Below are 56708 nucleotides of genomic sequence, written 5' to 3'. Positions count from 1 at the left end.
ACGGGGGCGGAAAGGCGCTTTCGTCATCGGCGGAGACTGCCTGGACAAGGGGCCAAGTAACCTGACACTGCTGCGCAGCCTGCGTCGGCTGATGGACAGCGGCGCCCAGGTGACGCTGCTGGCGGGCAATCATGATATGCGCCTGTTGATGGGGCTGATGGCCCTTGAACATGAGCCGTCTCCGCGCACCGAACATCTCTTCGCGCGCATGGGTAACAAGGCTATCCCGTTGATCAAAGAGGTCTACGCCGAGTATCTGGCATGGCAGGAAGACCCGCTGGCGGATGTGCCCGGCAAGAAGGCCTGTCGGCGTCGCCTCATGCCCGGCGATGACTGGTTCGACGCTTTTCCATCGATGGCGCGGGGGCAGATGTCCGACAAGGCCATCGACAAGGAGCTCGCCAGGTTACGCAAGAAAGTGTCGAGCTTCGAGGCGTCCTGCGAGCGGGCGGGGCTGACGTTGCGCCAGGTCTATGCGACGGCATGCAAGCTGCGTGAGCTCTTTCTCCGGCCGGAGGGGGAGTTCGCCTGGTTCTTCGAGTCGATGCAGCTCGTGCATCGGGAAGGTTCCTTTCTTTTCGTGCACGCGGGGCTGGATGACAGTATCGCCCGGCGGATCGAGAACGAAGGGATCGCGGCGCTGAACCGGTGCTTCACCACGATGGTGGTCGATGACCCCTTCGCGTTCTACTATGGGCCTCTGGCCAACACGCTGCGAACCAAGTACCGCAAGGTCGACTTTCCCCTTACCGAGCGCGGTGTCGACCACGTTTATCGCGAGGGCATTCACGCTGTCGTACACGGCCATCTCAATCTCACCGCCGGCCAGCGGCTGATGATCCGTCGCGGCATGCTGCATATCGAGGGCGATATCACCCTGGACCGCAACTCCCGACGCAAGGAGGGCCTCGAGGGGCATGGCGTGGGCGTGACGATCATCCAACCGACAGGCAAGGTGGTCGGCATCAGCAACGACTACCCGCATGCCAAGATTTTCGAGCCGGAAACCTATCTCGACGGCCGCGGAGCTTCCCGGCGCTCGGCCACCAAGCACAAGGCAGGATGTCCATGAAGCCCGAGAAGAACCTCTTCCGGCACGAATCGCTACAGAGCATCAAGGGTGCCCAGGAGATCCTCAAGGCCATCACCAAGGGACTGGCCAAGGGAGTGCTGTCGTTCTCGGACGGCGACGGCGAGATCCGGCTGACTCCCAAGGGGCTGATCAATCTCAAGGTGACGGTTCGCAAGGAAGATGACTATCACCGCCTGGATATTCGGCTTTCCTGGCAGGCCAGTCATGGCGCGTCCAAGAAATCGACGCTACAAGTGAGCCACGACGAATAAGGGCGCGACGACGCGACTTTTAGCTAGCCGGCCCGATCAGGTGCTTCACTTCCAGGTAGGCGGCAAGTCCCCAGGGACCGAGTTCGCGGCCGATACCGCTGTGCTTGAAACCACCCCAGCCGGCTTCCGGCATCACCAACTGCTCGCTGTTGAACCAGATGCTGCCGGCGCGCAACGCTCGGCCAACGCGCTGGGCACGTTCGCTATCACCCGAGATCACGGTGGCAGCGAGGCCGAAGTTGGAGTCGTTGGCGAGTTCGATGGCTTCCGCTTCGCTTTCGACGCTGCGTGCGCAGAGCACCGGGCCGAAGATTTCCTCGCGCCACAGTCGGCTGCTGGTGGGCACGTCCCGAAACAGCGTTGGTGCGATGAACTCGCCCTGCTCCGGTAGAGCGCGATGTCGAGCGTCGCGTACCGCGACCAGCCCCTCTTCGGCGGCAATGGCCAGATAGTCTTCGACGCTCTGGCGCTGGCGCGCGCTGGTCATGGGCCCCATGTCGGTGTCGTCGCCCAAGGGGTCGCCCAGGCGAATGGCGTCGATGCGCCGACCCAGAGCATCGTAGAGGGCGTCAGCCAGCGAGTGATGGACGAGCAGGCGCGAGGTGGCCGAGCAGATCTGGCCGCTGTTGAAGTAGATACCGGCCATCACCCAGTCGGCGGCCTGTTCCACCTCGGCGTCGTCGAGCACCAGGATCGGCGACTTGCCGCCGAGCTCCAGGGAAACGCCTCGTATCCCCTCGGCAGCGGCTCGCATGACGCTTTCACCGACGCGGTTGCTGCCGGTGAACGAGAGCTTGTCGACACCGGGATGTGCGGTGAGCGGAGCGCCGATACCCTCGCCATCGCCGTGGATCAGGTTGAGCACGCCGGCAGGCAGGTCGATGGCCTCGGCGATGTCGGCCAGGGCCTGTTCCGGCAGCGGGGTGACTTCCGAGGGCTTGAAGACCACCGTGCAGCCGGCGGCCAGTGCCGGGGCGATCTTCCAGGCGCTGGTCACCAGCGGGAAATTCCAGGGCGTGATCAGCCCGACCACGCCGGCCGGGTCCTCGTAGGTGCGTGCCGCGACACCGTCCATGCCATGTTCCACCAGGCGCCCCTGACGAGCCTCCAGGGCCCGGGCCTGGCCGGCATAGTAGCGATAGCAGGCGATGGCGTCGTCCAGGTCGATCGCAGTCTCGGCCAGCGCCTTGCCGTTGTTGGTGGACGAGAGTCGCATCAGCGACTCGCGGTGTTGCTCAAGATGCGTGGCAAAGGCTTCGAGATAGGGCGCGCGGCCATCGCCGTCGAGTGCCTGCCAGGTCGGCTGGGCTCGCCGGGCGGCCGCTACTGCGGCATCCACGTCGGCGGGATCACCGGCGGTGACCTCGGCGATCTGGCGCTGGCGATAAGGATCGGTGACGGCCAGGCGTCGCTGGCCGTGGCTTTCGACCCACTGATTGTCGATGAACTGACGGGTCAGTCGTTGCATGTCGGGCTCCTTGTCTGGGGCTTTCCTGAGGCCGTGTCGGCTCATGGTCGAACGATGGCATCGGCCCAGGCGGCGGCGTCGATCTCGATCAACATTGGCCCGTCGGTGGGGCGGTGCGTCAGTGCGCGTATCAGGCCGTCGCAGTCGTTGGCCCGGGTGGCGGCGCAGCCGAAGCCTGCTGCCAGCGTCTGGAAGTCCGGGGCTCGAATATCCACGCCCAGCCGCTCGACGCCGGCATCGTCCATGAAACGGCGAATCTCCTCGTAGCCCTGGTTGTGCCAGAGCAGGATCACCAGCGGCAGTCGCTCCTCGACGGCGCAGGCCAGCTCGGGAAGGGTGAACATGATGCCGCCGTCGCCGACCAGCGCGACGACCGGCAGGTCGGGACGGGCGAGCTGTGCGCCCATTGCCGCCGGCAGGCCGTAGCCGAGGGTGCCGTAGCCGGTGGAAGCGTTGAAGAAGCGCCGGGGCGTGGGCTGGGCGACCAGGTGATTGGCGGCATAGGTGGTGGCGCAGGAGTCGCCGACCAGGATGGCCTCGGGCAGCACCTCGGCCAATGTCGCGAACAGCGGTACATAATTGGCGAAGGCGGGATCCTTCGTCAGGCCGAGGGCATCCAGCGCGGCGTGGGTTCGCTCGGCGCCCCGGCGGGCGAGGCGCTCGGGGAAGTGACGCGTCAGGGCTCCCAGGGCCAGGCCGGCGTCGGCGCAGATGGCCATGGCGGCGTGCTGGTTGCGGGCCAGTTGCTCGGGATCGATGTCGATGCGGATCAACCGGCCGGTCAGCGCGAAGCCCCCGTCGAACACCACGTCGTAGTCGGTTTCGCCGAGTTCGGTGCCGACGGCGAGTATCACGTCGGCCTCGTAGGCCAGGCGGCGCACCGCCAGCAGCGAGGCATTGGCGCCGAGGTCCAGGGGATGATCGCGGCCCAGCAGCCCCTTGGCGTTGATGGTGGTGACGGCGGGCGCATCGAGACCCTCGACCAGGCGGCGGGCCGCATCGGGGGCGTCCACGCAACCGCCGCCCAGCAGCACCAGGGGGCGCTCGGCCGTGCGCAGCCAGGTGGCGGCTTCCTCGATGGCGGTGGCATCGGGCGCCGGAGGCGTCAAGCGCGGACGCTGCCAATGCGTGGGTGGCGCAACCGGAGCATCGAACAGGTCGATGGGAATCTCGATGTGCACCGGCCCCGGGCGACGGCTCTCGAACACCGCGAAGGCCCGTGCCAGGGCTTCCGGCAGCCCATCGGGGTCGAGCAGGGTATGGCTGAAGCGCGAGACGCCGGCCAGCAGTTGTTGCTGGCTGGGCAACTCGTGGAGTCGCCCCTGGCCACGCCCCAGGGTGTCGCGGCGATTGACGCTGGAGATCACCAGCATGGGCACGGAGTCGGCCAGTGCCTGTCCCATGGCGGTGGCGATGTTGGTCATGCCCGGCCCGGTGATGATGAAGCAGACACCGGGCTTGCTGGTGGCCCGGGCATAGCCGTCGGCCATGAAACCGGCGCCCTGCTCGTGGCGGGGCGTGATGTGGCGCAGGCCGCTGTCGTGCAGGCCGCGGTAGAGCTCCACGGTATGTACGCCGGGGATGCCGAAGACGGTATCCGCCTGGTAAGTATCGCGCAGCAGGTGGATCAACAGTTCGGCGCAGGTCATGTCGTGTCGGTCGGTGTCATGCATGGCGATACTCCTCAGCCGACCAGCCAGTGGCCCATGATCACGATGATCGGCAGGGTGATGGCGGTGCGCAGCAGGAAGATGACGACCAGCTCCCAGAGCTTGAGCGGAATCTTGGACTTCAGCAGCAGGGCGCCGATCTCGGACATGTAGATCAACTGGGTCAGCGACAGGCAGGCGATGACGAAGCGCGTCAGTTCGCTCTCGATGTCGCTGGCCAGCACCGCCGGCAGGAACATGTCGGCAAAGCCCACCAGGGTGGCTGGCGCGGCGGCCGCGGCCTCGGGCACGTTCATCCACTCGAGGACCGGCACCATGGGATACGACAGCCAGGTGAACAGCGGCGTGAACTCGGCCAACACCAGGGCGACCGTGCCGATGGCAATTACCAGCGGCAGCAGGCCGAAGAAGATGTCGGCGACGTTGAACAGGGCCCGGCGCAGCAGTTGGCGCGCCCCCGGTGCCTGCTCGGCCCGCGCCACGGCCATGCCCAGGCTGTAGCGCAGCAGACCGGTGGAGCCGGTACGTTCCTCGGCAATACGGCAGCCTGCCGGTTCGTAGTAAGTATTCGGCTTGCGCGACAGCGGCGGCAGGCGCGGCACGATCACCGCGGCGATGAGCCCCGCCACCACGACCGTCAGGTAGAAGGGAATGAAGAGGTGGTTGATGCCGATGAAGCTGGTCACCAGCAGGGCGAAGGCGATGGAGACGATCGAGAAGTTGGTGGCAATGGCCGAGGCTTCACGACGGTTGTAGTAGCCCTGTTCGTATTGCTGGGTGGTGATCAGCACGCCCACGGTGCCCGAGCCCATCCAGGAGGCGGTGGCGTCGATGGCGCTGCGTCCTGGCAGGCCGAAGATCAGCCGGAAGGGTGTGCGCACCAGACTGCCGATGAACTCCATGAAGCCGAAATCGACCAGGAAAGGCAGCAGGAGGGCGGCGAAGAAGAAGAAGGTCAACAGCACCGGCGCCAGGTCATTGAGCATCACCCCGCCGGTGAAGGAGGCGGTGATCACGTCCGGCCCGACCTGGAAGAAGGTCATCAGCGCGAAGGCGGCGCCCAGCAGGCGCATCACCAGCCACAGTGGCGCGATGCCGAACAGCTCGCCCAGGGCATTGTCGCGGGCCCAGGCGGGGTTGGTGAACTTGATGAGCAGGGTCAGCAGTGCCGAGAGGCACAGCACGACCACGGCAATGGCCGGCAGGGCGTCGCCGAGCAGCGCCTTGAGGCCATCGGCGAGCAGCCCCATGCCGATGTTGATGGTGTCGCCTGTCGAGAAGGGCACCAGGAACATGCCGATGCCGATCAAGGACGGCACGATGAACTTGAGCAGCCCGGATTTTCCCAAGGGGCCGCCGGTCGCGGTAGATGTTGTGGAGTCGAGGGAGGACATGGTGAAACCCTGTTTGGCGTTGTAATGGGGATGCCCGACCGATGGGCCGGGCCAGGTGTTCGGGTGTCAGTCGCGGTATTGGACGCCGGGCAGCACGCACAGCATCTCATAGAGCAGGGTGGCGCCCATCAGGGCGGTGTTGCCGCTGGTGTCGTAGGGCGGGGCGACCTCGACGAGATCACCGCCGACCACGTTGAGCCCCTGGGCGCCACGCACGATCTCGAGCCCCTGTTGGGCGGTCAGGCCGCCCATCTCTACGGTGCCGGTGCCCGGTGCCACTGAGGGGTCCAGGCCGTCGATGTCGAAGGAGATGTAGACCGGGCCATCGCCCATCTGCTCGCGCACCTCGGCCATCAGGGGGGCCAGCGATTTGTACCAGCACTCCTCGGCGGTGACGACGCGGAAGCCCTGTTCGCGGCACCAGTCGAAATCGTCGGCCGCATAGCCGGTGCCGCGCAGGCCGATCTGGACGACGCGCTGGCTGTCCAGCAGGCCTTCTTCCTGGGCACGGCGGAAGGGGCAGCCATGGGCGACCTCTTCGCCGAACATCTGGTCGTTGATGTCGGCGTGGGCATCGATATGAATCAGCCCGACCGGGCCGTGCTTCTTGGCGATAGCGCGCAGCACGGGCCAGGTCAGGGTGTGGTCGCCGCCCAGAGTCAGGGGCACGCAGTTCTGGGCAAGCACGGCGTCATAGTGGTGCGTGATGATGTCGAGGTTCTTGGGCAGGTTGAAGGTGTTGATCGGCACGTCGCCGATGTCGGCCACCTGCAAGCTGTCGAAGGGCGCGGCGCGGGTGGCCATGTTGTAGGGGCGCAGCATGCGCGATTCATCGCGGATCTGGCGTGGCCCCAGGCGAGTGCCCGGACGGTTCGAGGTGCCGATGTCCATGGGAATGCCGAGGAAGGCGGCATCGAGGCCGGTGGCGTCGTTCTGGGTGGGCAGGCGCATCATGGTGGAGGGGCCGCCGAAGCGCGGCATCTCGTTACCGCCGAGGGGCTGGTTGAAGTCGCTCATGGTTGGCTTCCCGAGTCGTGGTGATTGTCCTTCTGTTTCTAGCAGGAAGCGTGCCAGGTCATGATATTTCGACTTTTCAGTCAGTTAGCGACGCCAGTGATTCATGGATGAATCATTGGCATCGATCGAGTGATACACTTGTGGATCAATGATCCATGAATGAATCGATGCCATGAGCGATCTCGACTCCCTGACCCTGCGCACCATCATCGAAACCGCCCACGACCACTTCTTCGTGGTCGAGGCTGATGGGCGAATACGCGATGTCAGTCCGGCAGCGGCGGCGGTATATGGCATGTCCCGCGAAGCTTTGTGTCGTACCACGGTTCAGGCGCTGGAAGCCGAGGGGGTGCTGCGACCCTCGGTCAGCCTGGAAGTGATGCGTACTGGCGAGCCCGCCCAGGTGGCCCAGGTGACCAGCACTGGCCGGCACGTCATCGCTCAGGCGCATCCGGTGTTCGATGCCGGCAAGCTGGTCGCCGTGGTCAGTCGCTCGATGGATCTCACCGACCTGCAGTTACTGCAGGAGGAGTACGCTCTGCTGCAGCGGCGCTTCAACGAGCATCTGAGACGGGGTGGCGGCGAAGAGGCCGGCAGCGAGATCGAACTGGCGGACCTGGAGGCTCGCAGCGGGTTGATGCGCGAGGTCGCGCTGCTGCTCAAGCGGGTGGCACCGACGGATGCCACGGTGTTGATGCTCGGCGAGTCGGGGGTCGGCAAGACTGCCTTCGCTCGACAGCTGCACCGCTGGAGCCCTCGGCACAAGGGCCCCTTCGTCGACGTCAATTGCGGGGCGATTCCCGAGAGCCTGTTCGAATCCGAGATGTTCGGCTATCGGCAGGGGGCCTTCAGTGGCGCCGCGCCGGGCGGCAAGGCGGGATTGATGGAGCAGGCCGAGGGCGGCACGCTGTTTCTGGACGAGGTCGGCGAGCTGCCGCTGCCGATGCAGGCCAAGCTGCTCAAGGTGATTCAGGATGGCTGCATCACACGGCTCGGCGATACCCGGGCGAGGCGTGTCGATTTCCGCTTGGTGGTGGCCACCAACCAGGATCTGGCGCGCAGCGTCGAGACCGGCCACTTCCGCCTGGACCTCTATTATCGGCTCAATGTCATTCCCGTGACCCTGCCACCGCTGCGGGAGCGCCGCGAGGATATTCCCGGGTTGGTCGAGCGCCACCTGCAGCGTCTCAACACGCGTTATGGCCGCGACAAGATCATCGCCCGCGATGCCTGGCAGACGCTGATGGGCTGGGAGTGGCCCGGTAACGTGCGCGAACTCGAGAACTGGCTGGAGCGTGCCTGGCTCTCGGCGGGCGAGGATGTGATTCGGCCCCGGCAGGAAACCGGGCAACCGGACGGCTCCGAGCGGGCCGTAACGTCGATGATGGAAGGTGAGGCCTCGCCCGGGCGCCCTGGCCTGGCCGGAGGTGAGACGCTCCAGAGCGCGCTGGCCCGCACCGAGTGCGACATTCTGGCCGGACTGTGTCGCGAAGCGAGCTCGACCTATGCCATCGCCGAGCGCCTCGGCATCAGCCAGCCCAGCGTGGTGAGGAAGTTGCGGCGACATGGGCTGCGTATCGAGCGCTCGCGTTGATAGGGGATTCTTGACCCGTTAATTTATCATGATAAATTGACGGCGATGCTCGATCCCTGACCCAACAAGGACAACGACATGAGCCTACAAGAGCAGACGTTGCGCGAGCGCAGGCCGTGGTACCGGACCGTTCCGGACCCCATGGTGCTGATCTTCCTGATCCTGGTCGCCACCTATGTGTTGACCTTCTTCATTCCCGCCGGCGAGTTCGAGCGCGTGGTGCGCGATGGCCGTACCGCCGTGGTGCCCGGCTCCTTTCATTACCTCGGTGACGTGACGGCGATTCATCCCTTCGATGTCTTCGTGGCGATTCCCAAGGGGCTGATTTCCGCTTCCCAGTATCTGTTCATCGTTTTCATTGCCGGCGGGCTGTTTCACATCCTGCAGAAGAGCGGGGCGCTGGAGAATGCCATCGGCGTGGCGGTGCGACGAGTGGGGGTGGCGAGACGCAACCTGATCATCACCGTGGGCACCTTCATCTATGGATTCTTCGGTGTCGCCGTCGGCTTCGAGAACAATATCGCCCTGGTGCCCATCGCGGTGCTTATTGCCAGTGCCGTGGGCTGTTCGAGCCTGGTGGGCACGGCGATGGCGGTGGGCGGTATCGGCGTGGGTTTCGCCTTGTCGCCGATCAACCCCTATACCGTGGGCGTGGCCCAGGGCATTGCCGAACTGCCGACCTTCTCCGGGGCCTGGCTGCGCACCCTGATGGTGATCACGTCCCTGGCCTTGTTGTCGCTGTACATCTGCAAGCGGGTCACGCGGATGGACTTCGAGGAATCTCCCCATGCCGAGGCGCTGAGCAAGCATCTCGACGAGTATCGGATGGAGCGGCGCGACTGGCTAACCCTGTTGGTGTTCGTCGGCGGTCTGGTGGCGATGCTGTTCGGCGTTTTCACCGCCGGCTGGTACATCAACGAGATCGCCGGCATCTTCCTGCTGCTGGCCATCGTCATCGGTGCCATCAACGGCCTGTCGGCCAACGGTATCGTCAAGCAGATGATGGAAGGTGCCTCCGGCGTGACGGCCGGGGCGCTGGTGATCGGCGTGGCGGCATCGATCCAGGTGATCCTCGAGCAGGCGCAGATCATCGACACCATCGTCAATGCCCTGAGCGGCCTGATCGAGGGCATCCCCATCATGTTCTCGGCGATCATGGCGAGCGTGGTGCAGGGCGTGATCAACCTCTTCGTCCCTTCCGGCTCGGGACAGGCGCTGGTGACCATGCCGATCCTGGTGCCCGTGGCCGACCTGGTGGGCATGAGCCGCCAGTTGATGATTACCGCCTTCCAGGTCGGCGACGGCCTGACCAACCTGATCGTGCCGACCTCCGGTGGGACCCTGGCGATGCTGGCGCTGGGGCGGGTCTCCTATGCCCAGTGGCTCAAGGCCATCATGCCCTTCATGGCGCTGGTCTACCTGCTGTGCTGGGGCGGGCTTGTCGTCGGCCACCTGACCGGCTACTGAGCATGACCCTTTCGCTGCTGCATGTGCATCCCGAGACCGGCACCGTGGCAAGCCTCGCCGCCACCGGCAGTGTGGCGGTGGGGGGCTACGTCAATCACTGCTGGCGAGGGCTCGGAGCCTGTGCCACCCAGGGATTGACCACCAATCCCTGGTATCCCGAAGGGGTGAGGCGTGCCCTGGAGCAGGGCCTGTCGGCCCAGGACGCCTTGAACGACGTGGTCGCCGGAGACGCCGGTGCCTCGCGCCGCCAGTGCCTGGTGATGGACGCCGACGGTCGGTCGGCGCTGCACACCGGTATCGACAATCAACCCGTGGTGGCCTCCGCCCGGTGTCCCGGCGTGGCCGCGGCCGGCAACATGCTGGCCGACGCTGCCGTGCCCGAGGCCATGGTGACGGCCTTCCTGGCAGCTACCTGTGAAGATCCCGATGCAGTGCTGAAGCAAGGGAAGGCGCCCCGCTTTCGCGAGACGCATGACGTCGAGTTGCTGGCGGCGTTGATCGATGCCCTCGAGGCGGGGCTGGTGGCCGGCGGCGATCACCGCGGCTGTCGTTCCGTCGCCCTGCGCATCGAGTCCTTCACCATGGCCCCGATCGATCTGCGCGTGGACTGGGTCGAGGCGGATCCCGTGATCGAACTTCGTGCCCTGGCGCGTCGAGTCGCGTCCGAAGATTTCCAGGCGTTTCTGCGTTCCCTGCCGCACCGCTGATTCGCCCATCGGACGTGAATCGGCACGATCCTGTACCGGAAGTATTCCGCATGAACTGGGGCCGGCATGCACTGTAGTCGGTATGAATTGGAGAGAGTATGTCGATGCACGATCGAGACGCCTCGCTGGGGCGTGACCTGCTGGCGTGGCTGGATGAGGCCGCGCGCCATTCCCTGCCCGGTCCGGGCGTGACGCGCCTGTTCTGCAGCGCGGAGCACCGCGCCGTGCTCGAACTTATCGCAGGATGGATGCGTGAAGCCGGGCTCGAGCCACACCTGGACGCCTCAGGCAATCTGGTGGGCAGTTGCCCGCGGGCAGCGGCCGGTGAACGCACGCTGATCCTCGGCTCCCATCAGGATACCGTCGTCGAGGGCGGCAAGTACGATGGCATGCTGGGCGTGGCCCTGCCGCTGATGGCGCTGAAAACGCTGCGTGAGCAGGGTGTTGAACTGCCCTATGGCATCCTGGTGGTGGCCTTCGGCGATGAAGAGGGCACGCGTTTCCAGTCGACCCTGATCGGCAGTCGCGCCCTGGCCGGCACTTTTCAAGCGGAGAGCCTGGACGCCACAGATGCCGACGGAATGACGCTGGGCGAGGCATTACGCGACTTTGGAGGCGACCCCGAGGCAATCCCGGCCCTGGCCCGTGATCCCGAGCGAGTATTGGGTTTCTGCGAGGTCCACATCGAACAGGGGCCGGTGCTGGAGCAGCGTGATCATGCCGTGGGCGTGGTGACGGCGCTGACCGGTATCGAACGGCATCGGGTCACGCTTACCGGCAAGGCGGGACATGCCGGCACCACGCCGATGCCGGGGCGGTGTGATGCCCTGGTCGGTGCTGCCGAGATGGTGGCGGCGGTCGATCGGGTGCTCAACGCCACCGACAATCTGGTGGGTGTGGTCGGCAAGCTGGATGTGCGGCCCAACGCCGTGAACGTGATTCCCGCTGAGACCACCTTTACCTTGGAGCTGCGTTCGCCCAGTGCTGAGGTGCGTCGGGCCGGTCGCGCGCAACTGCTCGACGCCTTCGCCGAGATTGCCGAGACACGCGGGCTGTCGCTCGACATCGAGCAGACCTATAGCGCCGAGGCGGTGGACTGCGCCGACTGGATGATCGAGGCGCTGGAAGCGGCCAGCGAGGAATGCGGCCAGCCTGCCGAGCGGCTGTTCAGCGGTGCTGGCCATGACGGCCTGGCGATGCGCGATCTGACCGATATCGGCATGCTGTTCGTGCGCTGCCGCGACGGTTTGAGCCATCACCCCGACGAGGCCATCACCGCCGCAGACGCCGATGCGGCCACGCGAGTGCTGATGGCCTTCCTGCGTGGGCTCGCCAAACGCGACTGACCCAGCTCACGCCTCGGAAAGGAAGTCCCGGCGAACCTGGGCTTCCTGGGTGTTCATCACCGCCTGGGCGGACAGCATGTGCTCGTGCATGATCCGCCTGGCCTGTTCGGCGTCGCCGGCCTCGATGGCATCGAGCAGTTCGGCGTGGAAGCGGCAGCCGGTCCGGCCGAGATCGTGCGTGGCGGGTTCGTAGAGCCGCCGATAGATGGTCAGGTCCGAGAGCACCTGGGTGGTGAAGCGAATAATGAAGCACAACAGAGGGTTGCCGCCCGACAGCTCGGCGAGCATCAGGTGGAAGTTCAGCGAGTCAAGGTGCTGCTGGCGCTCTTCCTCCTCGTCGCGGGCAGTGTCGGCGTAGCTTTCCAGGCTGGCACGCAGCCTCGACATGTCCTCAGGGCTGACTCGACCCGCCAGCGATGCTGCCAGTTCCGGTTCCAGCGCCAGGCGGATCTGGTAGATATCGCGGATCGAGATGTCCTGAAAGAACAGGTAGTGGCTCAGCAGCGAGATCGCCCTGGCCTCGCTCATGGCGTGCACGAAGGCGCCGCCGCCCGGGCCGGTACGCGTTTCCACCAGCCCCTGTGCCTCCAGCACCCGGGTGCTCTCCCGCACGGTGCCCTTCGACACTCCCAGACGCTCCATCAGCTCCGCCTCGCCGGGTAGCCGGTCGCCAGGCTTGAGCTGCTTCTCGACGATCCAACGCTTGATGGTTTCCGCCACTTGATAGGGGCGCCGCTTGGTGGAACTGCCAGCCATGGAATCACGCCGTCTGATGAATATCGGGAAGCCAAAGGGTAACAGAGCCAAGCGGGGCGGGGCAGCGAGCCGATATACCTGTCGGGATTCGGAGTAGCCGATGACAAAGCGGTGGTCAGGCCTCCGGGCTAGTGGTGGGTGTCGTCCAGCGAGATGCCCGGCTTCACCAGGGCTGTGTGTCTCAACACCAGCAAACCTGACGCCAGGATCAGGCCCATGCCCAGCCAGGTCATTCCGTCGGGGACCTCATGGAACAGCAGGTAGCCCCACAGGCCGGCAAACAGCAGGTAGGCGTAATCGAAGGTACCGACCAGTGCGGACGGGGCGATCTGGTAGGCTTTGGCCACACTGGCGTTGACGGTCACCATCAGCAGGGCATAGGCGGTGATGATGATGAGTTCATCGATCCCGATGGGCTGCCAAGGGGCAAACAGGAAGGGCGACTGCTTGGCGAGGGATGAGGTGTCGGTGAAGGCGAGTAGGATGCTGGCACCGCCACCGGCCACCAGGAAGGCCAGGTTCAAACCCAGTGCCAGCGTCAGCGGATGTTCCTTCTGGCAGTAGCGTCTTGTCGCCACCATCGCCAGGGCATACAGCACTGCCGCCATGACCGGTAGTAGTGTCGCGGGCGTGAAGGCGTCGCCGGTGGGACGGAGCACCACCACGACGCCGACGAAGCCGCACAGGATGTCGCCCCATATTCTGATGGAGAGGGGCTCTCGGGCACCCATGGAGGCCAGGATGGCGATGAACAGCGGTGTCGTGTAAATGGCGACGGCTGCCACGGACAGTGGTATCAAGGGCAGGGCCATATAGTAAGCCATCCACATCAGCAACAGCAGCAGGCTCCTGATGCCGACCCAGCGCCATGATATGAGGGATAGGGGGCGTGTTTTTCGCTGGGCGATGATCAGCCAGGCCAGGGTGGGCAACGAGACCGATGAGGCGAGGACATAGAGTTGCCACAGGGTGATGCTTGCGCTTAGATACTTGACCAGAGCGTCGGCCAGGGCGAGAAGGAACACCGCGCCCACGATCAGGGTCACGCCCCGAGCTGTGTTGTCTTCATGCGAAACATTTGGCTTCATTGCGGGCTCTCGTGCTGATGTTCGTCAAGAGAGTGGCGGTTCTACGGTCTGCTCCTCAAACGATTTCTGGGTCCTGATGCATAAGGGATAGTTATGGATTCGTCTACCCGGCCTCTGCCGCCGCTCGCGACGCTACGACCTTTCGAGGCCGCTGCGAGACTCGAGAGCTTCACGCGTGCTGCTGCCGAGCTGCACCTGACTCAGGCGGCGATAAGTCGGCAGATTCGACTGCTGGAAGAGGATCTGGGCGTGACGCTCTTCGAGCGCCGCCACCGCCGTGTCTTCCTGACCCGCGAGGGGCGAGAGTTCGGTCGGACGGTATCGCAGGCCCTGGAAAGCATCGCTTCCGACGCGCAGGCGCTGAGAGGAGAGGGGCGCGATATGCAGGTGGTGTTGTTCTGTCAGCTGTGCGAGGCCTTTTATTGGCTCATGCCGCGCCTGGATGATTTCAACCGGCGTCATCCCGAATTCGATATCAAGCTGGCGACTTCGACTCGTCCCATCACGGAATTCGGTGAACCCTTCGACGTGGCCCTGCAGACCAGTGGGCGCCCCAACGGTACCCATCCGTTGGCATTGACGGCCGCGGACGAAATCTTTCCTGTCTGCAGTCCCGCTTATCTGGAAGGGCAGGCGGAGCCGTTGAGCCTCGACGACTTGCCCGACCACCGATTGCTGCATTATCGAGTCGAGCCGGCGGAATGGCTGGAATGGCCGGACTGGTTGCGGGCCGTGGGGCGTGGCGATCTCGTGCTCGGGGAGGGCGTGGACTTCGACAGCTATCCGTTGCTGTTGCAGGCGGCAATCGCCGGGCAGGGAATTGCCCTGGGCTGGCGACGTACCACGCAGCACCTCATCGATAGGGACGAGCTGGTTCGTCCGGTCGTGGAAAGTCTGCCGCAGCGGGATGCCATCGCGATCTACACCCGCCGGGGCGCGTCGCGACGAGCCGCACCCCGAGCACTGCTGGCCTGGCTGGATGAGCGACTGAGGGACGACATGGCGCCGACGTGATGCCCGGCCCGAGGTGTAGCTTGGTCGGGAACCGGACTCAGGCAGAGCGTGAGCAGCGCCAGCGCCGGGCCTTCTTGACCAGCGTCGACTGATCGATACCGAGGGCTGCGGCAGCCGCGCGGGTCGTGCCGTGAGTGGCCAGCGCCGTCTCGATCAACTGGCGTTCCAGTTCCATGACCTGTTCTCGCAGGGAGCCGCCGCAGGTGGCCGGTGGATCGAGTCTCTCGAGCGAAGCGGGAGCATGAGGCAACCAATGTGGCGTGATTTCCGGCTCGGTGGTGCCGACCACCAGGCGTTCCGTGAGATTGATCAACTCTCTGATATTGCCGGGCCAGCCATGGCCGGCGAGAAGTTCGAGGCTCTCGGGGTGCCAGCATCGATCTTGATGGTGGCGCTGGTTGAAGTGCTCCAGGTAATGATTGAGCAGGGGAATGATTTCTTCTCGGCGTTCGCGCAAGGGAGGCAGTGTCAGGGGCACGACGCTGAGACGATAATAGAGATCCTCGCGGAACTGGCCCAGATGGACCTGTTGTTGCAGGTCGCGGTGGGTTGCGCAGATCAGTCGGATGTTGGCATGGCGAAATTCGGTGCCGCCGACCGGCAGGAAGCGGTTTTCCTCGACAACCTTGAGCAACTTGGCTTGCAAGGTCAGGGGGAGGTCACCGATTTCGTCGAGCAGCAGGGTACCGCCGTGGGCAACATCCAGCAGGCCCTGCTTGCCACGAGGCGCGGCCCCGGTGAAAGCGCCTGGGCTATAGCCAAAGAGCTCGGCTTCGAGCAGCCCCTCTGGCATGGCGGTGCAGTTAAGCTCGAGAAACGGTCCCTCGGCACGTTCGCTATGCTGATGGATATAGCGGGCCAGTAGTGTCTTGCCCGTGCCTGTTTCTCCCTGGATCAATACCTTGACCTGCGTGGGGGCGATACGCCTGGCCAGTGCATAGCACTCTCGGGATTGGGGGCTGACGATCAACCACGGTGGCTGGTCGTCGAGCCTGACATCCACATCATAGGCCTCGCGCATGCGGCGGATCTGTGCGAGCTGTTCCTGGGCATGCTTGGCGCGCAGTAGTTCGGTGACGTCGCGGACGCTGGTGATCACATAGCGTAGTGCCCCCTCGTTATCGAGCAAGGGCATGCCACTGACGAGGATCTTGTCGTGGTCGCGGATGCTCTGCACCAGGGTGATGGGGCGACGTTCCCGAATCACTTCCAGCGACACGGATTTCGAGATGTAGCCGGCCTTGACCAGGTCGGCCATGTGCCGGCCCACCACGTCATCGCGCCGAATTCCGGTGAGGCGCTCATAGGCCGTGTTGACGGTGACCGTGATACCCCGGGCGTCAGTGATGTAGACCCCGTCGTGCAGGGCATTCAGCACCGAGCGCAATGGTTCGTGATCGAAGCCGTGGCTCGAGACATCGGCGATGTCGAGCGAGGGGGAATCGCCGGTAACGCGATAGCGAAGGCATTCGCCAACCTGGTTCTCGAGCCTGGCCTCCCGAACGGCGGTGTCGACATCGCTCTGGGTCAGCACGCCAATGGCCTGGCCGACGTTGTCGAATACCTCGACAGCGCCGACATCCTGTTGCTCGAAGAGTGGCCGGACGTCCGCCATGCTCTGAGTTTCCCTGATGTGCCGCATGTCCTGCCTCCGGTAAAGGCGCCCGTCGGGAGGACCGACGGGCGTTGCCTCAATGTACGTCAAGTGAGGCATCGGACTCATGTAGACTCTTGGTTGAGTCGGAGGCGGGACGTTGGGGCGTGGTGTCTCTGGTCAGATCCTTGGCGAAGGTGCCATCGTTTTCTCCCGAGAAGAAACGGCGACCGTAGATCAGCAGGCACAGTAATACGCCAACCGCAAAGGCCCAGGTGGCTCCCTTGATGACCAGCACCGCGGCAATCACGCCGGCGATCCCCAGGTCGCGTTGGCTGCGCGCTTCCATGATGCCGATGCGCACGCTGACATAGCCCTGGATCAGCAGGGTAAGTGCCAGCGCAATGCCGAGAATCGGCTGTACCAGGCTGACGATGGGGAGCAGCAGCAGGCCGGTATTGGTGCCCCAGCGGAACGATCCCGAACCGCCGAAGATCGAGTCCATGGCGGCCTTGCCCTCCTTGTAGCGTTCGGTAACCACTACCTGCATGGCAGCCCACAGCGGGCCACACATCACCACATCAGGGCCAAACACGCTCATGCCGAGATTGCGTCCACCGAAGATCATGTGAGCGCGGTCGGGGTTGTAATCGACTTTCTCATCGCGACGCATGTCGTCGGCTTCGTCGAGCAGGGCCTTGCTTTGCAGTACATCGCCGAACAGTACGATATAGGCAGCAAGGACCGTGGGAATGGCAGTGACGTACATCGACAGCGGCGGGAGTCCGACACCGAAGACGGTGTATTCGCTGAACATCAGCGCGAAGTCGGGTTGGCTGAACCCCCACTCCACGTTGGGCCAGGGCGCTTCACCGAAGAGTGGCGCGATGATGATGGCCAGGACGATGATGGGGAAAATGCCGAGCTTGCCGAGCGAGGCCCAGGCTCCGCCACTTGCTTTCAGTTTGGCGAAGTGGCGAGAGAAGATCAGGTAGAAGGCCAGACCTACGGCGATGCTGATGGTGAAGGGGTATTGCGAGAAACGCCCCCCTTCGTCGAAGACCACCACGATGGCGGCCAGACCGGCGCCCATGATCACACCGGCCTTGATGGCGGAGGGGATGAGACTCACTACCCTGGCTGCCAGTCCTGTTCGCCCGAGGAAAAGGGCCAGGATCCCCAGCATCATCTGGAAGGCGATCAATGCATGGACCCGGGCTTCACCTTCGGGAAACGCCGACACATAAGCCATCAGCAAAGGGATGGCTGGCGTGATCCAGCCGGGGACGACGGGATCGCCAAACAGGTGGTGCAGGAGATATAGCACCCCGTTCAGCATCACGATGGCAAGCGCCGCTTCGAAGGGCATGCCCAGCAGTTCCGTCATCAGGGGGATGGCGGCCAGGTCCACCGCACACATCAATAGCCCCTGAAGATAGTCGGGCAACTCGAAGCGATAATGCAGGAAGGGAAGGCGGAGCTTGAAAGGCCCCATGGCGATATAAGGCGTTTCCGCACCTTCGGCACGCTGTTTCCATTGATTCATGGCGTATCTCCACTATTGGTGTTGTTATCAAGGCAGGAAATGCCTAATAGGCAGCGCGGTAGATCTGCTCGATATCGTCACGACTCAGGACGCGAGGATTGTTACGCAGAAGGCGCTCGACCTTGCTGGCGGCTTCGGCCAGTTCGGGAAGGGCGGATTCGGGGATATCGAATGTCCGCAGTTGCGTGGGAATCTCGACGTCACGGCACAATCGATGCAATCGGTCGATGACGTTGTCGGCGATCTGGGTGGCAGACAAGCCTTGGCACGGTTCGCCGAAGGCGTGAGCGATATCCTGGAAGCGTTCGACGCAGGCCAGCTTGTTCCAGGCCATGACATGCGGCAATAACAAGGCGTTACTCACGCCGTGGGCCAGGTGGTAACGGCCACCCAGAGGGTAGGCCAGGGCATGTACGGCACCGACGCCGGCGTTGCCGAAGGCCAGCCCTGCCATCAGGCTGCCGGTGGCCATGTCCTCGCGTGCGGCAAGGTTGTTCGGGTTGGCGAATGCCTTGGGAAGGGCCCTGACGATCAGCGTCATAGCCTTGAGCGCCAGTGCATCGGTGAGGGGGCTGGCGAAGTTCGAAAGGTAAGCCTCGATGGCGTGAACGAGGGCATCTACACCACTGGCGGCGGTCACCGAACGTGGGCAACTCAACGTCATTTCCGGGGCCACCAGGGCAACGTCGGGCAGCAAGTCGTCGCTGACGATGCCTCGCTTCGTGCCTTGCTGGTTGTCGGCGAGGATGGCGATGTTGGTGACTTCGGACCCCGTGCCGGCGGTTGTAGGAAGGGCGATCAGAGGCACTCGCGATGATTCGACCTTGTCCTCGCCGAACAAGGTTTCCAGGGTATTGTTGTGCCGGGCATAAACGGAAACGCTTTTTGCGATATCCATGGCGCTTCCGCCACCGACGGCGATCAAGCCGTCATGTCCTCCATGTCGAAAGACCTGGGTGCATTCCTCGACGATCTCGATTTCCGGTTCAGGCGGCACGCGATCGTAGATGGCGTAATCCAGATCCTTCATTCGGGGCGTCACGAGATCCAGGGCGCCCGACTCGCGTACGCCACGGTCGGTGACGAGCAGTGGCTTTTGCATGCCAAGCTTGCTGGCCTGAGAGGGAAGTTCGTGCAAGGCCTGTTGGCCGGTAATCAGGCGATGGGCGGTCTTGAAGCTACTGACGTGCATGGGCTCTATCTCTTGTTGGGATCGAAGGCCAGTTTCCGGCGCATTGATAGGCGCCAGTCCCTGGAGCGATGTAGCAAGAGATGTGCCACTTCGGTGTGTTTTATAACTTGTTGAAACTTAGCGTTAATGTCGCTTCTTGGTGGTTGATGGCAGTACTGTTGATGAAATTTGTCATCGCTTTTCTGGTTGTTGATGCCAAATATCATCAAGACCGTATCCAGTTGCTTGGCGACAGGCAGCGTTCATGTTCATGCATGCCTCTCATACCAAAGTTCGAGCGCACTTCACGGCCGGGGCTGCTGTAATGTCTCTTTGCTGACACGATTCATCTATTGGCTTGGTTCAATGACTGTTGGACTCCTCGGTTATTAGATGAATCGATTCACTTGAATCGCCAATGCCCTTGAGAAGAAGAGGACAACGACAATGACGCGTATCGTGCAATGGTCGATCACCGTAGCTCTGGCCGGCTTCCTGTTCGGCTTCGACACGGCGGTGATCTCGGGCGCCGACAAGCCTATCCAGGCCCTGTGGGGATTAAGTGACCTGCAGCATGGCCTGCTGATCATGTCCATGGCCCTGTGGGGGACCGTGCTGGGCGCCATCTTCGGCAACTGGCCCACCGATACCTTCGGTCGGCGCGCCACCCTGCTCATCATTGGTGTGTTCTATCTGGTATCCGCCGTGGGGTCCGCAGTGGTCTCGGACCCGGTACTGTTCGCCATCTTCCGCCTGATCGGTGGCATCGGCGTGGGCATCTCCTCGGTGGCCGCTCCCACCTACATCTCCGAGATCGCTCCACCGAAGCATCGCGGGCTGTTGGTCGCCATGTATCAGTTCAATATCGTCTTCGGCATCTTGATGGCGTTTATCTCGAACTACATCATCGGCAGCCTGATCACCGAAGGGGCCTGGCGCTGGATGCTGGGCATCGAGGCGGTGCCCGCTCTGCTCTACACGCTGATGATTACGCGAGTGCCGCGTAGCCCGCGCTGGTTGATTCTCAAGCGCAACGATGTCGCGGAGGCATCTCGCGTGCTGCGTTTGATCAACCCCGAGGCGGATACTGACGCGGAGATTGCTACGATCCGCGCTGCCGAGGACGAGGAGCGCACCGCGCATGCAAGGTTCTTCTCGCGCCGTTATCGCTTGCCGATCCTGCTGGCCTTTCTGATCGCCTTCTTCAATCAGCTCTCCGGCATCAACTTCATCATCTATTATGCGCCGCGGGTGCTCGAGGCCGCTGAACTGGGGAGTCAGGCGGCGCTGCTGTCGACGGCCGGCATTGGTCTGGTCAACCTGGTCTTCACCATGATCGGCATGTCCCTGATCGATCGTTTCGGGCGGCGCACCCTGCTTTTCATCGGCTCTGCCGGTTATCTGATATCACTGGTGCTGATATCGAGGGCCTTCTTCAGCGATGCCCTCGGGGGGATCGAGGTGCCGCTGCTGCTGGGCCTGTTCATTGCCGCTCATGCCATCAGCCAGGGGGCGGTGATCTGGGTGTTCATTGCCGAGGTTTTCCCCAACCACGTGCGCGCTCGCGGCCAATCCTTCGGCAGCTCGGTTCACTGGATCTTCGCGGCCTTGATCACCCTGGTCATGCCCTGGGTGCTGGGTACCTTCAGCGGTGGCCCGGTGTTCGCCTTCTTCGCTGTCATGATGCTGTTGCAGTTGATATTCGTGCTATTCCTGATGCCGGAAACGCGCAATGTCTCGCTTGAGGATCTGCAGAAGCACTTGGTCGGTGACAACGTCAAACTGCGCCGTGTGCATCTTTCCAGTGCTCGCGCACAATCAGTGGCCTCCTCCGGCAAGGGAGCATGATGGAAGAGCTCGTGTCCTGACTGCCTGCTCCTCTGTTGATGGCTGATAGGGGGAGCTGCGGCTCGATGAGCGGTGGCTGCAGGCGGTCAGCGATAGCGCGCCTCGAAGGCTTCCACGACTTGGCGCAGGTCATTGGGCAGCCGGGCCAGGGTCTCGTGGCGCAGCGACTCGGGTAGGCCGCCATGAAAGGCCTCGGCCATGGCACCGGCCATGCAGGCCTGGGTATCGGCGTCGCCGCCCAATGAGATGGCGTTGCGGATGGCCGATTCGACGCCATCGGCTTCCAGGAAGGCGATGATCGACGGAGGGACCGAGCCTTGGCAGGAAACGTCGAAGCCGTAGCCGGGGCGAATCTCGTCCAGGCGGGGGGAGAGGTCGTAGCCGAAGCGCGTTTCTAGCTCGTGTCGTAGGCTTGCCTTGTCGTCGGTCTGGCGGGCCAGGAAGATCGCTGCCGCCACTGCCTGGGCGCCACGGATGCCTTCGGGGTGGTCATGCGTCACCTCGGCGCTTCGCTTGGCCAGGCTCAGTGCTTCCTCCAGTGATGTCGCCGCAAAGCCCACCGGCGGCACTCGCATGGCCGAGCCATTGCCCCAGCTGTAGTAGGGGTGGCGACTCCGGCTTGCGGCCCAGCGCGCAAAACCGCCGCCGAAGCCCGCATCTGGATAGCGGTGAAAGTAATCGGGGTAGGCGTCGATGAAGTTGCCGCCCGAGAGCAGTACTTCTGCCACCGCCACACAGAGCACGCTATCGTCGGTAAAGGTGCTCTGGGGCGTGAAGAGCGGAAATTCGCGGTGCTTGGTGCCTGCTCCTTCGTGCACCGAGCCGATGATATCTCCCGCGATGGCGCCTAGCATCATGGCCTCCCAAAAACGCACTCATCTACTTGGAAGGATAGAGTCTGGAGGATTCTGAGGCCAAGAAAAGCCTGACCAAGCGATGGTTCGTCAAGCGCATAGCTTGGTGGCTCACGTATACTTTCAAGTATCTAATGTTTTTATGGCCTTTGAGTGTTGTGCAGAGTCTGGGTGTCTACATTTGTTAATAATGTTTGTCGCTCTATGGAGAGGTTAGGTCGCTTTCTGTCAAGAAAATTTCTGGCATATTGGTGATTCTGTAAATAGAGAGATGTTTTGCGGAGATGGTCAACAGTTTGATGGTGGGAGGATGGTATGGGGGATGTGTCACAGTTATCAGTAGATAGGTTGGTGTCTAAGAGTAGTGTGAGTAATGAAGATGTTGAAAGGTTCCGAGAATATGGGTTTGTTAAAATAAAATCCTTTCTTACCGAAGAGGGCGTTGGCAGGGTGCGTGATGAGGCCTCTCGGCTTGCTGTTTCGTCAAGGGGGGTGACTATGGTGGAACCTTTAACCGAATGGCCTATGGGCTTGGTGATACAGAGCTTTTTCAAAGCCTCTACCGTTCAGAGAATTTTAGAAACATATTGGTTTCGATGATTGGTTCGTCAGTAATTGCTACAGATGCCCAGTGTTTTGAGCTTTCTTCTGATAAGCAAGGGTTTGAGTGGCACTATGATTCAATTAGCTTTAGGTATATCCGTCCTCGAGATCCTGGTTATAGCTTATGGATTGCGTTGGATCCAGTGAGGAGGGACAGTCAAGGTGGTGGCATGGCCTACATGCCGGAAAGTGTCTTCTCTGGTTACGCTAACTTTCAGTTGTCAAGCTTGCTTTCTAAAGAAGTTTCAGAAGGAAGGTCGGTTTATGAGCTTTCATGCAAGCTGAAGGAGGTGTATAAGACGCCGGGTTTTTTGACGGAGTTGTTTGAAAAGTATAAGCATCAGGATGATTTTGATTCGGGGGATGCGCTGTTGTTCAGAAAGACGACATGGCATAGGTCCGATGTGTTGCTGAAAGGGGAGTTGAAAACGAGGTCTGCTGTTACTATTCGATTGCTGGGTTCGGAGTCTAGGCTCGATAAAGATATGCTGGCTGGAGAAACGGAAAGTGGGGGAGGGTTAGGGCTTGGCCTGAATTGGGGGCGGGCTGATCAGGCGAACTATGCAGATAGGTTTACTGATATAGAGAACGGAGAGCTGATTCGAAATTCACAGTTCTCAGGGTTTCTGGTTAAGTGAAAGCATGGCTTATTAGTCATGATGGGAGGGTGGAGGCGAATTGTATGGTGTTGGTGATATATGAATAGTTCGTTTTTGTTAGGTTGCTTTGCAGCTCTGTTTTCAACTTTTAGCTGGGCATTGAATTTTGTGTCTCCTTATGTGGTAGGTCCCTACAGTAATTATGATTTTATTGTGGCAAGGTTTGTTGTTGCGGGCGTGGTTGGAGGGGTGTTCGTTTATAAGTGTCGCAAAGAGCTGAGCGATATGAATGTGATGGAAGTTTTTCTCTCTATGTCCATGGGGGTTCTGGGGTATCTGTTGTACATAGTTTCAGTGGTAGGAGGTGCTTATTTTGCAGGCCCTGTTTTGGCGCCGGCAGTTATTGGCACTGTTCCAATATTTATGGTGGTTCTGGGTAATCTGTATAAAAACACCATCCATTGGGGAAAATTGGTTCTTCCTTTGGCGATGGCGGTGGGTGGTTTGTTTTTTGTTAATGTCGAACTTTTCTTTGTGGATGGTTATGGGTCTGGTGAAAGAACGACGATTGGGTTCCTGTTCTGTATCGCTGGAGTGATGTGCTGGCTATTATTCAGCCTTTTCAATCAGAGGTTCACTGATAGAAAGCCGGGCCTCAGCGTGGGGGGGTACACAGGGCTGATGATGCTGGGCGCTGGTTTTGCGACATTGGTATTTATTCCAGTGGGAATGCTATTTGACCTGGTGGACCCTGTTCCTTCTGGTGTTGATCGTTCGAGTCTCGCCTGGTTTTTATTGTGGGCGATAATGCTTGCGACGTTGTCTTCTGTAGGGGGAGCCTGGGCTTGGAATTACGCGACTCAAAGGCTGCCAATGGTTCTGACGGGGCAGTTGATTGCGGTTGAAATATTGTTTGCTACAGTGTTTGGACTGATGGCGAGTCAACGTTTCCCGACGTGGTTTGAGTCGTTAGGTTCCATGTTGGTCGTTTTGGGGGTTGTCACAACAGTCCGTGCGGTGTTGAAGCCTGCCAAGCTTGATCAAGCATCCCGGGCGACTGGGTAAATGGACAGTACACCCGACGAGGTCGCCATCAATCATGTTGATTGAGTGCTCCGAGCCTATGTTGCTTGCAGCATGAACCCCACCAACGAAAAACGGCCACTGCCCGGATGAGCTAAGTGGCCGTTTTTACTAATGTTCTTGGTCGGAGTAGCAGGATTCGAACCTACGACCTCTGCCTCCCGAAGGCAGCGCTCTACCAAGCTGAGCTATACTCCGATGTTGGGCCCGGTGGGCGACAACGGATGCGTATTATACGCAAATGAGCTTGCTGCGCAAGCCCTTGTGGCTATGCCGGCGCTTCAGGTGCGGCGGTCCACCGCGCGGTGCGCCAGTTGCTCCATGCTGTCGCGGAAGGCGGAGGGCGGCAGGGCCTCGAGCTGGGCCAGGGCCTTGGCCGACATTTCCTCCGCGCGGCGCTGGGTGTAGTCCAGCGCGCCGGTATCGTGGACGATGGCCAGAACTTCGTCGAGCCGCTCGAGACCACCCTGACGGATGGCCTGGCGGATCACCTTGGCCTGCTCGGGAGAGCCGGTGACCATGGCCTGGATCAGCGGCAGGGTGGGCTTGCCCTCGGCCAGGTCGTCGCCGACGTTCTTGCCCATGGTGTCGGCATCGCCCCGGTAGTCGAGCAGGTCGTCGACCAGTTGGAAGGCGAGGCCGAGATAGCGACCATAGGCCTGCAGGGCGGCTTCCTGCTCCGGGGTGGCGTCGGCGATGATCGCGCCGCAGTGCGAGGCCGCTTCGAACAGCATGGCGGTCTTGCCCTGGATGGTCTCGAAGTAGGCCGCCTCGTCGACATCCGGGTTGCCGACATTGGTCAACTGCTGGACTTCACCCTCGGCGATGGTGCAGGTGGCCGCCGAGAGGATCTCCATGATGCGCATGGAGCCGACGCCGACCATCATCTGGAAGGAGCGCGAATAGAGGAAGTCGCCCACCAGTACCGAGGGAGCATTGCCCCAGGCGTCGTTGGCGGTGGCTTTGCCTCGTCGCATGTGCGATTCGTCGACCACGTCGTCATGCAGCAGTGTCGAGGTGTGCATGAACTCGATCAGGGTGGCCAGGGCCACGTGCTGATCCCCCTCGTACCCCAGGGAGCGTGCGGCCAGCAGTACCAGCAGGGGGCGCATGCGCTTGCCGCCGCTGTCGACGATGTATTGGCCGATCGCCTCTACCAGCGGAATGCGCGAGGCGAGCTGGGTCTGGATGGTGCGGTTGACGGCGGCAAAGTCTTCGGCCACCACCGCGTGGATGGGCGTGTCGGGGGTGGTGAGCTGTGTCGGCGCGGTGGTGGCTGGCATGTAAGGCGATATCGATGAGACGAAGTGGGCGGTCAGTCGGTATTTGACCGAAGTGTTGGCCATGCTATGGGGCCCCCTGGGGGGCGTCAAGCGTGCCTGCCCCACTGTGAGCCCGGTCATGGGAGGGCATGGGGCGGAGATGTTGAATGTGTGCGTGTTCATCGCTATAATCCGCGACCCACTCATCTCGCTCCCTGTCAGATGGTGCCAAGAAGGGTGCCACTCGAAGCAGGTCGACGAAGAGCCAACCCCCGATGAGTCCTGGAGAGAGCAACATGTACGCAGTTATCAAGAGCGGTGGCAAGCAGTACCGCGTTCAGGAAGGCCAGACGCTCAAGCTCGAGAAGCTGGAAGTGCCGACTGGCGACACCATCGAGTTCGATGAAGTGCTGCTGGTGGGCAATGACGACGACGTCACGGTCGGCGCGCCGAATGTCGACGGTGCCAAGGTCTCCGCCGAAATCGTCTCCCACGGTCGTGGTGAGAAGGTGAAGATCATCAAGTTCCGTCGCCGCAAGCACAGCATGACGCGCAAGGGCCACCGTCAGTGGTTCACCGAAGTCAAGATCACCGGGATCTCCGCGTAAGCGGTCAATCCCCTGAACGAGCGAGGTATTTGCAATGGCTCACAAGAAGGCAGCGGGTTCTACCCGTAACGGTCGCGATAGCGAATCCAAGCGCCTAGGCGTCAAGCTGTTCGGCGGCCAGGCTGTTTCCCCGGGTCACATCATCGTCCGTCAGCGTGGCACCAAGTTCCATGCCGGCACCGGTGTCGGGATCGGCAAGGACCACACTCTGTTCGCACTGGACGAGGGCGTGATCAAGTTCGAGACCAAGGGTCCGAAGAATCGCAAGTTCGTGAGCATCGTCTCCGCCTGAGACCGCCTCGAACCTGTCGCAAGAAGGCCCCGCCATGGCGGGGCCTTCTTGTATCATGGCGACATGCATCGCCGGGAGAATGAACAATGCAGTTCGTCGACGAAGCCTCGATCATCGTGGAAGCCGGCAAGGGCGGCAATGGCTGCCTGAGCTTCCGTCGCGAGAAGTACGTGCCCAAGGGTGGCCCGGATGGTGGCGATGGCGGCCATGGCGGCAGCGTGCACCTGATCGGTGACGATGCCCTGAACACCCTCATCGACTTCAAGTACCAGCGCTTCTACAAGGCCCAGAACGGCCAGCCGGGGCAGGGGCGGCAGATGAGCGGCCGCGCCGGCGAGGATCTGCATGTCAAGGTACCGGTGGGCACCACGGTGATCGACGAGGATACCCTCGAGGTGATCGCCGATGTGACCGAGGCAGGACAGGTGGTACTCGTCGCCCAGGGCGGGCGTCGAGGGCTCGGCAACATCCACTTCAAGTCCTCGACCAATCGGGCGCCGCGACGCACCACGCCAGGTACCGAGGGCGAGCGGCGCAATCTGCGCTTCGAGATGAAGGTGATGGCGGATGTCGGCCTGCTGGGCATGCCCAATGCCGGCAAGTCGACGTTGATTCGCTCGGTGTCGGCGGCCAAGCCCAAGGTGGCCAATTATCCGTTCACCACTCTGGTGCCCAACCTCGGCGTGGTGAAGCTCGGCCAGCACGAACACTTCGTGATGGCCGACGTGCCGGGCTTGATCGAGGGTGCTTCGGAGGGAGCCGGCCTGGGGCTGCGCTTTCTCAAGCACCTGACGCGTACGCGCCTGCTGCTGCATGTGGTCGATGTCGCGCCCTTCGATGAGAGCGATCCCGTGGAGGCCGCCCAGGCCATCGCGCACGAGCTGGGGCAATTCTCCCCGGCGCTCGCCGAGCGTCCGCGCTGGTTGGTGCTCAACAAGCTCGACCTGTTGCCCGCCGAGGAGCGCGAGGCCGTGGCCGATGACATCGTGGCGCGCCTGGCGTGGCAGGGGCCCGTTTTTCGCCTGTCGGCGATCAGCGGCGAAGGGACCGATGCCCTGGTGCAGGCCGTGCATCGTTGGCTCACTGAACAGCGCCAGTTGGAGAACGAGGACGCAGAGGCCGCCGAGCGCGAAGGTGAGATGCGCCGTCGCATGGAAGACGAGGCGGTAGCGCGCGCTGAGTCTCGCCTGGGTCGCAAGCGCAAGCGCAAGCCGGCCGACGAGGATGACGATGACTTCGACGATGATGATTATGATGTCGAAGTCGAATACGCACCCTGAGAAAATGCCTGCGCACGCAAATCGCGGCGTTGCGCGGTGCTTGAAAGCTCGTCTAACTATTTGTTATGTCTCGTTTTCTGCGCTCCGTGTGCCTTGCGCTTTGCAGTGCTCGGCAATTTTCTGCAAGTGGCGGATGAAGTGGCTGGCTGTGCTCGGCCCTGATGCTCGCGGTTCGCAGCCCGTAGCTCGGGACTCGCAGCCCGTATCTTGAAAACCGAGGAACCGATGGACGATCTCGAACAAGTGCCTGACCGGGATGCGCTGACGCGCATGCGGCGGGTGGTGGTGAAGATCGGCAGCGCACTGTTGACCAACGACGGTCGAGGGCTCGATGAGCCGGCCATCGGTGGCTGGGTCGACGAGATTGCCGAGCTGCATCGGCGCGGCATCGAGGTGGTGCTGGTGTCGTCCGGTGCCGTGGCGGCGGGCATGGTGCGGCTTGGCTGGCAGACGCGTCCTTCCGAGGTGCATGCCCTGCAGGCCGCCGCTGCGGTGGGGCAGAACGGCTTGACCGAATGCTACGAAGGCCACTTCGCCCGCCATGGGCTGACCACCGCCCAGATCCTGCTGACCCATGACGATCTCTCCAACCGCAAGCGTTATCTCAATGCACGCTCCGCGCTGCGCACCCTGGTTGGACTGGGCGTGGTGCCGGTGGTCAACGAGAACGACACCGTGGTTACCGACGAGATTCGCTTCGGCGACAACGACACCCTCGGCGCCCTGGTGGCCAATCTGCTGGAAGCCGATGCCCTGGTCATCCTGACCGATCAGGAAGGGCTCTTCGATGCCGACCCTCGTCACGATCCGAATGCTCGCCTGATTACCGAGGGGCGCGCCGATGACCCTCGGCTGGCCGAAGTGGCCGGCGGTGGCGGTGTGCTGGGGCGGGGCGGCATGTCGACCAAGGTGCGGGCGGCGCGTCTGGCGGCGCGCTCCGGTGCGGTCACGGTGATCGCCAGTGGGCGTCAGCGCGACGTGCTGGGCCGGCTCGCCGCGGGGGAGCAACTGGGCACCTTGCTCATGCCCGAGCGCGCGCCCATGGCGGCGCGCAAGCGCTGGCTGGCGGGGCAGCTCCAGGTGCGCGGTCACCTGACCCTGGATGACGGCGCGGTGAAGGTGCTGCGCGACCGCGGCTCCAGCTTGCTGCCGGTGGGAGTGAAAGCGGTGTCGGGCGACTTCGTGCGCGGCGACATGGTGCTATGCGTCGACGAACAGGGGCAGCGGGTGGCCAAGGGCCTGGTCAATTATGGAGTCGATGAAGTGCGTCGCCTGCTCGGCCAGCCCAGTCATCGCATCGAGGCGATCCTCGGCTACATGGAGTCGCCGGAGCTTATACACCGCGATAACCTGGTCGTCCTGTAAGAGGCCCTGCACTGCGACCAGGCTGGCATGCCCTCGCACGGCGTGATAGGATACGCCATCCTCTCAGACACGGCCCGTAAGCGACTGCGCCATCATGCGCGGTCAGCCAGATGGCCAGGCCGACGGGGATTTTTTTATTTCCCTGTTGGATCAACATGTTATTGAATACCGCCGAGCTTGGCGGTAACAACTTTCTCCAAGGAGACAGTCAGTGGCTAACACCAAGCAAGCCCGCAAGCGCGCCCGTCAGGCGGAAGGTCGTCGTGTCCTGAAAGCCAGCCAGCGCAGCATGGTTCGCACTTACGTCAAGAACGTCATCAAGGCCATCAATGGCGGCGATCATGCTCAGGCTATGGATGCCTTCAAAAAGGCCCAGCCGGTCATCGACCGCATCGCCGACAAGGACGTGCTCTCCAAGAAGAAGGCCGCTCGCCTGAAGAGCCGTCTCAACAAGCGCATCAAGGCCCTGGCAGCGTAAGCGCGCCGGACGCCCATGGGGCTCGTGAACGAGGTTCGCGAACCATCTCGCGAGTGCCCCATCGAAGAACCGGCTACGGCCGGTTTTTTTGTGGCCGTCTTCCCTGGCGGTCGCCCTTCGGGCCGTCGCCGTGCGACGTCAAAATCGTTACTGACGGTTTGTTGTTTCCATTCCATCTGGCCTGGCAAGGAATCGCACCGTGACCGATCGACAACAATCACCCGAGCAGACGTCGCCCGAGGCCGCATCAGCGGTCGTTGATGAGGCGTCTCGTCAAGCGGCACCCCGTCGAGGCGGACTGGTGCGCTCGGGCATGGTCGTCAGCAGCATGACCATGCTGTCGCGGGTGATGGGGCTGGCCCGGGACATGGTGATCGCCGCGTTGTTTGGCGCAGGGCAGGGGGCGGATGCCTTCTTCGTGGCCTTCAAGGTGCCCAACTTCTTGCGCCGGCTGTTCGCCGAGGGCGCCTTCAACCAGGCCTTCGTGCCGGTGCTGTCCGAATATGCCACCCAGCGCACCCGGGATGAGGTGCGCGAGTTGCTCGATGCCGTGGCCGGCAGCCTGACGGCGGTGCTGGTGCTGATCACCGCCCTGGCCATGCTGGCTGCGCCCTGGCTGGCCTGGGCCTTTGCGCCGGGGTTTGCGCGTGATCCCGAGAAGATGGCGCTCACCGTCGACATGCTGCGGCTGACGTTCCCCTATCTGCTACTGATATCGCTGACGGCCTTCTCGGGGAGTGTGCTCAACACCTGGGGACGCTTCGCTGTGCCGGCCTTCACGCCGGTGTTGCTCAACCTGTCACTGATCGGCGCGGCCATGCTGCTAACGCCCCTGGTGAGCGAGCCCGCGCTGGCTCTGGCCTGGGGGGTGTTGATCGCCGGGGCGGCCCAGTTGGCTTTCCAGGTGCCGTTCCTCGCCCGGCTGGGCCTGTTGCCACGCCCCTGGCCCAGGTTCGCCCACGAAGGCGTGCGGCGCGTGCTCAAACTGATGGCGCCGGCGATGTTCGGTGTTTCTGTGGCCCAGATCAATCTGCTGCTGGATACCGTGCTGGCGTCGTTTCTGGCGGCTGGCAGCGTCTCCTGGCTGTATTATTCCGACCGTCTGGTGGAGTTGCCGCTTGGGGTGTTCGGGGTGGCCATTGGCACGGTGATCCTGCCGGCCTTGTCGAAGCGCCACGCCGATCAGTCCGGGGAACGCTTCGCGCAGATGCTCGACTGGGCAATTCGTGCCGTGTTGCTGCTGGGGCTGCCGGCGGCGCTGGCACTGGTGGTGCTGGCCGAGCCGTTGCTGATCACCCTGTTCCATTATGGCGCCATGACCGATCATGACATCAATATGGCGGCCATGAGCCTGCGTGCCTATGCCGTGGGCCTGGTAGCCTTCATGCTGATCAAGGTGCTGGCGCCGGGCTTCTTTGCCCGCCAGGATACCAAGACGCCGGTCACGATCGGCATGATCGCCATGGGTGCCAACATGGTCTTCAACCTGATCCTGATCTGGCCGCTGGCGCACGCAGGGTTGGCGTTGGCCACGGCACTTTCGGCGTTTCTCAATGCTGGCTTGCTGGGTGGCCTGCTGTATCGGCGGGGCATTCTGGTCTTCCAGGCGGGCTGGGGGCGGTATGCGGTGCAATTGCTCGGTGGCTGCGCGGTGATGGGCCTGACGCTCGCCTGGCTGGCGCCGGAGTGGCACCAGTGGCTCGACTGGTCGTTGATGAGGCGCGCAGGCTGGATGGCAACCCTGGTGGTGAGCGGAACGGTGATGTACTTCGCCTGGCTGGCCGTCACGGGAGTACGGTTGCGCCACTTTCGAATGAAGAGCTGAAGCCAGGGCCATGTCGGCGCGGCTGTCAAGGGGCGCCTGGTCCGTTATAATCGACCACTTTACTTTCTGCGCGAACAACGCCTATGCAAGTGATTCGAGGATTGCACAATCTGCGTGACGAGCATCATGGCTGCGTGGCGACCATCGGTAATTTCGATGGCGTTCATCGTGGCCATCAGGCGATCCTCGATCAGTTGCTCGAACGCGCGCGCTCGTTGTCGCTGCCGGCGACGGTGGTAGTCTTCGAGCCCCAGCCCAGGGAGTTCTTCGCCGGGGACCAGGCGCCGCCTCGGCTGACGCGGCTGCGTGACAAGGTGCGTCTGCTGGCTGAGCACGGCGCCGACCGCGTGCTGTGCCTGCCCTTCAACGATGCCCTGCGCAGCCTGACTGCCCGGGCCTTCATCGAGCAAGTGCTGGTACAGGGATTGGGCGTGCGTCACCTGGTGGTGGGTGATGATTTCCGTTTCGGCTGCGACCGGCGCGGCGATTTCGAACTGTTGCAGGCGGTTGGTGCCCACTCGGGCTTCGAGGTCGAGCACACCCGAACCTTCCAGTTGGACGGCGAACGCGTCTCCAGCACGCGAGTCAGGACCATGCTGGCGTGCGGTAATTTCGATCAGGCCGCCCGCATGCTGGGGCGGCCTTACCGGCTTGGCGGCCGGGTGGTGCGCGACCGCCAGCTCGGGCGGACCATCGGCGTGCCCACGGCGAACCTTCCGCAGCCACCGCATCCGCTGGCCCTGCAGGGCGTCTACGCGGTCAAGGCCGCATTGCCTGACGGGCGACACGCCGAGGGGGTGGCCAATATCGGCTGGCGTCCCACCGTGGGCAGCCTGCGGCCGGTACTCGAGGTGCACTTGTTCGACTTCGATGAGGACCTGTACGGCGAGCGATTGACGGTACTGCCTTGTGCCAAGCTGCGCGGTGAGATGAAGTTCGATGGCCTCGAGGCCCTCAAGGCCCAGATCGGTGCTGACCAGGCCCGCGCGCGACGTTTTTTCGCCGAGACAGCGGCGACAGGAGACTTCTTACCTCTGGCATCGGCGCCGCTGGCGCGCGAGGCTGTGTTTTCCGACTCCTCGGCGGGACTGCCCGCCGACCATGATGATGGCTGACCCCCAGGATATGAGCGACTACAAGCACACTCTGAATCTGCCAGAAACCGAATTCCCGATGCGTGGCATGCTGCCCAAGCGCGAGCCTGCTCGGGTGGCCCAGTGGCGGGAGATGGATCTCTACCATCGCCTGCGCGAGGCGCGTCGGGGACGTGAGTTCTTCGTGCTGCACGATGGCCCTCCCTACGCCAATGGCAGCATTCACATCGGTCACGCGCTCAACAAGATCCTCAAGGACATCATCGTCAAGTCCAAGAACCTGGCGGGGTTCGACGCCCCTTATGTGCCGGGCTGGGACTGTCATGGCCTGCCCATCGAGCACAAGGTCGAGACGACCCACGGCAAGCACCTGGCGCCGGAGCAGGCCCGAGCGCTGTGCCGCGAGTACGCCGCCGAGCAGATCGACGGGCAGCGCGAGAGCTTCATTCGTTTGGGGGTGATCGGTGACTGGGATAATCCCTATCGCACCATGGACTTCGTCAATGAGGCTGGCGAGATTCGAGCGCTGGCCGATATGGTCGAGGGTGGCTACGTTTTCAAGGGCCTCAAGCCGGTCAACTGGTGCTTCGATTGCGGCTCGGCCCTGGCCGAGGCGGAGGTGGAGTACGCCGACAAGCAGTCCGATGCTATCGACGTGGCCTTCCCCTGCGCTGAGGACGACAAGCTGGCCGCCGCCTTCGGGGTGACCGAATTGCCCAAGCCCGCCGCCGTGGTGATCTGGACGACCACCCCCTGGACCATTCCCGCCAACCAGGCGTTGAACGTGCATCCCGAGTTCACCTATGCCCTGGTCGACGTGGGTGAGCGACTGCTGCTGCTGGCCGAGGAGCTGGTGGAAAGCTGCCTGGAACGCTTCGGGCTCGAGGGCAACATCATTGCCACCGCCGCCGGCGAGCGACTGGAGTTGATCGAGTTCGCCCATCCGTTCTATGAGCGTCGTGCGCCGGTGTTCCTGGCGGACTATGTAGAAGTCGAGGAGGGTAGTACCGGCATCGTCCACTCGGCGCCGGTGCACGGGGTCGACGACTTCGAGTCCTGCCGTCGCTACGGCATCGAATTCGATGACTTCATCAGCGTCGTCAAGGGCGATGGCGTCTATGTGGACGAGCTGCCGTTCTTCGGCGGGCAGTCGATCTGGAAGGCCAACCTGCAGATCGTCGCCAAGCTCGATGAGGTCGACGCCCTGCTGGCCCACCACACCATCACCCACAGCTACATGCATTGCTGGCGCCACAAGACGCCGGTGATCTACCGGGCCACCGCTCAGTGGTTCGTGGGCATGGACATGCTCGGCCATGACGGCCGCAGCCTGCGCGACAAGGCGCTGGAGGGCGTCGAGGCGACTGCCTTCACGCCCGCTTGGGGCAAGGCGCGCCTGCATTCGATGATCGCCAACCGCCCGGACTGGTGCATCTCGCGCCAGCGCAACTGGGGGGTGCCGATTCCCTTCTTCCTGCACCAGCAGACCGGCGAGCTGCACCCGCGCACCGTCGAGTTGATGGAAGAGGTCGCCAAGCGCGTCGAGCACGAGGGCATCGACGCCTGGTTCCGGCTCGATCCGGTCGAGCTGCTGGGCGACGAGGCTGGGGAGTACGAGAAGGTCACCGATACCCTGGACGTCTGGTTCGATTCCGGCACCACGCATCGTCATGTGATGCGCGGCTCGCACCCGATGGGGCACGATCAGGGGCCGCGCGCCGATCTGTACCTTGAGGGATCGGATCAGCATCGTGGCTGGTTCCATTCCTCGCTGCTCACCGGTTCGGCCATCGACGGCCATCCGCCGTACCGCCAACTGCTCACCCATGGCTTCACCGTGGACGAGAAGGGTCGCAAGCAGTCCAAGTCGCTGGGCAATGTGGTGGCGCCTCAGGATGTGATGGACAAGCTCGGGGCCGATATCCTGCGGTTGTGGGTCGCCTCGACCGACTATTCCGGCGAGATGGCCGTGTCCGACCAGATCCTCAAGCGCACCGCCGATGTCTATCGACGCATCCGCAACACCTCGCGCTTCCTGCTGGCCAACCTCAACGGCTTCGATCCCGAGCGCGATGCCCTGGCCTTCGATGACATGCTGGCGCTGGATCGCTGGGTGGTGGATCGCGCCGGCCAGTTGCAGGCGCGCATCCAGCGTGCCTACGAGGAATACCGCTTCCTCGACGTCTATCAGCAGGTGCATGGCTTCTGTGCCCGGGAGCTGGGCGGCTTCTATCTGGACGTGATCAAGGATCGCCAGTACACCACCCAGGTGGACTCGGTGGCCCGGCGCAGCGCTCAGACCGCGCTGTACCACGTCGTCCAGGCGCTGGTCCGCTGGATTGCACCGATCCTCAGCTTCACCGCCGAGGAGATCTACGAGCATATCCCCGGCCAGCGGGGCGACAGCGTCCTGCTCGAGGAATACTACGACGGCCTGGGCACCCTGGAAGAGAGCGCCGAGCTGGGACGCGAGTTCTGGGAGCGCGTGCTCAACGTCAAGCAGGCCGTCAACAAGTGCCTGGAAGACGCCCGCAACGCCAAGGTCATCAAGGGCAACCTGGCTGCCGAAGTGACGCTCTACGTGGACGACGAGCTCCGGGAGACGCTGAGCCGTCTCGGCGACGAGCTGCGCTTCGTGATGCTGACCAGCGAGGTGCACCTGGCCTCGCTGGCTGATGGCGGCGAGGCCGAGGCGACCGAGCTCGAGGGGCTCAAGGTGGCCGTCGCGGCCAGCGAATACCGCAAGTGCGAGCGCTGCTGGCACCACCGCGAGGATGTCGGCCAGCATGCCGGCCATGAAGACCTGTGCGGTCGCTGCATCAGCAACCTGCCGGAAGGCCCCGGCGAGACCCGTCATTATGCGTGAGGTGGGTAGTATGCCAGAGCATGACACCAGGCAGGGAGCCGAGGTGGCTCCCATGCGACAGCCGTTGCGTTGGTTGTGGCTCGCCGTGGCGGTGATCGTCGTCGACCTGGGCACCAAGGCATTGGCGTCCAGCCTGCTGGAATACGCCAGGCCGCTCGAGGTCCTGCCGTTCTTCAACCTGACGCTGCTGCACAATACCGGCGCGGCGTTCAGCTTCCTGGCCGATCATCCCGGCTGGCAGCGATGGTTCTTTGCGGCCATTGCCGTGGCGGCGAGCGTGGGACTGACCATCTGGATGCGGCGCCTGCGTGCCGACGAAAAGATGCTCGGCGCCTCGCTTGCCCTGGTCATCGGCGGGGCGCTGGGCAACCTGTATGATCGGCTGGTGCATGGTTATGTGGTGGATTTTCTGTCCTTTCACCTCGCCGGCTGGTACTACCCGGCCTTCAATGTGGCGGACATCGGCATCACCCTGGGCGCCATCGGGTTGATCGTCGAGTCGCTGTTCGGCGAACGTCGCCGCGCCAGACGACGGCGTTGAACATCATCTGCAAGAGAGCATCCATGAGTGATCAACAAGCGAACGGCCATCGCATTGACGAGGGTATGCAGGTTACCCTGCATTTTACCCTCAAGCTGGAGGATGGCACTGTGGTCGATTCCACCCGGGACAAGCAGCCGGCCACCTTCCAGGTCGGTGACGGCAACCTGCCGCCCGGCTTCGAGCATCCCATCAAGGGGCTCGCTGCCGGTGAGAACGGCAGCTACGAGGTTTCCCCCGAGCACGCTTTCGGCCAGCACAATCCCCAGAACGTCCAGATGATCGCCAGGGACGACTTCGGTGACGAGACGCCGGAGATGGGCATGGTGATGTCCTTCGCCGATGTCGGCGGCGGCGAGTTGCCGGGGGTCATCAAGCAGGTCGGCGACACGCAGGTCGAGGTAGATTTCAATCACCCCCTGGCCGGGCGTACCCTGACCTTCGAAGTAGAGGTGCTGGACGTGCAGCCCGCTACCACCCACTAGGCAAGCACCGAGGCTAGGCAATCATGCAAATCAAGCTGGCCAATCCCCGCGGTTTCTGCGCCGGTGTCGATCGTGCCATTGAGATCGTCAACCGGGCGCTGGACGTGTTCGGCCCGCCGATCTACGTGCGCCATGAAGTGGTGCACAACCGTTTCGTGGTCGACAGCCTGCGCGAACGCGGTGCGATCTTCGTCGAGGAACTGTATGAAGTGCCCGACGACGTGATCGTTATCTTCTCGGCGCACGGCGTATCCCGTGCTGTGCAGCAGGAGGCCGAACGGCGCGGTCTGCGGGTCTTCGATGCCACCTGCCCGCTGGTCACCAAGGTGCACATGGAAGTGCTGCGCTATGCCCGACGTGGCCAGGAGTGCGTCCTCATCGGCCACCAGGGGCATCCCGAGGTGGAGGGCACCATGGGGCGCTACGATACCTCCCAGGGAGGCCAGATCTACCTGGTGGAGGATGAGCAGGACGTGGCACGCCTCGAGGTGCGGGACCCGAGCCAGCTGGCCTTCGTGACCCAGACGACTCTGTCGATGGACGATACCGCTCGCGTGATCGACGCCCTGCGCGACCGCTTCCCGGAGATCCAGGGCCCGCGCAAGGATGACATCTGCTACGCCACCCAGAATCGTCAGGATGCCGTGAGGGAGCTGGCCGCCGGGAGCGATCTGCTGCTGGTGGTGGGCAGTCCCAACAGCTCGAACTCCAATCGGCTGCGCGAGCTTTCCGAGCGGGTCGGCACGCCGGCCTATTTGATCGACAACGCCGAACAGATCGACGCGGCCTGGCTGGAAAATGTCGAGACGGTAGGCGTGACCGCCGGCGCCAGCGCACCGGAAGTGCTGGTTCAGGGCGTGATCGAACGATTGCGCGCCCTGGGAGCCGAGATGCCGGAAGAGCTCGATGGACGTGCCGAGACGATCACCTTCTCCATGCCCAGCGAGCTTCGCGAGCGGGTTATCGCCAGCAGCTAGTAGGGTGCTGGTCGAGCGTCATGTTCCATTCGTCAAGCCGGGCCTCGTCGCCCGGCTTTTTCGTGGCAAGGTGCTTCGGGCGCTACCGGATACCGGCATCCTGGTCCATATTGAGGGCAGGACATCACGCCGAGGCAAGGGATATGTGCCACTCGAAGTCGCGGGCGTTGCGCCGATCCGAGGTCCGTCGTGGGCAGGCCGGTTTCACGCTGCTCGAGTTGATGATCGTGGTGGCGATCATCGCTATTCTCGCCGGGGTTGCCTATCCGCGCTATGGGGATGCCGTGGGTGAGGCGCGAGTCGCCGATGGGCGGTCGGCACTCATGACGCTGGCAGGGCGCCTGGAACGCTGCCGCACCAGTACGCACTCCTATGATGATTGCATCGACTCACCGACTCCTTCTGAGGCGGGGTATTACCGTGTCACCGCGTCTCTGGCGCCGACTGATTATCGACTGACGGCCACGCATGACGGTGAGGCCGTCAAGACGGCGTGTCGCGTGCTGACGCTCGACGCGACGGGGCGGACGTTGCCCGAGGCGTGCTGGTAAGCCAGGGAGCGGAAGGAGGCGTGGATCATGGCGATAGCGAAATTCCAGCAAGCGTTCACGTTGCTGGAGGCCCTGGTGGCGCTGCTGGTGCTTTCGGTAGGGCTGCTGGGCATGGCGTCGGTTCAGCTCGAATCCTTGCGTGGCGCGCATGTTGGCTACCAGCGCGGCCTGGCATCCCTGGCGGCACAGGATGCCGTCGAGTTGCTGTGGTCGCGCCTCGAAGCCGGCCGCTGCCCTGGCCTGGGGGCCGAGGAAGCGGACTGGGAGACGCGCTGGCGTGCCAGGATTCCCGGCTTGCAGGGCCGTGTCGAGCCGGCTGGTGATGACTGCACCTATGTGGTGACTCTCGAATGGCAGGCGTCGCGTCTGGCGGATGAGGGCGAGACGTCCTTCGTCTATACCACCCGGCTGCCTGGTGAATCCCCATGATCGCGGGGCGCGTTGACGAGAGCGGCATGTCGCTGGTCGAGCTGCTGGTGGCTTTGGCGGTGAGCATGCTGGTCCTGCTGGGCGCAGGGCGCCTGTATCTGGGCGGGGTCGAGAACCTGGCTCGGGTGGACGATCTGGGCGAGCGCCAGGAAGCCATGACCCTGGGGGCATTGTTCCTGCTGCGCGATATCCGGCGCGGTGGCGTGGAGCCGGGGCGCTACACGCTGGTCGACGCCGTGAACGGCGAGGGCTGTAATCTTTACGACGGCGTGTCGGGCGAGCCGCTAGTGGATGGTCTGGCGGCGACGGCCAGGAGCTGCGCGGCGAGTGAGCCGCTACAGGCTGATGTGGGCGGTCGGGCGGGGTTGTACCGAATCGTCCTGCGGCCGCTCGATGTATCGGAGCCCCTGGTGCTTCATGGCATGGATCGCGAGGCGGCAGTACGTTATGCCGGGGAGTCGGTGCCATGAGAGACGGCGTGGAGCGCCAGGCGGGGCTGGCATTGCCCATCGTGCTGGTGCTGCTTGCCATGGCAGTGATGCTGGGGGCGGCCGGGCTACGCTCGGCGCTGACCGCGGAACGCCTGGCGGGCAACCTCAACGCATCGGTGCAGGCAGGGATGGCGGCGGAGGCCGCCGCTTCCAGTGGATGGTCAGCCTTGAAAAAGCCTGGCGATATCACCGTCGAGTCATCACGCGAGGCACTCGACGCGCTGACCTGGCGCGAGTTCATCGATCCCTCGCGCTTTCAGGGTGAAGTGGCCAGGCAAGGCGACTGCGAGGCGCCGATTCGCTGCGCCTATCGTCTTGTCGAGGATGACTTCCAGCGGCGTTTCATCGTGGCCATGGGGGTGGTGATGGAAGGCGATGCGCGTGTGCAGGCCGTGAGTGAGCCGGTACGGGTCACGGTGGTCTTTTCGCGCCTTGCCGAACTGTTTTCCCGCTACGCCCTCCTGGCTGACGGCACCGTCGTGACTGGGGAGGGAGAGGCGTCGAAGGGACGGGTACATGGCAATGCGTCCCGTGTGGGGGAGAATCGCGTCAGGATTCCCGGTGTCGACACCTCGCCGCCGGAAGGCGCCGTGTCGCTGGCGCTGGAAGCCGATGAGAACGGCCAGCCGCGTTGCCACTTCGAGGCGGTCGGCGATCTCGCCGGACGGGTCTACCACTGTGCGGGCCGCCTGGATATCTCGGTGGCGGCTCGTTTCCACAATGCCACCCTGGTCGCACAGGGCGATGTCCATCTGGCCGGAGAGGTCGGCCGAGAGGCGTTCGTGGACGTGGCGATGCTGTCGAGCGGCGACATTCACTTCCAGGCACCGGGGATGGCGCGTGGCTGGTTCATGGCGGCGGGAGATGCACGCCTGGAAGCCGGGGCGATGCTGGAGGGCTCCGTCATCGCACACGGCGACATCCATCGGTCGAGCGGGGCAGTCGTGCGACACCTCGTCGGCGCCCCGCTGCTGCCCCATGCGCCCCGGGAAAAGCGCTTGTTGCGCTGGGAATCCTGATAATCGACGAGGCCTTGTCTGAAAAGTCGACGAGCGAAGGTTAGACTAGGCGAAAATTTGCGAAAACGCGGAATTTACAGGGAGTAAATGAGCATTTGAGCGGATTTTCAACGCCGTATAATCGAGCGCAGACACTTTTCGGGCAGGGCTCAGCAGGCCGATGGCGTGTTATCAACCACCCGAACACGCCCAAAATTGCTGACGATCACCGAGGCGCCTTCGCCGCGCCGGCCACAGAGGCGGAAGGTGCCATTGTGGCCGGTGGCGCGCCCCGTGGGCTGGTAGCGCACGGGGCGATGGTCGAGCCGATAGGTGATGGCCGTCACCTGGCTGACGCCGCGTCGTCCGAGGAGGATGCGTTGGTCCGGCGGCAGGTCGATCTCGCCCTGCAGGATGCTCAGCGGTGCGGTCCAGTCATCGATGCAGCGTCGTCCGTCCCGGCTGGGGCAAACGGTGATGATCGTGCCTCGGGTGATGGCAGTGTTGCGTGCCGTCGCCAGGACATCCTTGAGACGCATGACGTCCGCGGCGACTTCGTTGCGGGCCATGAAGCCACCGAGGCCGGGGCCTGCCCAGGCCACGGTGAATGCCAGGATGCCCAGCACCACGCATAGTTCGAGAAGCGTCAGGCCAGCCTGACGCTTCCGTGCCGGGCCATTCGGCGTGTCGATATGGTAAGTTTGCGTGATGCGATCCGGTGGCATGCGGCCTCCTGCCTAAGCGTCAGGTTAGCCGGATATCGCGCCCTTTCCGTAAGCGAATTCGGACACGTCTCGTGAGTGATTTTCTTGTTGTCGGCGGGGGCGTCATCGGCATGATGACGACCCTGCAACTGGCCGACGCCGGTCATTCGGTCACCCTCGTCGAGCGGGGGCAGTGTGGCCGCGAGGCTTCCTGGGCCGGCGGCGGTATCGTCTCGCCCCTCTATCCATGGCGCTACAGTGCGCCGATCTCGCGTCTTTCCGCCTGGTCGGAGGGGCGCTATCCGGAGCTCGCGCTGCGCCTGCTCGAAGAGACGGGCGTGGATCCCGAGTATCGCCAGAAGGGCCTGCTGTACCTGCGTGTCGGTGACGAACGGGACGCCATGGCCTGGGCGCGGGAGGTCGGCAAGCCGCTCGAGCGGGTGTCCGGTGACTTCCTGTACGACAAGGAGCCCGAGGCGGTGCCCGGTTGTGCGGACGCGCTGTGGATGCCGACCCTGGGTAGCATCCGCAATCCGCGCCTGGCCCGGGCGCTGCACGCACGACTGGCGGACATGCCGCGGGTCACGCTGCGCGAGCATTGCGAGGTCCAGGGCTTGCGCGAGCAGGGTGGGCGCATCGTTGCGGTGGAGACGAACGAGGGCGAGCTGCATGGCGATCAGGTCATCGTGTGCGGCGGTGCCTGGGCTGCGGAGGTGCTGGTGACGGTCGGTGTCGAACTGCCCGTACGGCCGGTGAAGGGGCAGATGATTCTGTTCAAGGCACCGCCCGGGCTGGTGCGACGCGTGGTGCTGATGGATGGCCGCTATGTCATTCCCCGTGCCGATGGCCGGGTGCTGGCCGGCTCAACCCTGGAGGAAGCGGGATTCGACAAATCGCTCTCCGAGTCGGCGCGGGAGTCGCTATGGACCTCGGCGACCGGCATCGTGCCGGCGCTTGCCGACTGCGAGGTGGAGCATCACTGGGCGGGGCTGCGTCCGGGATCGCCGGATGGCGTGCCGTTCATCGGAGCGGTGCCGGGCATCGACAATCTGCACGTCAACGCCGGCCATTTCCGCAATGGTCTGGTTCTGGCGCCGGCTTCGACGCGTCTGCTGGTCGATGAGCTGCTGGGTCGCGAGCCCATCGTGGATCCGGCGCCCTATCGGCTGAAAGAGGCGTGAGCGGAAAAGAGGTGAGCGGAACTCGCCCGGGGCTGGCTCATTCTTCCGAGGAGCGTTCGGCGAGATACTTGTCGCGGTGGTCGGGGGAGCAGAACCATTCCCCCTTTTCGCGCAGGGCATCGCTCTCCGGCAGGTGAACCTTGCACCAGGCGCAGCGCACCATCGGATTGCCCGGCGATGCATCCTGCTGGCCGTCGGCATTCTGGTCCTGCTTCCATTCGCGGTACATGCGGTAAAGCTTGAGGCCGGCGAAGAACAGCACGGCAAAAATGATCAGGCGGATCAACAACAGATTCATCCTTTGGGCGGCTCCCTGAGAGAGGGTGTTCGAGGCGGTCGGCTTTGCGAGTCGGCCGCCCTTGCGGGACAATGTCGGTACTGATGGATTCTCGAGAGATTTCTACGCCCATGCAAGACCTGACGTTGGTAATGGCCCAGCTAGACCCGCTGGTGGGGGATATTCCCGGCAATACCGAGCGGGCTATCGAAACGGTACGCGAGGCGCGCATCGAGCATGGTGCCGACGTCGTGGTGCTGCCCGAGCTCTTCCTGACCGGCTATCCCCCGGAAGACCTGCTGTTGCGCCCCTCCATGGAAACGCGCCTGCGCCAGGCCCGGGCGCGAATGGCCGAGAAGATGGCCCGCGACGTGATGGTGATCGTCGGTTATCCGGGGCGTCGTGAGGGGGCCAACTGGAACCTGGCCGGCGTGCTCTACAACGGTGAGTGGCTCGGCGAATATGCCAAGCAGGCACTGCCCAACTACGAGGTCTTCGATGAGCAGCGCTATTTCGCGGTGGGCGAGGCGCCTCTGGTGATCGAGCACAAGGGCGCCAAGCTCGGTGTGTTGATCTGCGAAGATGTCTGGGAAGAGGGACCCGTCCAGCAGGCGCGCGAGGCCGGGGCGAACATCCTGGTGACGCTCAACGCCTCGCCATTCCACCAGGACAAGCCCGCCGAGCGTCTGGCGCTGCTCGAGCAGCGGGCTCGCGAGGTGGGCCTGCCGATCGTCTACGTCAACCAGATCGGTGGCCAGGACGAACTGGTGTTCGATGGCGGCTCGGCCTGTGTCGATGCTGATGGCGAGTTGCGCGTGCAGGCACCGCACTGGGCGGTCGGCTTGATGCCGGTGCAGTTCGTGCGCGATGAGCAGGGTGCTTGGGCGCCGAGCGCGGGCGAGGTCGATGAAGACGTCAGTGCCGAGGAAAACCTGTATTGCGCGCTGGTGACCGGCCTGCGTGACTACGTCAACAAGAGCGGCTTCAAGGGCGTGGTGCTGGGGCTTTCCGGCGGTATCGATTCGGCCCTGTCGCTGGCCATTGCCGTGGATGCTCTGGGGCCTCAACGGGTGCATGCGGTGATGATGCCCTATCACTATACCGCCGATATCTCGAAGGAAGATGCCGCCGAGCAGGCGCGGATGCTGGGGGTCGACTACGAGGTGCTGCCCATCGAATCGATGGTGGAAGCCTTCATGGGCACCCTGGCCGACAGCTTTGCCGGCACTGAGCGTGACACCACCGAGGAAAACCTGCAGTCGCGTTGTCGCGGCGTGCTGTTGATGGCGATTTCCAACAAGAAAGGGCTCATGGTCCTGTCGACCGGCAACAAGAGCGAGATGGCGGTAGGGTACGCCACCCTCTATGGCGACATGGTGGGCGGCTATAACGCCATCAAGGATGTCTACAAGACCTGGGTCTATCGCCTGGCTCGCTGGCGCAATACCCAGGATCCGGCAATTCCCGAGCGCGTCATCGAGCGGCCGCCTTCCGCTGAGCTGGCGCCGGATCAGCAGGACACCGATTCGCTGCCCGACTACGACACTCTAGATGCCATCCTTGTGCGTTACATCGAGGGTGACATGAGCGCCGAAGCTATCATCGATGCCGGGTTCGAGCGTGACGATGTCTACAAGGTGGTGCGCCTGGTCGACCGCTGTGAGTACAAGCGACGTCAGGCACCGGTCGGCGTACGCGTGACCCGCCGGGGCTTCGGCCGCGACCGGCGCTACCCCATCGTCAACGGCTGGCAGCCGGGGGAATGACGCCCGAAGAACGCGGTTGATACCGCTGGAAGAGAGAAGCACGGCGCTTCGCGCCTTTAAGAGGGAAGATGCTGCTAAGAGGGAAGATGCTGCTCGATGCCCCAAACCTTGGGGCTAGCGTGTCTTCCCTCTTCTCTTTTCCCTCTATTAGGCCGAAATCGGGTCGGCCTTGACGTAGCGCGGGTCGAAGGTGCGGCCGTCGAGACGCTCGTGATCCGGTGCGTTCTTGATCAGCACGCGGAGGCTTTCCTTGGCGCGTTCCGGCATGTCCAGGCCGAGATAGCCCTCGACCATCACCGCCAGCGCATCGCGGGTGCTCTCCGCTTCGGGGTAGTGCTCGATGACCCAGCGACCACGCTTTACGGCGGCCAGGTAAGCGCCCTTGCGCAGGTAGAAGTCGGCGACCTCTAGCTCGTGTTGAGCGAGGAGGTTGCGCAGATAGACGATACGCTGGCGGGCATCCGGCGCGTATTGGCTGTTCGGGTAGCGGCGGACCAGATCCCGGAAGTCGGAGTAGGCATCCTGGGTGGCGCCGAGGTCACGCTTGGAAATATCGATCAGGCGTAGCGACTCGAGACTGAAGCGCCCGGCTTCCCAGGCTGCGAGGCCACGCATGTAGTAGGCGTAGTCGACCTGCGGATGGTCGGGATGCAGGCGAATGAAACGACTGGCAGCAGCGCGGGCAGCTTCCCAGTCACTGGTTTCATAGTAGGCATAAATAAGCTCGAGCTGGGCCTGTTCGGCGTGCTCGCCGAAGGGATAGCGGGTATCGATGGCCTCCAGCCGATTGACGGCGGTGGTGTAACGGCCATCCTCCAGTGCGGCGCGGCCTTCCTGATACAGCTGGCCCTCCGCGACATCCGGAGCCTGCTCTTCTTCCTTGGTACTGGCGCAGCCGGCCAGGAGGGCGGTCGCCAACAGCATGGTGGCCAGGCGAGTACCGGTCGTGATAACGCGCATCGTGATCCTCGTGTCAAACAACCCTGGGCGGCCGTGCTAGAATCGGCCTGAATCCGCCCACTATAAAGCACCTTGCGATAAAACGCAGTCATCACCGGATGTGATGCACCAACGCTTTTCGGGTAGCGGGCCACTCCCCAGACGGACCCTTGACGACTTCATGCCACAGACCCTCGATGCTCATCAACGCATTCCCGACAGCATGGCCGGTCTACGCCTCGACCAGGCGGCTGCCGAGCTGTTCAGCGATTATTCCCGGGAACGGCTCAAGGCCTGGATCAAGGCGGGATCGCTGACCGTCGATGGCAGCCCTGCCAGACCCAGAGACAAGGTACATGGCGGCGAGATGCTAACGCTCGTGGCCGAGCTCGAGGATGATGCCCGCTTCGAGCCGGAAGACATCCCCCTGGAGGTGGTCTTCGAGGATGACGATGTGCTGGTCATCGACAAACCACCCGGCCTGGTGGTGCATCCGGCTGCCGGCAATCCCGACGGTACCCTGCTCAACGGCCTGCTGCATCATTGTCCGGCGCTCGGCGTGGTGCCCAGGGCGGGGATCGTCCATCGGCTCGACAAGGACACCAGTGGCCTGATGGTGGTGGCCAAGACGCTGGTCGCCCAGGCCGCCCTGGTCGAGCAGCTCCAGGCGCGCACCGTGTCTCGCGAATACGATGCCGTGGCCGTCGGCACGATGACGGCGGGGGGCACGTTGGATGCGCCGATCGGTCGTCATCCCCGCGACCGCAAGCGTCAGGCGGTCAATGATTCCGGCAAGCCCGCGGTGACGCATTATCGGGTGATCGAGCGCTTCAGGGCACACACGCATGTGCGCTGCCGGCTGGAGACTGGGCGAACTCACCAGATTCGGGTACACATGGCGCATCTGCGCTATCCACTGGTCGGTGACCCTGTATATGGCGGGCGCTTGAAATTGCCGGCCGGCGCCGGAGACGCGTTGAAGGAAGTGCTGCGCGAGTTTCCGCGTCAGGCGCTGCATGCCCGTAAGTTGGCCTTCGTGCATCCGACGTCCGGTGCCACCATGACCTTCCGGGCGCCGCTCCCGGACGATTTGCTGATGTTGCTCGATTTCCTCCGTGACGACCGGGAGACGATGCGATGAGTGACGCCCTCGACCTTCATCCGACGCTGGTGCGTCCCGACTGGCCGGCTCCCGACTCGGTAGCGGCCTGTGTCACGACCCGGGAGACCGGACCGAGCCAGGAGGCTTTCGCCGCCTTCAACCCGGCCCTGCATGTCGGCGACAAACCGGAGCATGTGGCGCTGTGTCGCCGCCAGCTGGGCAAGGTGATCGGCGACGACCGTCCCCTGCTATGGTTGAACCAGGTACATGGTGGCCGAGTGCAGCAGCACTTCGCCGACGATGTGCCGCAGGCGGATGCCTCGGTGGCTCGGGATCGCGGTCACGCCTGCGTGGTGCTCACCGCCGACTGCCTGCCGGTATTCTTCTGCGATCGTGATGGCCAGCGGGTGGCGGTGGCCCATGCTGGCTGGCGAGGCCTGGCCGGCGGCGTGCTCGAGGCCACCGTGGCGGCGCTGGGCGTGCCCGCAGAGTCGCAGATGGCCTGGCTGGGACCGGCGATCTCCAACGCCCAGTTCGAGGTCGGCCCGGAAGTTCGCCAGGCCTTCGTCGCGGTTCAGCCGGAGGCGCTGGAGGCCTTCGATCCAAGCCCCTACCGGCTCGGTCATTACATGGCCGATCTCTACAAACTGGCGCGCCTGCGCCTCGAACGGCTCGGTGTCTCCCACATCAGCGGCGGGCACTTCTGCACCGCCTGCGAACCCCGCTTCTACTCCCATCGTCGCGACAACGGCGTGACCGGCCGCATGGCCAGTATGATCTGGCTGAAATAGGCTTCGAGCAACGAGCAACGAGCAACGAGCAACGAGCAACGAGCAACGAGCAACGACTCCGGCTCTTGCTCTAGTGTGGGAGCGGGCACAATCTGCTCGCATCTCGCATCTCGCATCTCGCATCTCGCATCTCGCATCTCGCATCTCGCATCTCGCATCTCGCATCTCGCATCTCGCATCTCGCATCTCGCATCTCGCATCTCGCATCTCGCATCTCGCATCTCGCATCTCGCATCTCGCATCTCGCCGACTTGAAAAATCCTCAATCAGACTCCATTACTTGTGTCAAGACACATTGACAGACTGTTTTTTTGCAGGGCAGGCGGCGCGTCCGAACGCGTCGTTACCCCGATGGAGGAAAGCGAATGCGTTTCGACAAGTTTACCGCCAAGTTGCAGAACGCCGTGGCGGATGCCCAGTCCCTGGCGGTGGGCCAGGGGCACAACCAGCTCGAACCTGGCCATCTGCTGCTGGCGTTGCTGGATGCCAGTGATACCGGCGTCAAGGCGTTGATCCAGAAGGCCGGGGGCGATGCCGCTCGGTTGCGCGATGCCTTGATGGGACATCTCGAGAATCTGCCCCGAGTGGCCGAGTTCGATGGCGAGGTGCAGCCATCTCGAGACCTGGTCAAGCTGTTCAATCTCACCGACCGCGAAGCCCAGAAGCGTGGCGATCAGTACATCGCCAGCGAGCTGGTGCTGCTTGCCGCCCTCGATATGCGTCATGAGGTAAGCAAGGTGCTGACCCAGGCCGGCCTGTCGCGGCAGGCACTGGAAACCGCCATCGAAGGTGTGCGGGGCGGTGCCAGGGTCGACGATCCCAATGCCGAGGATCAGCGCGAGGCGCTGGACAAGTACACCCTGGATCTCACCGAGCGTGCGACCAGCGGCAAGCTCGACCCGGTGATCGGCCGCGACGACGAGATCCGCCGGACCATTCAGGTACTGCAGCGTCGTACCAAGAACAATCCGGTGTTGATCGGCGAGCCCGGCGTGGGCAAGACGGCCATCGTCGAGGGGCTGGCGCAGCGCATCGTCGACGGCGAGGTCCCGGAAGGCCTCAAGGACAAGCGCGTGCTGTCCCTGGACATGGGCGCGCTGCTGGCTGGTGCCAAGTTTCGCGGCGAGTTCGAGGAACGCTTGAAGTCGGTGCTCAAGGAACTGGCCGAGGAAGAGGGCCGGGTGATCCTGTTCATCGACGAACTGCATACCATGGTCGGCGCCGGCAAGGCCGAGGGTGCCATGGATGCCGGCAACATGCTCAAGCCGGCGCTGGCGCGCGGTGAGCTGCACTGTGTGGGCGCCACGACGCTCGATGAGTACCGCCGGTACATCGAGAAGGACGCCGCCCTTGAGCGTCGCTTCCAGAAGGTGCAGGTGGACGAGCCCACCGAGGAAGACACCATCGCCATTCTGCGTGGCCTCAAGGAGCGCTATGAAGTGCACCACGGCGTGGACATTACCGACGGCGCCATCATCGCCGCCGCCAAGCTGTCCACGCGTTACATTACCGACCGCCAACTGCCCGACAAGGCCATCGACCTGATCGACGAGGCGTCGTCGCGGATTCGCATGGAGCTCGATTCCAAACCGGAAGAGATGGATCGCCTTGACCGTCGCCTGATCCAGCTCAAGATGGAGCGCGAGCACCTCAAGAAGGAAACCGACGAGGCCTCGCGGAAACGTCTCGAGAGTCTCGAGGAGCAGATCGGGGAGCTCGAGCGGGAATACGCTGACCTGGACGAGATTTGGCGGGCCGAGAAGGCCAGCATCCAGGGGGCGGCCCAATTCAAGGACGAGCTCGACCGGGCGCGGGTCGATCTCGAGCAGGCGCGTCGCCAGGGCGATCTCGGGCGGATGTCCGAGCTGCAGTACGGTGTGATTCCGGAACTCGAGCGCAAGATCGCCGAGAGCAGTGAGGAAGAGGCCGATACCTCCGAGCACCGGCTGCTGCGCTCCAATGTCACCGAGGAAGAGATCGCCGAGGTGGTCTCGCGCTGGACGGGCATCCCGGTGTCCAAGATGCTCGAGGGCGAGCGTGACAAGCTGCTGCGCATGGAAGAGGCGCTGCACGAGCGGGTGATCGGTCAGGATGAGGCGGTCAATGCGGTTGCCAACGCCGTGCGGCGTTCGCGGGCCGGTCTGGCCGATCCCAACCGGCCCAACGGTTCCTTCCTGTTCCTCGGGCCCACCGGGGTCGGCAAGACGGAGCTCTGCAAGTCGCTGGCCAACTTTCTTTTCGATACCGAGGAAGCCATGGTGCGTATCGACATGTCGGAGTTCATGGAGAAGCACTCGGTGGCCCGGCTGATCGGCGCCCCGCCCGGATACGTTGGCTACGAGGAAGGTGGTTACCTGACCGAGGCCGTGCGTCGCAAGCCGTACTCCGTGCTGCTGCTCGATGAGGTAGAGAAGGCGCATGCCGATGTCTTCAACATCCTGCTGCAAGTGCTCGAGGATGGTCGACTCACGGATGGCCAGGGGCGCACTGTGGATTTCCGCAATACGGTGATCGTGATGACCTCCAACCTGGGCTCGGACATCATCCAGCGCATGGGCGGCGACGAGAACTACGCGGAGATGAAGTCCATGGTCATGGAAGTGGTGGGTAACCATTTCCGGCCCGAGTTGATCAACCGCATTGACGAGGTCGTGGTCTTTCATGCCCTGAGGCAGGAGCAGATCCGGGCCATCGCCGATATCCAGCTCGAGCGCCTGCGTGACCGGCTGGCCGAGCACGATCTCTCGCTGGAGGTCTCGGATGAGGCCATGGTGCAGTTGGCCGCGGCTGGCTTCGATCCGGTGTTCGGGGCGCGTCCGCTCAAGCGGGCGATCCAGACTCGCATCGAGAACCCGCTGGCGCAGGACCTGTTGGCTGGCCAGTTCTCGCCTGGCGAGACGGTTCGTATCGAGGCCGAGGGAGATCGCCTGGTCTTCCGGCACTGATGAGCGGACGCCATCGGCGCCACCCGTGTCGACTACACTGACGCTACAGGTTGCGTTCTGACCTTGTGCGCCCGCCGATCCCCGTGATCGGTCGGGCGTTTTTTTCGTGCCGTCGAGGGTATCGTTACGTGATGATTCCGGGGAGAGAGTGTGTCCAAGGTTGACACTCCGCGAGCGCTATTGGAATCTTGACCTTTCCTGATACGGGCGCGGACCCCAGCGGGCAATCCCCCATTTCCGCGCGAAGGGTAGGCCGCAGGCCTTTACCCGCCGAAGGACTTCCGGGTCCGGGCCAACCGCCCGACCTGGCCAACGCCCCGACGCGGTGATCCGCCGTGAGAGGGAATGACTGATGGTTGTCGCAAGCGCAACGGCCAAGCAGTGTTCCCGACGAGAGTGCTGGCCCTAACCGGGCCTCAAAACGCCAGGGTTTGGCATCAGGTGCCGGCGTGTCCGGCAGCGGCATACCGCCGCACTCGACCCCGTGCCCCGTTGGGCGCGGATCGCACTCGAGACCTCCAGGGGAGAAACATCAGTGGAATTGCTTTCCGGCGCGGACATGATCGCCCGCTTCCTGCAGGATGAGGGCGTCGAATACATTTATGGCTATCCGGGCGGCGCGGCGCTACACATCTATGACGCTCTGTTCCGCCAGGACAAGGTCAAGCACATATTGGTGCGCCACGAACAGGCCGCCACCCATGCTGCCGATGGTTATGCCCGGGCTTCGGGCAAGCCCGGTACGGTATTGGTCACCTCGGGCCCCGGCGCCACCAATGCTGTCACCGGCATCGCCACCGCCTACATGGACTCGATTCCGATGGTGGTGCTATGCGGTCAGGTGATGAGTCACCTGATCGGCGACGATGCCTTTCAGGAAACCGATATCGTCGGTGTGACACGCCCGATCGTGAAGCACAGCTTCTCGGTCAGGCATCCGTCCGAGATTCCGGAAATCCTCAAGAAGGCCTACTACCTGGCATCGACCGGACGGCCCGGCCCGGTGGTTGTGGACATTCCCAAGGACATGACCACGCCGACCGAGCGTCACGAATACGTCTATCCGAAAAAGGTCAAACTGCGTTCCTACAACCCGGTTGCCCGCGGCCATACCGGCCAGATCAAGAAGGCCGTGGAGCTGATGCTCAAGGCGCGCCGCCCGGTGTTCTATACCGGGGGCGGCGTGGTTACCGGGCGGGCCTGCGAAGGCCTGACCGACCTGGTCAAGCGGCTGGGTCATCCCATCACCACCACCTTGATGGGCATCGGCGCCTTCCCGCAGAGCGACGATCAGTGCCTTGGCTGGCTGGGCATGCATGGCTCCTATGAGTCGAACATGGCCATGCACCATGCCGATTTGATCATCGCCATCGGGGCGCGTTTCGACGACCGGGTAACCAACAACACCTCGAAGTTCTGCCCGACGGCCAAGATCATCCATGTCGATATCGATCCGAGCTCGGTGTCCAAGACCGTGCGCGCGGACGTGCCGATCGTCGGCCCCGCACAGAGCGTGATCAACGAGATGATCAGCCTGCTGCAGGGCCGCGAGATCGCCGATCCCGAGGCGCTCGACGAATGGTGGAAGACCATCGAGGGTTGGCGCGAAGAGCGTCGTGGCAAGCTTTACGAACCCTCGAAGGAAGGCGAGCCGATCAAGCCGCAGGAGGTCATCGAGGCGATCTGCCGGCAGACCCGTGGCGAGGCGTACGTCACCACCGATGTCGGCCAGCACCAGATGTTCGCGGCCCAGTACTACAAGTTCGACAAGCCCAACCGCTTCATCACCTCCGGCGGGCTCGGCACCATGGGCTTCGGCTTTCCGGCGGCGATGGGCATCAAGCAGAACTTCCCTGACGAGCAGGTAGTCTGCGTGACCGGTGAGGGCAGTTTCCAGATGATGATGCAGGAGCTGTCGACCTGTAAGCAGTTCGGCGGTGGCGTGAAGATCATCAATCTGAACAATGCCTCGCTCGGCATGGTGCGCCAGTGGCAGGACCTCAACTACAAGTCGCGTCACGCGCATTCCTACATGGAGTCGCTGCCGGACTTTCAGCAACTCATCGAGTCGTATGGCTTCACCGCGCTGCGGGTGGAGACGCTGGAGGAACTCGAGCCGGCACTGGAGAAGACCTTTGCCGACAAGCACGAGCTAGTGTTCCTCGACGTCATGGTCGACCCGCACGAGCACGTCTATCCGATGCAGGTGCCCCTGGGCTCCATGCGTGACATGCTGCTTTCCAAGACGGAGCGGAGCTGATGCGCCATATCATCTCGATTCTGATGGAAAACGAACCGGGCGCCTTGTCTCGCGTGGTGGGGCTGTTTTCCCAACGCAACTTCAATATCGAAACCCTCAACGTCGCGCCTACCGAGGACGAGACGCTTTCCCGCTTGACCGTGACCACGGTGGGGGATGACCGGGTGGTTGAGCAGATCACCAAGCATCTCAATAAGCTGATCGACGTGGTCAAGCTGGTGGATCTCACCGAGGGCAGCCACATCGAGCGCGAGTTGATGCTGGTCAAGGTGAAGGCGCTGGGGGCGGCGCGTGACGAGGTCAAGCGTACCGTGGATATCTTCCGCGCGCAGATCGTCGACGTGACGCCGAGCCTGTACACCGTGCAGATCACCGGCGATGCCGAAAAGCTCGACGCCTTTCTGCAGGCCATGGCGCCGGTAGGCATTCATGAGGTGGCGCGTACCGGCGTCTCGGGCATTGCCCGGGGCGACAAGGTACTGTCGCTGTGATCGGCGGTCGTGCTTCGGTGGCGACCGAGCCGTCGTCGCTCTCCATGTGACGTCATGCCGCTGGCATCCAGTAAGCCGCCCCTTCAGGGGCGGCTTTTTCGTTGGGGGAGGAGTGCTGTCGTTCAGATGTCCAGGCAGATCTTGCCGAAGTGCTTCTGCGACTCCTGGTGACGAAACGCCACGGCGATCTCGTCGAGCGCGAAGTGGCGATCGATGACCGGTTCGATACCGAGGGACTCGATACCGCGAATCATCTCCTGTTGGTGAGCCCGGCTCCCCACGATGATGCCCTGCAGGCGGGCCTGCTTGGCCATCAGCTTGGCGGTGGGGATGTCGCCGCCACGGCCGGTCAGCACGCCAATCAGCGAGATATGGCCGCCAATGCGCACTGCCTCGATGGATTGGGCGAGGGTGCCGGGGCCGCCGACTTCGACGATGTGGTCCACGCCGCGGCCTGCGGTAAGTTCCTTCACCTTGGCGCCCCACTCGGGGAGCGTGCGGTAATTGATGGTGTGGTCGGCGCCGAGCGATTCGAGTCTTGCCAACTTGTCATCCGATGAGGACGTGGCGATGACGGTGGCGCCCATGGCCTTGGCGAACTGCAGGGCGAAGATCGAGACGCCGCCGGTGCCCAGTACCAGCACGCTATCGCCGGCCTTGAGGCCGCCTTCCACCACCAGGGCGCGCCAGGCGGTCAGCCCGGCCGTGGTCAGTGTCGCCGCCTGGGCATGGCTGTAACCGCGTGGCGCATGCGTGAACCAGGTCTGGGGTCGAATCACCGCCTCTCGTGCGTAGCCATCGACGCCGTCGCCCGGCACCGTGTGGAAGTCGCCGACCTCGGCGGGGCCAGTTAGCCAGGTGGGGAAGAAGGTGGAGACCACCGAGTCTCCCACCGAGAAGTTCTCGACGCCTTCGCCGATGGCCTCGACCACGCCGGCGCCGTCCGACATCGGAATCCGTCCCTCGGCGGTGGGCATGGCGCCGCTGACTACGCCGTAGTCATGAAAATTGAGTGAACTGGCGTGGATCCTGACGCGTATTTCGCCGGGTCCCGGCTCGCCGGGGGCGTCATGTTCTTGCAGGCGGAGTCGATCCAGTCCACCGGGACTGGCCAGGGTGACGAGTTTCATGGGTGACCTCTATTGTGATGACGCTTAGCGCACTAACGGTACCACTCTGGTGCTCTTTTTTGACAGGGGCAAGCCGGGGCAGGGGCCTTTCAGCCGCGCTCCTCGACCTCGTCCCAGAGAGCGTGGATGAGTGGGCTCCGCAGGCGGCGGTTGAGCACGCAGAGGCCGACATCATAGTGCGGGAGTTCCGGCTTGACCGGCAGGATCCGCACGCGCTCCGACAGCGGGCTGGCCTCCAGCACGATGCGGGGCACCACTCCGACGCCGAATCCCAGGCCGACCATGCTGACGATGGCTTCATGGCCGGCGACCTGGGCATAGATGCGGGGCGAAATGCCAAGCGCCTTGAACCAGGTGTTGCTGACTTCCCGCGATAGTCCCGATTCGGAGAGCACCATCGGCACGTTGCGCCACTGGTCGGCGCTGGGCGTGCGTGGATCGACTGGCACCCACTCGTGTTCGTCGCATGGCGCGATGAACACCAGCGGCGAGCGGGTCAGCGACTTGAAGGCGAGCCCCTCGGGCAACTGTCGGGGGCGTGAGGTGATGGCCATATCCTCGTTGCCGGCCAGGACCCGCGGCATGGCCTGGGCGGGGTCGCCGGTGTGCAGTTTCAGCTCGATGCCCGGATAACGGGTGCGAAACTCGCTGAGCAGGTCATAGAGAAAGCTGTAGCTGGCGGTGACCGAGCAGTAGATGCTGATCTCGCCGGTCAGGGTATGCGCTTCGCTCATCAGCGACTGGCGCAGTTGCTCCCATTGCTCCAGGGTGTCCCGGGCGTAGGCATGGAAACTGTGCCCCTGGCGGGTCAGGGCGACGTGACGATTGTCGCGCTCGAACAACTGGACGCCGAGGCTCGTTTCCAACTGCTGGATCGAGCGCGAGAGCGTCGAGGGGCTGACGTGGCACGCCTCGCTGGCACGACCGAAGTGGAGCGTGTCGGCGAGCGTCAGAAAGTGTTTCAGGGGGCGCATGTCCATGCGCTTATTATTGCACATCTTGGGATGTTGCATTGCAAATATAGCGTTTTACGCAATGCGGCCTCTGGCGTAGAGTCAAGTCATCGACACGGCCAATGGCCTGGCGGAATCTCCCAGCGCCGCACAAGACGGCGCGGGTGGCCATCGACGCTGACACAATCGCCTTTTTACGATCTCCAGGAGCCCGACATGCGCGTTTATTACGATAAGGACTGCGACCTTTCCCTCATCCAGGCCAAGCAGGTCGCCATCGTGGGCTATGGCTCGCAGGGTCATGCCCACGCCAACAATCTCAAGGAGTCCGGCGTCGACGTGACCGTCGCGCTGCGCCCGGGCTCGTCCTCTGCCGCCAAGGCCGAGGCCGCAGGCTTGAAGGTCGCGTCCGTTGAGGAGGCGTGCAAGGTTGCCGATGTGGTGATGTTGCTGGCGCCGGATGAAAACCAGAAGGCCATCTATGAGCAGCAGATCGCGCCGAACGTGAAGGAAGGCGCGACACTGGCCTTCGCCCACGGTTTCAACATCCACTATAACCAGGTCGAGCCGCGCGCCGATCTGGACGTGATCATGGTCGCGCCCAAGGCGCCGGGGCACACCGTGCGTTCCGAGTTCACCCGTGGTGGCGGCATCCCGGACCTGATCGCGATCCATCAGGATGCCTCCGGCACTGCCAAGGAACTTGCGCTTTCCTATGCCGCGGCCATCGGCGGTGGCCGCAGCGGCATCATCGAGACCACCTTCAAGGACGAGACGGAGACCGATCTGTTCGGCGAGCAGGCCGTGCTGTGCGGCGGTGCCGTGGAACTGGTCAAGGCCGGTTTCGAGACCCTGACCGAAGCGGGCTATGCACCTGAAATGGCCTACTTCGAGTGTCTGCACGAGCTCAAGCTGATCGTCGACCTGATGTACGAGGGCGGCATTGCCAACATGAACTACTCCATCTCCAACAACGCGGAGTATGGTGAATACGTTACCGGCGGCGAGGTTATCAACGAGCAATCCCGTCAGGCCATGCGCAGCGCGCTCAAGCGCATCCAGACCGGTGAGTACGCCAAGATGTTCATCAACGAGGGCAACAGCAACTATCCCTCCATGACCGCACGTCGCCGCCTGAATGCGGAGCACCCGATCGAGCAGGTCGGTGAGAAGTTGCGGGGCATGATGCCCTGGATCGCTGCCAACCAGTTGGTCGACAAGAGCAAGAACTGATCGACCCATGCGAATGGTGGAGTGGCGGGGGGCGCGGTTATCCGTGCCCCCCGTTGCGTATTTGGATGCAATGTATCGTGAGCCATCCCGGTTGCTGTGTGTAGAATGGGCGGTACCTTCAGCCTCAATGGAAGACACTGATGAGCCAAGACCCCAGCAGCGGTGAGCGCGAAAAGCGTGAACCGAATGACGATGATCTGGCCGCGACTTTCGTCCGCGAATCGGAAGTGGTCGAGGAAGCGCTGGAGGACGGCAAAAAGGTGAAGCGCAGGGGAATCTACCTGTTGCCCAACCTGTTCACGACATCGGCGCTGTTTTCCGGTTTCTTCGCCGTGGTGGCTGCCATCAATGGTGACTTCACGGCGGCATCGATCGCGATCTTCATCGCCATGGCCCTCGATGGGCTGGATGGTCGGGTCGCGCGGCTGACCAATACCCAGAGCGATTTCGGCGCCGAATACGACAGTCTCTCTGACATGCTTTCCTTCGGTGTCGCCCCCGGGCTCGTTTCCTTCATCTGGATCCTGCAGGACGTCGGCAAGACTGGCTGGGTCGTGGCCTTTCTCTACGTGGCCTGTGCGGCGCTTCGCCTGGCACGATTCAACGTGCAGATCGGCAGCGTCGACAAGAAGTGGTTCATCGGCTTGCCCAGTCCTTCGGCAGCAGCCGTGGTAGCCGCGAGTGTCTGGACCTTCCACAGCTTTGACGCCGAAGCTTTCGGCTTCAAGCTCTGGATGCTGTTCCTCGTCGGAGCCGCCGGCGTGCTGATGGTCAGCAACATCCGCTACTACAGTTTCAAGGATATCGATCTCAAGGGCCCCGTGCCCTTCGTCGTGTTGCTGGCCATCGTGCTGGGGTTCGTGGTCATTTCCATCGAACCTTCCTTGATGCTGTTGCTGCTGTTCGGTACCTATGTGGCCTCGGGGCCCGTGCTGGCTGTGTGGCGCAAGCTTCGTCCACCGCACCAGAAGTCCTGACGGAAACCGCTCCATCCAGGCCTGGACGCCCGCCTCGAGCGGGCGTTTTCGTCGGCGGCCGGGGCGAGAGGTTGTCCACAGCCGGTCTGTGTTGCGAGGGGTTGTGGATGAACTGTCATCGGCTTGCTATCTTTTCTTCACGTTCTTGTCGCAAAGGGCTTGCATCGCCGGCCTGAGATCCGTAAAGTACGCATCCGCTGCCGGCGACGGGCAACGTTGCAGGCGGTGAAGGGTGGCAGAAGCACCTGTTTTGC

At 63.2% G+C, this 56708-nt stretch carries 50 protein-coding genes and 1 tRNA gene (1 of these 51 running past the window's edge); 34 read left to right on the top strand and 17 right to left on the bottom strand.

Annotated elements, in window-relative coordinates:
• Nucleotides 1-1072 carry the 3' portion of a metallophosphoesterase gene (locus tag FZZ93_RS12010; RefSeq protein WP_149322569.1) on the top strand. The gene continues 314 nt to the left of window position 1, outside the view, so the window shows 1072 of its 1386 coding nt (coding positions 315-1386); its start codon lies off the left edge, out of view; it ends in the stop codon at nt 1070-1072.
• Entirely contained in the window at nt 1069-1344 is a 276-nt protein-coding gene (locus FZZ93_RS12005; protein WP_149322568.1) for an amphi-Trp domain-containing protein, read from the top strand. The genes FZZ93_RS12010 and FZZ93_RS12005 overlap by 4 nt, the downstream gene beginning before the upstream one ends.
• A 19-nt stretch (nt 1345-1363) precedes the next feature.
• Here FZZ93_RS12005 and FZZ93_RS12000 read toward each other — a convergent pair whose 3' ends face one another.
• From FZZ93_RS12000 to speB, 4 genes are all read right to left on the bottom strand, one after another.
• Entirely contained in the window at nt 1364-2812 is a 1449-nt protein-coding gene (locus tag FZZ93_RS12000; protein WP_149322567.1) for an aldehyde dehydrogenase family protein, read from the bottom strand.
• Between the two features lie 41 nt (nt 2813-2853).
• A complete protein-coding gene (locus tag FZZ93_RS11995) occupies nt 2854-4485 on the bottom strand; it encodes a 5-guanidino-2-oxopentanoate decarboxylase (protein WP_246146201.1) in 1632 nt (543 codons plus the stop codon).
• Between the two features lie 11 nt (nt 4486-4496).
• Nucleotides 4497-5876, bottom strand: coding sequence for a YjiH family protein (locus FZZ93_RS11990; protein WP_149322566.1), 1380 nt, complete (start codon nt 5874-5876; stop codon nt 4497-4499).
• 66 nt (nt 5877-5942) lie between these two features.
• Entirely contained in the window at nt 5943-6893 is a 951-nt protein-coding gene (gene speB, locus FZZ93_RS11985; RefSeq protein WP_149322565.1) for an agmatinase, read from the bottom strand.
• Between the two features lie 172 nt (nt 6894-7065).
• On the opposite strand from speB, the gene FZZ93_RS11980 reads away from it, so the two are divergent.
• The 4 genes from FZZ93_RS11980 (at nt 7066) to FZZ93_RS11965 (ending at nt 12007) form a co-directional block, all read left to right on the top strand.
• Nucleotides 7066-8487, top strand: coding sequence for a sigma-54 interaction domain-containing protein (locus FZZ93_RS11980; RefSeq protein WP_149322564.1), 1422 nt, complete (start codon nt 7066-7068; stop codon nt 8485-8487).
• A gap of 78 nt (nt 8488-8565) precedes the next feature.
• Nucleotides 8566-9954, top strand: a complete 1389-nt coding sequence (locus FZZ93_RS11975; protein ID WP_149322563.1) for a YfcC family protein — start codon at nt 8566-8568, stop codon at nt 9952-9954.
• A 2-nt stretch (nt 9955-9956) separates the two neighbouring features.
• Entirely contained in the window at nt 9957-10661 is a 705-nt protein-coding gene (locus FZZ93_RS11970) for a DUF1028 domain-containing protein (RefSeq protein WP_149322562.1), read from the top strand.
• Between the two features lie 104 nt (nt 10662-10765).
• Nucleotides 10766-12007: a M20 family metallo-hydrolase gene (locus tag FZZ93_RS11965; protein ID WP_149322561.1), complete on the top strand. Its 1242-nt coding sequence runs from the start codon at nt 10766-10768 to the stop codon at nt 12005-12007.
• 6 nt (nt 12008-12013) lie between these two features.
• On the opposite strand, the gene FZZ93_RS11960 is transcribed toward FZZ93_RS11965, so the two are convergent.
• The gene (locus FZZ93_RS11960; protein ID WP_013331058.1) at nt 12014-12763 is read right to left on the bottom strand and encodes a FadR/GntR family transcriptional regulator; all 750 of its coding nucleotides are present in this window, start codon (nt 12761-12763) and stop codon (nt 12014-12016) included.
• A 128-nt stretch (nt 12764-12891) separates the two neighbouring features.
• A complete protein-coding gene (locus FZZ93_RS11955; RefSeq protein WP_149322560.1) occupies nt 12892-13851 on the bottom strand; it encodes a DMT family transporter in 960 nt (319 codons plus the stop codon).
• Between the two features lie 93 nt (nt 13852-13944).
• On the opposite strand from FZZ93_RS11955, the gene FZZ93_RS11950 reads away from it, so the two are divergent.
• Complete coding sequence (locus FZZ93_RS11950; protein WP_149322559.1) at nt 13945-14865, top strand: LysR substrate-binding domain-containing protein; 921 nt, start codon at nt 13945-13947, stop codon at nt 14863-14865.
• A gap of 37 nt (nt 14866-14902) precedes the next feature.
• On the opposite strand, the gene FZZ93_RS11945 is transcribed toward FZZ93_RS11950, so the two are convergent.
• The 3 genes from FZZ93_RS11945 to FZZ93_RS11935 form a co-directional block, all read right to left on the bottom strand.
• The gene (locus tag FZZ93_RS11945; RefSeq protein WP_246146200.1) at nt 14903-16480 is read right to left on the bottom strand and encodes a sigma-54 interaction domain-containing protein; all 1578 of its coding nucleotides are present in this window, start codon (nt 16478-16480) and stop codon (nt 14903-14905) included.
• Nucleotides 16481-16556: 76 nt separating this feature from the next.
• Nucleotides 16557-18005 (bottom strand): hypothetical protein, encoded by a 1449-nt coding sequence (locus FZZ93_RS11940; RefSeq protein WP_149322558.1) that lies wholly within the window; start codon nt 18003-18005, stop codon nt 16557-16559.
• Between the two features lie 43 nt (nt 18006-18048).
• Nucleotides 18049-19197: an iron-containing alcohol dehydrogenase gene (locus FZZ93_RS11935; RefSeq protein ID WP_149322557.1), complete on the bottom strand. Its 1149-nt coding sequence runs from the start codon at nt 19195-19197 to the stop codon at nt 18049-18051.
• Between the two features lie 426 nt (nt 19198-19623).
• Between FZZ93_RS11935 and FZZ93_RS11930 the strand changes: the two genes are divergently transcribed.
• On the top strand, nt 19624-21024 hold the full coding sequence (locus FZZ93_RS11930; RefSeq protein WP_149322556.1) for a sugar porter family MFS transporter: 1401 nt from the start codon (nt 19624-19626) through the stop codon (nt 21022-21024).
• Between the two features lie 86 nt (nt 21025-21110).
• On the opposite strand, the gene FZZ93_RS11925 is transcribed toward FZZ93_RS11930, so the two are convergent.
• On the bottom strand, nt 21111-21878 hold the full coding sequence (locus tag FZZ93_RS11925) for an ADP-ribosylglycohydrolase family protein (RefSeq protein ID WP_149322555.1): 768 nt from the start codon (nt 21876-21878) through the stop codon (nt 21111-21113).
• A gap of 518 nt (nt 21879-22396) precedes the next feature.
• On the opposite strand from FZZ93_RS11925, the gene FZZ93_RS11920 reads away from it, so the two are divergent.
• Together FZZ93_RS11920 and FZZ93_RS11915 are read left to right on the top strand one after the other, a co-directional pair.
• Complete coding sequence (locus tag FZZ93_RS11920) at nt 22397-23119, top strand: phytanoyl-CoA dioxygenase family protein (protein WP_149322554.1); 723 nt, start codon at nt 22397-22399, stop codon at nt 23117-23119.
• A gap of 60 nt (nt 23120-23179) precedes the next feature.
• The gene (locus FZZ93_RS11915; RefSeq protein WP_149322553.1) at nt 23180-24145 is read left to right on the top strand and encodes a DMT family transporter; all 966 of its coding nucleotides are present in this window, start codon (nt 23180-23182) and stop codon (nt 24143-24145) included.
• Nucleotides 24146-24284: 139 nt separating this feature from the next.
• Here the strand turns inward: FZZ93_RS11915 and FZZ93_RS11910 are convergent.
• A tRNA-Pro gene (locus FZZ93_RS11910) sits at nt 24285-24361 on the bottom strand.
• An 83-nt stretch (nt 24362-24444) separates the two neighbouring features.
• Nucleotides 24445-25446 (bottom strand): octaprenyl diphosphate synthase, encoded by a 1002-nt coding sequence (gene ispB / locus FZZ93_RS11905; RefSeq protein WP_149322635.1) that lies wholly within the window; start codon nt 25444-25446, stop codon nt 24445-24447.
• A gap of 275 nt (nt 25447-25721) precedes the next feature.
• On the opposite strand from ispB, the gene rplU reads away from it, so the two are divergent.
• The 15 genes from rplU (at nt 25722) to FZZ93_RS11830 (ending at nt 39726) form a co-directional block, all read left to right on the top strand.
• Nucleotides 25722-26033 carry a 50S ribosomal protein L21 gene (gene rplU / locus FZZ93_RS11900; protein ID WP_149322552.1) on the top strand — a complete coding sequence of 104 codons (312 nt, stop codon included), beginning with the start codon at nt 25722-25724 and terminating at the stop codon, nt 26031-26033.
• A 34-nt stretch (nt 26034-26067) separates the two neighbouring features.
• Complete coding sequence (gene rpmA, locus FZZ93_RS11895; protein ID WP_149322551.1) at nt 26068-26325, top strand: 50S ribosomal protein L27; 258 nt, start codon at nt 26068-26070, stop codon at nt 26323-26325.
• 86 nt (nt 26326-26411) lie between these two features.
• Complete coding sequence (gene cgtA, locus FZZ93_RS11890; RefSeq protein WP_149322550.1) at nt 26412-27605, top strand: Obg family GTPase CgtA; 1194 nt, start codon at nt 26412-26414, stop codon at nt 27603-27605.
• A gap of 225 nt (nt 27606-27830) precedes the next feature.
• On the top strand, nt 27831-28970 hold the full coding sequence (gene proB / locus FZZ93_RS11885; protein WP_149322549.1) for a glutamate 5-kinase: 1140 nt from the start codon (nt 27831-27833) through the stop codon (nt 28968-28970).
• A gap of 211 nt (nt 28971-29181) precedes the next feature.
• A complete protein-coding gene (gene rpsT / locus FZZ93_RS11880) occupies nt 29182-29448 on the top strand; it encodes a 30S ribosomal protein S20 (RefSeq protein WP_149322548.1) in 267 nt (88 codons plus the stop codon).
• A 199-nt stretch (nt 29449-29647) separates the two neighbouring features.
• On the top strand, nt 29648-31273 hold the full coding sequence (gene murJ, locus FZZ93_RS11875; RefSeq protein ID WP_149322547.1) for a murein biosynthesis integral membrane protein MurJ: 1626 nt from the start codon (nt 29648-29650) through the stop codon (nt 31271-31273).
• An 83-nt stretch (nt 31274-31356) separates the two neighbouring features.
• Nucleotides 31357-32388: a bifunctional riboflavin kinase/FAD synthetase gene (ribF, locus tag FZZ93_RS11870; RefSeq protein WP_149322546.1), complete on the top strand. Its 1032-nt coding sequence runs from the start codon at nt 31357-31359 to the stop codon at nt 32386-32388.
• A gap of 10 nt (nt 32389-32398) precedes the next feature.
• The gene (gene ileS / locus FZZ93_RS11865; protein ID WP_187774526.1) at nt 32399-35233 is read left to right on the top strand and encodes an isoleucine--tRNA ligase; all 2835 of its coding nucleotides are present in this window, start codon (nt 32399-32401) and stop codon (nt 35231-35233) included.
• Nucleotides 35234-35285: 52 nt separating this feature from the next.
• A complete protein-coding gene (gene lspA, locus FZZ93_RS11860; RefSeq protein WP_246146199.1) occupies nt 35286-35774 on the top strand; it encodes a signal peptidase II in 489 nt (162 codons plus the stop codon).
• Between the two features lie 23 nt (nt 35775-35797).
• The gene (gene fkpB, locus FZZ93_RS11855; RefSeq protein WP_149322544.1) at nt 35798-36259 is read left to right on the top strand and encodes an FKBP-type peptidyl-prolyl cis-trans isomerase; all 462 of its coding nucleotides are present in this window, start codon (nt 35798-35800) and stop codon (nt 36257-36259) included.
• Nucleotides 36260-36282: 23 nt separating this feature from the next.
• Complete coding sequence (gene ispH / locus FZZ93_RS11850) at nt 36283-37236, top strand: 4-hydroxy-3-methylbut-2-enyl diphosphate reductase (RefSeq protein WP_149322543.1); 954 nt, start codon at nt 36283-36285, stop codon at nt 37234-37236.
• 143 nt (nt 37237-37379) lie between these two features.
• Nucleotides 37380-37787: a type IV pilin protein gene (locus tag FZZ93_RS18625; protein WP_187774524.1), complete on the top strand. Its 408-nt coding sequence runs from the start codon at nt 37380-37382 to the stop codon at nt 37785-37787.
• 27 nt (nt 37788-37814) lie between these two features.
• Nucleotides 37815-38216, top strand: a complete 402-nt coding sequence (locus tag FZZ93_RS11840) for a prepilin-type N-terminal cleavage/methylation domain-containing protein (protein ID WP_149322541.1) — start codon at nt 37815-37817, stop codon at nt 38214-38216.
• Entirely contained in the window at nt 38213-38686 is a 474-nt protein-coding gene (locus FZZ93_RS11835; RefSeq protein ID WP_149322540.1) for a PilW family protein, read from the top strand. The genes FZZ93_RS11840 and FZZ93_RS11835 overlap by 4 nt, the downstream gene beginning before the upstream one ends.
• Nucleotides 38683-39726 (top strand): pilus assembly PilX family protein, encoded by a 1044-nt coding sequence (locus tag FZZ93_RS11830; protein ID WP_149322539.1) that lies wholly within the window; start codon nt 38683-38685, stop codon nt 39724-39726. Before FZZ93_RS11835 ends, FZZ93_RS11830 begins: the two co-directional genes overlap by 4 nt.
• A gap of 149 nt (nt 39727-39875) precedes the next feature.
• On the opposite strand, the gene FZZ93_RS11825 is transcribed toward FZZ93_RS11830, so the two are convergent.
• Nucleotides 39876-40430 (bottom strand): GspH/FimT family pseudopilin, encoded by a 555-nt coding sequence (locus FZZ93_RS11825; RefSeq protein ID WP_149322538.1) that lies wholly within the window; start codon nt 40428-40430, stop codon nt 39876-39878.
• Between the two features lie 71 nt (nt 40431-40501).
• On the opposite strand from FZZ93_RS11825, the gene thiO reads away from it, so the two are divergent.
• Nucleotides 40502-41590 carry a glycine oxidase ThiO gene (gene thiO / locus FZZ93_RS11820; protein WP_149322537.1) on the top strand — a complete coding sequence of 363 codons (1089 nt, stop codon included), beginning with the start codon at nt 40502-40504 and terminating at the stop codon, nt 41588-41590.
• Between the two features lie 37 nt (nt 41591-41627).
• On the opposite strand, the gene FZZ93_RS11815 is transcribed toward thiO, so the two are convergent.
• A complete protein-coding gene (locus tag FZZ93_RS11815) occupies nt 41628-41888 on the bottom strand; it encodes a PP0621 family protein (RefSeq protein WP_149322536.1) in 261 nt (86 codons plus the stop codon).
• Nucleotides 41889-41998: 110 nt separating this feature from the next.
• Here FZZ93_RS11815 and FZZ93_RS11810 point away from each other — a divergent pair, with 110 nt between their 5' ends.
• Nucleotides 41999-43633 (top strand): NAD+ synthase, encoded by a 1635-nt coding sequence (locus FZZ93_RS11810; protein WP_149322535.1) that lies wholly within the window; start codon nt 41999-42001, stop codon nt 43631-43633.
• Nucleotides 43634-43780: 147 nt separating this feature from the next.
• Here FZZ93_RS11810 and FZZ93_RS11805 read toward each other — a convergent pair whose 3' ends face one another.
• Nucleotides 43781-44593: an outer membrane protein assembly factor BamD gene (locus FZZ93_RS11805; RefSeq protein WP_149322534.1), complete on the bottom strand. Its 813-nt coding sequence runs from the start codon at nt 44591-44593 to the stop codon at nt 43781-43783.
• Nucleotides 44594-44753: 160 nt separating this feature from the next.
• On the opposite strand from FZZ93_RS11805, the gene rluD reads away from it, so the two are divergent.
• From rluD to ilvN, 5 genes are all read left to right on the top strand, one after another.
• Complete coding sequence (gene rluD / locus FZZ93_RS11800) at nt 44754-45713, top strand: 23S rRNA pseudouridine(1911/1915/1917) synthase RluD (protein ID WP_149322533.1); 960 nt, start codon at nt 44754-44756, stop codon at nt 45711-45713.
• Nucleotides 45710-46465 (top strand): peptidoglycan editing factor PgeF, encoded by a 756-nt coding sequence (pgeF, locus tag FZZ93_RS11795; RefSeq protein ID WP_149322532.1) that lies wholly within the window; start codon nt 45710-45712, stop codon nt 46463-46465. The genes rluD and pgeF overlap by 4 nt, the downstream gene beginning before the upstream one ends.
• Nucleotides 46466-46830: 365 nt before the next feature.
• On the top strand, nt 46831-49410 hold the full coding sequence (gene clpB, locus FZZ93_RS11785; RefSeq protein WP_149322531.1) for an ATP-dependent chaperone ClpB: 2580 nt from the start codon (nt 46831-46833) through the stop codon (nt 49408-49410).
• Nucleotides 49411-49945: 535 nt separating this feature from the next.
• Nucleotides 49946-51670, top strand: coding sequence for an acetolactate synthase 3 large subunit (locus tag FZZ93_RS11780; RefSeq protein WP_149322530.1), 1725 nt, complete (start codon nt 49946-49948; stop codon nt 51668-51670).
• Entirely contained in the window at nt 51670-52161 is a 492-nt protein-coding gene (gene ilvN / locus FZZ93_RS11775; RefSeq protein ID WP_149322529.1) for an acetolactate synthase small subunit, read from the top strand. The genes FZZ93_RS11780 and ilvN overlap by 1 nt, the downstream gene beginning before the upstream one ends.
• Before the next feature lie 122 nt (nt 52162-52283).
• Here ilvN and FZZ93_RS11770 read toward each other — a convergent pair whose 3' ends face one another.
• Together FZZ93_RS11770 and ilvY are read right to left on the bottom strand one after the other, a co-directional pair.
• Entirely contained in the window at nt 52284-53291 is a 1008-nt protein-coding gene (locus FZZ93_RS11770; RefSeq protein WP_149322528.1) for a zinc-dependent alcohol dehydrogenase family protein, read from the bottom strand.
• Between the two features lie 89 nt (nt 53292-53380).
• Nucleotides 53381-54271, bottom strand: a complete 891-nt coding sequence (gene ilvY, locus FZZ93_RS11765; RefSeq protein ID WP_149322527.1) for an HTH-type transcriptional activator IlvY — start codon at nt 54269-54271, stop codon at nt 53381-53383.
• 189 nt (nt 54272-54460) lie between these two features.
• Between ilvY and ilvC the strand changes: the two genes are divergently transcribed.
• Nucleotides 54461-55477 carry a ketol-acid reductoisomerase gene (gene ilvC / locus FZZ93_RS11760; protein ID WP_149322526.1) on the top strand — a complete coding sequence of 339 codons (1017 nt, stop codon included), beginning with the start codon at nt 54461-54463 and terminating at the stop codon, nt 55475-55477.
• A 140-nt stretch (nt 55478-55617) separates the two neighbouring features.
• A complete protein-coding gene (pssA, locus tag FZZ93_RS11755; RefSeq protein ID WP_149322525.1) occupies nt 55618-56454 on the top strand; it encodes a CDP-diacylglycerol--serine O-phosphatidyltransferase in 837 nt (278 codons plus the stop codon).
• Nucleotides 56455-56708: the final 254 nt, after the last annotated feature.

Source organism: Halomonas eurihalina, from assembly GCF_008274785.1.
GTDB lineage: Bacteria > Pseudomonadota > Gammaproteobacteria > Pseudomonadales > Halomonadaceae > Halomonas > Halomonas eurihalina.
This window is presented reverse-complemented; position numbering and strand designations above follow the sequence as displayed.

Bases quoted from the DNA above. Each gene is read 5' to 3' on its own strand.
- clpB (WP_149322531.1), top strand. From the start codon at position 46,831: ATGCGTTTCGACAAGTTTACCGCCAAGTTGCAGAACGCCGTGGCGGAT.
- ilvC (WP_149322526.1), top strand. From the start codon at position 54,461: ATGCGCGTTTATTACGATAAGGACTGCGACCTTTCCCTCATCCAGGCC.
- FZZ93_RS11935 (WP_149322557.1), bottom strand. From the start codon at position 19,197: ATGCACGTCAGTAGCTTCAAGACCGCCCATCGCCTGATTACCGGCCAA.
- lspA (WP_246146199.1), top strand. From the start codon at position 35,286: ATGCGACAGCCGTTGCGTTGGTTGTGGCTCGCCGTGGCGGTGATCGTC.
- fkpB (WP_149322544.1), top strand. From the start codon at position 35,798: ATGAGTGATCAACAAGCGAACGGCCATCGCATTGACGAGGGTATGCAG.
- FZZ93_RS12000 (WP_149322567.1), bottom strand. From the start codon at position 2,812: ATGCAACGACTGACCCGTCAGTTCATCGACAATCAGTGGGTCGAAAGC.
- FZZ93_RS18625 (WP_187774524.1), top strand. From the start codon at position 37,380: ATGTGCCACTCGAAGTCGCGGGCGTTGCGCCGATCCGAGGTCCGTCGT.
- rplU (WP_149322552.1), top strand. From the start codon at position 25,722: ATGTACGCAGTTATCAAGAGCGGTGGCAAGCAGTACCGCGTTCAGGAA.
- FZZ93_RS11815 (WP_149322536.1), bottom strand. From the start codon at position 41,888: ATGAATCTGTTGTTGATCCGCCTGATCATTTTTGCCGTGCTGTTCTTC.
- pssA (WP_149322525.1), top strand. From the start codon at position 55,618: ATGAGCCAAGACCCCAGCAGCGGTGAGCGCGAAAAGCGTGAACCGAAT.
- proB (WP_149322549.1), top strand. From the start codon at position 27,831: ATGGACGATCTCGAACAAGTGCCTGACCGGGATGCGCTGACGCGCATG.
- ileS (WP_187774526.1), top strand. From the start codon at position 32,399: ATGAGCGACTACAAGCACACTCTGAATCTGCCAGAAACCGAATTCCCG.
- FZZ93_RS11825 (WP_149322538.1), bottom strand. From the start codon at position 40,430: ATGCCACCGGATCGCATCACGCAAACTTACCATATCGACACGCCGAAT.
- ribF (WP_149322546.1), top strand. From the start codon at position 31,357: ATGCAAGTGATTCGAGGATTGCACAATCTGCGTGACGAGCATCATGGC.
- cgtA (WP_149322550.1), top strand. From the start codon at position 26,412: ATGCAGTTCGTCGACGAAGCCTCGATCATCGTGGAAGCCGGCAAGGGC.
- FZZ93_RS11960 (WP_013331058.1), bottom strand. From the start codon at position 12,763: ATGGCTGGCAGTTCCACCAAGCGGCGCCCCTATCAAGTGGCGGAAACC.
- FZZ93_RS11970 (WP_149322562.1), top strand. From the start codon at position 9,957: ATGACCCTTTCGCTGCTGCATGTGCATCCCGAGACCGGCACCGTGGCA.
- rluD (WP_149322533.1), top strand. From the start codon at position 44,754: ATGCCACAGACCCTCGATGCTCATCAACGCATTCCCGACAGCATGGCC.
- ispH (WP_149322543.1), top strand. From the start codon at position 36,283: ATGCAAATCAAGCTGGCCAATCCCCGCGGTTTCTGCGCCGGTGTCGAT.
- ilvY (WP_149322527.1), bottom strand. From the start codon at position 54,271: ATGGACATGCGCCCCCTGAAACACTTTCTGACGCTCGCCGACACGCTC.
- rpmA (WP_149322551.1), top strand. From the start codon at position 26,068: ATGGCTCACAAGAAGGCAGCGGGTTCTACCCGTAACGGTCGCGATAGC.
- FZZ93_RS11840 (WP_149322541.1), top strand. From the start codon at position 37,815: ATGGCGATAGCGAAATTCCAGCAAGCGTTCACGTTGCTGGAGGCCCTG.
- FZZ93_RS11940 (WP_149322558.1), bottom strand. From the start codon at position 18,005: ATGAATCAATGGAAACAGCGTGCCGAAGGTGCGGAAACGCCTTATATC.
- FZZ93_RS11930 (WP_149322556.1), top strand. From the start codon at position 19,624: ATGACGCGTATCGTGCAATGGTCGATCACCGTAGCTCTGGCCGGCTTC.
- FZZ93_RS11770 (WP_149322528.1), bottom strand. From the start codon at position 53,291: ATGAAACTCGTCACCCTGGCCAGTCCCGGTGGACTGGATCGACTCCGC.
- FZZ93_RS11990 (WP_149322566.1), bottom strand. From the start codon at position 5,876: ATGTCCTCCCTCGACTCCACAACATCTACCGCGACCGGCGGCCCCTTG.
- FZZ93_RS11980 (WP_149322564.1), top strand. From the start codon at position 7,066: ATGAGCGATCTCGACTCCCTGACCCTGCGCACCATCATCGAAACCGCC.
- FZZ93_RS11915 (WP_149322553.1), top strand. From the start codon at position 23,180: ATGAATAGTTCGTTTTTGTTAGGTTGCTTTGCAGCTCTGTTTTCAACT.
- FZZ93_RS11920 (WP_149322554.1), top strand. From the start codon at position 22,397: ATGGCCTATGGGCTTGGTGATACAGAGCTTTTTCAAAGCCTCTACCGT.
- ilvN (WP_149322529.1), top strand. From the start codon at position 51,670: ATGCGCCATATCATCTCGATTCTGATGGAAAACGAACCGGGCGCCTTG.
- FZZ93_RS11950 (WP_149322559.1), top strand. From the start codon at position 13,945: ATGGATTCGTCTACCCGGCCTCTGCCGCCGCTCGCGACGCTACGACCT.
- pgeF (WP_149322532.1), top strand. From the start codon at position 45,710: ATGAGTGACGCCCTCGACCTTCATCCGACGCTGGTGCGTCCCGACTGG.
- FZZ93_RS11945 (WP_246146200.1), bottom strand. From the start codon at position 16,480: ATGGCGGACGTCCGGCCACTCTTCGAGCAACAGGATGTCGGCGCTGTC.
- FZZ93_RS12005 (WP_149322568.1), top strand. From the start codon at position 1,069: ATGAAGCCCGAGAAGAACCTCTTCCGGCACGAATCGCTACAGAGCATC.
- FZZ93_RS11805 (WP_149322534.1), bottom strand. From the start codon at position 44,593: ATGCGCGTTATCACGACCGGTACTCGCCTGGCCACCATGCTGTTGGCG.
- FZZ93_RS11995 (WP_246146201.1), bottom strand. From the start codon at position 4,485: ATGCATGACACCGACCGACACGACATGACCTGCGCCGAACTGTTGATC.
- FZZ93_RS11925 (WP_149322555.1), bottom strand. From the start codon at position 21,878: ATGCTAGGCGCCATCGCGGGAGATATCATCGGCTCGGTGCACGAAGGA.
- FZZ93_RS11975 (WP_149322563.1), top strand. From the start codon at position 8,566: ATGAGCCTACAAGAGCAGACGTTGCGCGAGCGCAGGCCGTGGTACCGG.
- speB (WP_149322565.1), bottom strand. From the start codon at position 6,893: ATGAGCGACTTCAACCAGCCCCTCGGCGGTAACGAGATGCCGCGCTTC.
- FZZ93_RS11955 (WP_149322560.1), bottom strand. From the start codon at position 13,851: ATGAAGCCAAATGTTTCGCATGAAGACAACACAGCTCGGGGCGTGACC.
- ispB (WP_149322635.1), bottom strand. From the start codon at position 25,446: ATGCCAGCCACCACCGCGCCGACACAGCTCACCACCCCCGACACGCCC.
- FZZ93_RS11835 (WP_149322540.1), top strand. From the start codon at position 38,213: ATGATCGCGGGGCGCGTTGACGAGAGCGGCATGTCGCTGGTCGAGCTG.
- FZZ93_RS11810 (WP_149322535.1), top strand. From the start codon at position 41,999: ATGCAAGACCTGACGTTGGTAATGGCCCAGCTAGACCCGCTGGTGGGG.
- FZZ93_RS11965 (WP_149322561.1), top strand. From the start codon at position 10,766: ATGCACGATCGAGACGCCTCGCTGGGGCGTGACCTGCTGGCGTGGCTG.
- FZZ93_RS11830 (WP_149322539.1), top strand. From the start codon at position 38,683: ATGAGAGACGGCGTGGAGCGCCAGGCGGGGCTGGCATTGCCCATCGTG.